Annotated in this window: 39 protein-coding genes; 22 read left to right on the top strand and 17 right to left on the bottom strand. The window is 74.9% G+C overall.

Annotated features, from left to right (window positions below; genetic code table 11):
* Positions 1 to 43: 43 nt before the first annotated feature.
* From ACFC1T_RS07490 to ACFC1T_RS07505, 4 genes are all read right to left on the bottom strand, one after another.
* A complete protein-coding gene (locus tag ACFC1T_RS07490) occupies positions 44 to 1204 on the bottom strand; it encodes an Mrp/NBP35 family ATP-binding protein (protein WP_375884796.1) in 1161 nt (386 codons plus the stop codon).
* A 56-nt stretch (positions 1205 to 1260) separates the two neighbouring features.
* Positions 1261 to 1818 carry a DUF1003 domain-containing protein gene (locus tag ACFC1T_RS07495; RefSeq protein ID WP_375884889.1) on the bottom strand — a complete coding sequence of 186 codons (558 nt, stop codon included), beginning with the start codon at positions 1816 to 1818 and terminating at the stop codon, positions 1261 to 1263.
* Between the two features lie 67 nt (positions 1819 to 1885).
* A complete protein-coding gene (locus ACFC1T_RS07500; RefSeq protein ID WP_375884798.1) occupies positions 1886 to 3172 on the bottom strand; it encodes a magnesium transporter MgtE N-terminal domain-containing protein in 1287 nt (428 codons plus the stop codon).
* A gap of 157 nt (positions 3173 to 3329) precedes the next feature.
* Entirely contained in the window at positions 3330 to 3869 is a 540-nt protein-coding gene (locus ACFC1T_RS07505; RefSeq protein ID WP_375884800.1) for a hypothetical protein, read from the bottom strand.
* Positions 3870 to 4001: 132 nt separating this feature from the next.
* On the opposite strand from ACFC1T_RS07505, the gene ACFC1T_RS07510 reads away from it, so the two are divergent.
* Complete coding sequence (locus ACFC1T_RS07510) at positions 4002 to 4931, top strand: DMT family transporter (protein WP_375884802.1); 930 nt, start codon at positions 4002 to 4004, stop codon at positions 4929 to 4931.
* A 71-nt stretch (positions 4932 to 5002) separates the two neighbouring features.
* On the opposite strand, the gene corA is transcribed toward ACFC1T_RS07510, so the two are convergent.
* Positions 5003 to 6124 carry a magnesium/cobalt transporter CorA gene (gene corA / locus ACFC1T_RS07515; RefSeq protein ID WP_375884805.1) on the bottom strand — a complete coding sequence of 374 codons (1122 nt, stop codon included), beginning with the start codon at positions 6122 to 6124 and terminating at the stop codon, positions 5003 to 5005.
* A 402-nt stretch (positions 6125 to 6526) separates the two neighbouring features.
* Between corA and ACFC1T_RS07520 the strand changes: the two genes are divergently transcribed.
* Positions 6527 to 7168, top strand: coding sequence for a suppressor of fused domain protein (locus tag ACFC1T_RS07520; RefSeq protein WP_375884808.1), 642 nt, complete (start codon positions 6527 to 6529; stop codon positions 7166 to 7168).
* Positions 7169 to 7275: 107 nt separating this feature from the next.
* Here ACFC1T_RS07520 and ACFC1T_RS07525 read toward each other — a convergent pair whose 3' ends face one another.
* The 5 genes from ACFC1T_RS07525 to ACFC1T_RS07545 all read right to left on the bottom strand — a co-directional run bounded on the left by ACFC1T_RS07525 (position 7276) and on the right by ACFC1T_RS07545 (position 12663).
* Positions 7276 to 8136 (bottom strand): PHP domain-containing protein, encoded by an 861-nt coding sequence (locus ACFC1T_RS07525; RefSeq protein ID WP_375884810.1) that lies wholly within the window; start codon positions 8134 to 8136, stop codon positions 7276 to 7278.
* Between the two features lie 56 nt (positions 8137 to 8192).
* On the bottom strand, positions 8193 to 8831 hold the full coding sequence (locus ACFC1T_RS07530; RefSeq protein WP_350511866.1) for a DUF6758 family protein: 639 nt from the start codon (positions 8829 to 8831) through the stop codon (positions 8193 to 8195).
* Positions 8832 to 9167: 336 nt separating this feature from the next.
* Positions 9168 to 9326, bottom strand: a complete 159-nt coding sequence (locus tag ACFC1T_RS07535) for a hypothetical protein (protein ID WP_188305309.1) — start codon at positions 9324 to 9326, stop codon at positions 9168 to 9170.
* Positions 9327 to 9707: 381 nt separating this feature from the next.
* A complete protein-coding gene (locus ACFC1T_RS07540; RefSeq protein WP_375884813.1) occupies positions 9708 to 10586 on the bottom strand; it encodes an alpha/beta fold hydrolase in 879 nt (292 codons plus the stop codon).
* Positions 10587 to 10692: 106 nt separating this feature from the next.
* Complete coding sequence (locus ACFC1T_RS07545; RefSeq protein WP_375884815.1) at positions 10693 to 12663, bottom strand: DEAD/DEAH box helicase; 1971 nt, start codon at positions 12661 to 12663, stop codon at positions 10693 to 10695.
* Between the two features lie 699 nt (positions 12664 to 13362).
* Here ACFC1T_RS07545 and ACFC1T_RS07550 point away from each other — a divergent pair.
* Positions 13363 to 14091, top strand: a complete 729-nt coding sequence (locus ACFC1T_RS07550; protein ID WP_375884817.1) for a ferritin-like fold-containing protein — start codon at positions 13363 to 13365, stop codon at positions 14089 to 14091.
* A 42-nt stretch (positions 14092 to 14133) separates the two neighbouring features.
* Here ACFC1T_RS07550 and ACFC1T_RS07555 read toward each other — a convergent pair whose 3' ends face one another.
* From ACFC1T_RS07555 to ACFC1T_RS07565, 3 genes are all read right to left on the bottom strand, one after another.
* The gene (locus ACFC1T_RS07555) at positions 14134 to 14493 is read right to left on the bottom strand and encodes a hypothetical protein (RefSeq protein WP_375884818.1); all 360 of its coding nucleotides are present in this window, start codon (positions 14491 to 14493) and stop codon (positions 14134 to 14136) included.
* A gap of 107 nt (positions 14494 to 14600) precedes the next feature.
* Positions 14601 to 14828 (bottom strand): DUF3107 domain-containing protein, encoded by a 228-nt coding sequence (locus ACFC1T_RS07560; protein WP_375884820.1) that lies wholly within the window; start codon positions 14826 to 14828, stop codon positions 14601 to 14603.
* 133 nt (positions 14829 to 14961) lie between these two features.
* Complete coding sequence (locus ACFC1T_RS07565; protein WP_375884822.1) at positions 14962 to 15621, bottom strand: TetR/AcrR family transcriptional regulator; 660 nt, start codon at positions 15619 to 15621, stop codon at positions 14962 to 14964.
* Between the two features lie 256 nt (positions 15622 to 15877).
* Here ACFC1T_RS07565 and ACFC1T_RS07570 point away from each other — a divergent pair, with 256 nt between their 5' ends.
* The 5 genes from ACFC1T_RS07570 to moeZ all read left to right on the top strand — a co-directional run bounded on the left by ACFC1T_RS07570 (position 15878) and on the right by moeZ (position 22560).
* On the top strand, positions 15878 to 16780 hold the full coding sequence (locus ACFC1T_RS07570; protein ID WP_375884824.1) for an alpha/beta fold hydrolase: 903 nt from the start codon (positions 15878 to 15880) through the stop codon (positions 16778 to 16780).
* A 364-nt stretch (positions 16781 to 17144) separates the two neighbouring features.
* Positions 17145 to 18947 (top strand): DUF3492 domain-containing protein, encoded by a 1803-nt coding sequence (locus tag ACFC1T_RS07575; protein WP_375884827.1) that lies wholly within the window; start codon positions 17145 to 17147, stop codon positions 18945 to 18947.
* Entirely contained in the window at positions 18947 to 20026 is a 1080-nt protein-coding gene (locus tag ACFC1T_RS07580; RefSeq protein WP_375884830.1) for a hypothetical protein, read from the top strand. Before ACFC1T_RS07575 ends, ACFC1T_RS07580 begins: the two co-directional genes overlap by 1 nt.
* Before the next feature lie 114 nt (positions 20027 to 20140).
* Positions 20141 to 21151 (top strand): NAD-dependent epimerase/dehydratase family protein, encoded by a 1011-nt coding sequence (locus ACFC1T_RS07585; RefSeq protein WP_375884832.1) that lies wholly within the window; start codon positions 20141 to 20143, stop codon positions 21149 to 21151.
* A 230-nt stretch (positions 21152 to 21381) separates the two neighbouring features.
* Positions 21382 to 22560: an adenylyltransferase/sulfurtransferase MoeZ gene (moeZ, locus tag ACFC1T_RS07590; protein ID WP_375884834.1), complete on the top strand. Its 1179-nt coding sequence runs from the start codon at positions 21382 to 21384 to the stop codon at positions 22558 to 22560.
* A 76-nt stretch (positions 22561 to 22636) separates the two neighbouring features.
* Here the strand turns inward: moeZ and ACFC1T_RS07595 are convergent, their stop codons facing one another.
* Positions 22637 to 25387 (bottom strand): flippase-like domain-containing protein, encoded by a 2751-nt coding sequence (locus ACFC1T_RS07595; RefSeq protein WP_375884837.1) that lies wholly within the window; start codon positions 25385 to 25387, stop codon positions 22637 to 22639.
* Between the two features lie 134 nt (positions 25388 to 25521).
* Here ACFC1T_RS07595 and ACFC1T_RS07600 point away from each other — a divergent pair, with 134 nt between their 5' ends.
* From ACFC1T_RS07600 to ACFC1T_RS07615, 4 genes are all read left to right on the top strand, one after another.
* Entirely contained in the window at positions 25522 to 25899 is a 378-nt protein-coding gene (locus tag ACFC1T_RS07600; protein WP_375884839.1) for an MGMT family protein, read from the top strand.
* Between the two features lie 84 nt (positions 25900 to 25983).
* Positions 25984 to 29364 carry an ATP-dependent helicase gene (locus ACFC1T_RS07605; protein ID WP_375884841.1) on the top strand — a complete coding sequence of 1127 codons (3381 nt, stop codon included), beginning with the start codon at positions 25984 to 25986 and terminating at the stop codon, positions 29362 to 29364.
* A 69-nt stretch (positions 29365 to 29433) separates the two neighbouring features.
* The gene (locus ACFC1T_RS07610) at positions 29434 to 32655 is read left to right on the top strand and encodes a UvrD-helicase domain-containing protein (protein WP_375884842.1); all 3222 of its coding nucleotides are present in this window, start codon (positions 29434 to 29436) and stop codon (positions 32653 to 32655) included.
* 194 nt (positions 32656 to 32849) lie between these two features.
* The gene (locus ACFC1T_RS07615) at positions 32850 to 34034 is read left to right on the top strand and encodes a PP2C family protein-serine/threonine phosphatase (protein ID WP_375884845.1); all 1185 of its coding nucleotides are present in this window, start codon (positions 32850 to 32852) and stop codon (positions 34032 to 34034) included.
* Positions 34035 to 34044: 10 nt separating this feature from the next.
* On the opposite strand, the gene ACFC1T_RS07620 is transcribed toward ACFC1T_RS07615, so the two are convergent.
* Positions 34045 to 35028, bottom strand: a complete 984-nt coding sequence (locus ACFC1T_RS07620) for an endonuclease/exonuclease/phosphatase family protein (RefSeq protein WP_375884847.1) — start codon at positions 35026 to 35028, stop codon at positions 34045 to 34047.
* 67 nt (positions 35029 to 35095) lie between these two features.
* Between ACFC1T_RS07620 and ACFC1T_RS07625 the strand changes: the two genes are divergently transcribed.
* The 6 genes from ACFC1T_RS07625 (at position 35096) to ACFC1T_RS07650 (ending at position 43249) form a co-directional block, all read left to right on the top strand.
* Positions 35096 to 35725, top strand: coding sequence for a PadR family transcriptional regulator (locus tag ACFC1T_RS07625; RefSeq protein ID WP_375884850.1), 630 nt, complete (start codon positions 35096 to 35098; stop codon positions 35723 to 35725).
* A 114-nt stretch (positions 35726 to 35839) separates the two neighbouring features.
* Positions 35840 to 36619 carry an ABC transporter ATP-binding protein gene (locus ACFC1T_RS07630; protein ID WP_375884853.1) on the top strand — a complete coding sequence of 260 codons (780 nt, stop codon included), beginning with the start codon at positions 35840 to 35842 and terminating at the stop codon, positions 36617 to 36619.
* Positions 36616 to 39480: an FtsX-like permease family protein gene (locus ACFC1T_RS07635; RefSeq protein WP_375884856.1), complete on the top strand. Its 2865-nt coding sequence runs from the start codon at positions 36616 to 36618 to the stop codon at positions 39478 to 39480. Before ACFC1T_RS07630 ends, ACFC1T_RS07635 begins: the two co-directional genes overlap by 4 nt.
* 204 nt (positions 39481 to 39684) lie before the next feature.
* Positions 39685 to 41088 carry a dipeptidase gene (locus ACFC1T_RS07640; protein ID WP_375884857.1) on the top strand — a complete coding sequence of 468 codons (1404 nt, stop codon included), beginning with the start codon at positions 39685 to 39687 and terminating at the stop codon, positions 41086 to 41088.
* 69 nt (positions 41089 to 41157) lie between these two features.
* Positions 41158 to 42099 carry an NAD(+) diphosphatase gene (gene nudC, locus ACFC1T_RS07645; RefSeq protein WP_375884860.1) on the top strand — a complete coding sequence of 314 codons (942 nt, stop codon included), beginning with the start codon at positions 41158 to 41160 and terminating at the stop codon, positions 42097 to 42099.
* Positions 42100 to 42409: 310 nt separating this feature from the next.
* Positions 42410 to 43249, top strand: coding sequence for a GntR family transcriptional regulator (locus tag ACFC1T_RS07650; RefSeq protein WP_375884861.1), 840 nt, complete (start codon positions 42410 to 42412; stop codon positions 43247 to 43249).
* Between the two features lie 70 nt (positions 43250 to 43319).
* Here the strand turns inward: ACFC1T_RS07650 and ACFC1T_RS07655 are convergent, their stop codons facing one another.
* Positions 43320 to 43577, bottom strand: a complete 258-nt coding sequence (locus ACFC1T_RS07655) for a mycoredoxin (protein WP_375884862.1) — start codon at positions 43575 to 43577, stop codon at positions 43320 to 43322.
* A 163-nt stretch (positions 43578 to 43740) separates the two neighbouring features.
* On the opposite strand from ACFC1T_RS07655, the gene ACFC1T_RS07660 reads away from it, so the two are divergent.
* The 4 genes from ACFC1T_RS07660 (at position 43741) to ACFC1T_RS07675 (ending at position 47710) form a co-directional block, all read left to right on the top strand.
* Positions 43741 to 46008, top strand: coding sequence for an ATP-dependent DNA helicase UvrD2 (locus ACFC1T_RS07660; protein ID WP_375884864.1), 2268 nt, complete (start codon positions 43741 to 43743; stop codon positions 46006 to 46008).
* 308 nt (positions 46009 to 46316) lie between these two features.
* A complete protein-coding gene (locus ACFC1T_RS07665; protein ID WP_375884867.1) occupies positions 46317 to 46775 on the top strand; it encodes a hypothetical protein in 459 nt (152 codons plus the stop codon).
* A 168-nt stretch (positions 46776 to 46943) separates the two neighbouring features.
* Positions 46944 to 47312, top strand: a complete 369-nt coding sequence (locus ACFC1T_RS07670; protein WP_375884869.1) for a WhiB family transcriptional regulator — start codon at positions 46944 to 46946, stop codon at positions 47310 to 47312.
* A 266-nt stretch (positions 47313 to 47578) separates the two neighbouring features.
* Entirely contained in the window at positions 47579 to 47710 is a 132-nt protein-coding gene (locus ACFC1T_RS07675; protein ID WP_375884871.1) for a hypothetical protein, read from the top strand.
* Between the two features lie 124 nt (positions 47711 to 47834).
* Here ACFC1T_RS07675 and ACFC1T_RS07680 read toward each other — a convergent pair whose 3' ends face one another.
* Positions 47835 to 49289, bottom strand: coding sequence for an ABC1 kinase family protein (locus ACFC1T_RS07680; RefSeq protein ID WP_375884873.1), 1455 nt, complete (start codon positions 49287 to 49289; stop codon positions 47835 to 47837).
* Positions 49290 to 49594: the final 305 nt, after the last annotated feature.

The following is a 49594-nucleotide window of genomic DNA, read 5'->3' on the forward strand; positions in this document are numbered from 1 at the left end:
ACGGTGATCCGTCCGGCCCCGCCGCGTACGCCCGCTCGGAACGTCAGAACTTGTTCTTGGGCGTCAGCCCCAGGGACATGCCGGACAGGCCGCGCTGGCGGCCGCCGAGCTTGCCGGCCACGGCGCGCAGGGCGGCGCCGGCCGGGGAGTCGGGGGCGGCGAGCACGACCGGGCGGCCGTCGTCGCCGCCCTCGCGCAGCCGGACGTCGATCGGGATCGAGCCGAGCACCGGGACGGTGGCGCCGACGGTGCGGGTCAGCGCGTCGGCGACGGTCTGGCCGCCGCCGGTGCCGAAGACGTCGATCATCTCGTCGCAGTGCGGGCACGGCATGCCGGACATGTTCTCGATCACGCCGACGATCTTCTGGTGGGTCTGCACCGCGATGGTGCCGGCCCGCTCGGCCACCTCGGCGGCGGCCATCTGCGGGGTGGTGACGATCAGGATCTCCGCGTTGGGGACCAGCTGGGCCACCGAGATCGCGATGTCGCCGGTGCCCGGCGGCAGGTCCAGCAGCAGCACGTCCAGGTCGCCCCAGTAGACGTCGGCCAGGAACTGCTGCAGCGCGCGGTGCAGCATCGGGCCGCGCCAGACCACCGGGGCGTTGCCCGGGGTGAACATGCCGATCGAGATGACCTTCACGCCGTTCGCCTGCGGCGGCATGATCATGTCCTGGACCTGGGTGGGCCGGCCCTCGACGCCCAGCATGCGCGGCACGCTGTGGCCGTAGATGTCGGCGTCCACGACGGCGACCTTCAACCCGTCCGCGGCCATCGCGGCGGCCAGGTTGACGGTCACCGAGGACTTGCCGACGCCGCCCTTGCCGGAGGCGACGGCGTAGACCCGGGTCAGCGTGCCCGGCTTGGCGAACGGGATCTCCCGCTCGGGGGCGCCGCCGCGCAGCAGCTGGGAGAGCTCCTTGCGCTGCTCGTCGCTCATCACGTCGAGTTCGACCTCGACGCCGGTCACCCCGGGCACCCGGCCGACCGCGTCACGGACCCGGGTGACGATGGTGTCGCGCATCGGACAGCCGGAGACGGTCAGGTAGACCGCGACGCGCACCGCGCCGTCCTCGGCGATCCCGACCGATTTCACCATGCCGATCTCGGTGATCGGACGGTTGATCTCCGGGTCGTTGACGGTCGCCAGCGCCTGGCGTACGGAGTCCTCCGTGACGCCGGCCGCGACCTCTGTCTCGTTGGCCATGCCTTGATGGTACGGCTCCGGGCGAACCGCTTAACCGGCCGGTAGCGTGCCGCCGGTCACAACGCCTCGGAGGCGCCCCGCCGTTCGTCGATCTCCTTGAGCAGCGACTGGAGCTCGGACCGGATGAAGTCCCGGGTGGCGACCTCGCCGAGCCCGTGCCGCAGGGCCGCGACCTCGCGGGCCAGGTACTCGGTGTCGGCGATGTTGCGGTCGCTGCGGGCCCGGTCCTGCTCCATGTTGACGCGGTCCCGGTTGTCCTGCCGGTTCTGCGCCAGCAGGATCAGCGGCGCCGCGTAGGAGGCCTGGAGCGACAGCACCAGGGTCAGGAAGATGAACGGGTACTCGTCGAAGCGCGCGTCCGAGGGCAGCATGGTGTTCCACAGCACCCAGACGATGATCACCACCGTCATCCAGACGATGAACCGCCCGGTGCCGAGGAAGCGGGCGATCCGCTCCGACAGCACGCCGAAGGCCTCGGGGTCGTAGGACGGCAGGGTCAGCAGGCCGGGCCGCGCGGTGCGGGGCTGGTCGAGCCTGGTGCGGTTGGAGCCGGTGATCGGGGAGGTCTCCAGGCGCTCCCGGCCGCCGCCCTCGCGGGTGCGCAGTTCGCGCAGCTGGCGCAGCTCCCGCAGTTCGCCCTGCAGGCGCCGGCGGGCGGACTCGCCCCGCCGGCCGTTGCGGTCACCGTCCACCGTGCACCTCGTCTCTGTCGTCGTCCCCGGCGTGCAGCGCGGCGTCGCGCCAGTCCTCGGGCAGCAGGTGGTCGAGCACGTCGTCGACGGTCACCGCGCCGAGCAGGTGGTCGGCCTCGTCCACGACCGGCGCGGCCACCAGGTTGTACGTCGCCAGGTAGCTGGTGACCAGGGACAGCGGGGTGTCCGGCGGCAGCGCGTCCAGGTCGTCGTCCACCAGCGAGCCGACCAGGACGTACGGGGGCTCGCGCAGCAGCCGCTGGAAGTGCACCGCGCCCAGGTACTTGCCGGTCGGGGTCTCGTTCGGCGGCCGGCAGACGTACACCTGGGCGGCCAGCGCGGGCTTGTGGTCGCGGATCCGGATCCGGGCCAGCGCCTCGGCGACCGTCGCGTCCGGCTCCAGGACGATCGGCTCGGTGGTCATCAGACCGCCGGCGGTGTCCTCCTCGTAGGAGAGCAGCCGGCGGACCGGCTCGGCCTCCTCCGGCTCCATCAGGCCGAGCAGCCGCTCGGCCTCGTCGCCGGGCAGTTCGGAGAGCAGGTCGGCGGCGTCGTCCGGGTCCATCGCCTCCAGGACGTCGGCCGCCCGCTCCCCCTGGAGCTTGCCGATGATCTCGACCTGGTCGTCCTCGGGCAGCTCCTCCAGGACGTCCGCGAGCCGCTCGTCCGGCAGTGCGGCGGCCACCTCGGCGCGGCGCTTGGCCGACAGGTGGTGCATCACGCTGGCGAGGTCGGCCGGGCGCAGCTGCTCGAAGGTGGCGAGCAGGTTGGCCGCGCCCTGGTCCTGCTCGGGCAGCGCGAAGCCGGTGACGTCCTGCCAGTCCAGGGTGAGCCGCTCGCCCTTGCCCTTGCGCAGCCGGGTGGCCCGGCCGACCTGGACGAAGACCTTGCTGACCTCCCACTCGCGCAGCCGGGTCTGCACCATGCCGACGTCCAGCACGGTGACGTCCTCGGCGGTCTTGGACCAGGTGACGGTGCGGTCCAGCAGCTCGGCCAGCACCAGGGTCTCGGACGGGCGCTGCTCGAACCGGCGCAGGTTGATCAGGCCGGTGGTGAGCACCTGGCCGGACTCCAGGCTGGTCACCCTGGTCATCGGCAGGAAGATCCGGCGCCGGGCGACGACCTCGACCACCAGGCCGAGCACCAGCGGGGGGCGGCCGCCGAGGCGCAGCGAGACGACCACGTCGCGGACCCGCCCGACCTGGTCGCCGTTCGGGTCGAACACCGCGACGGCGGAGAGGTGGGAGATGAAGACCCGGCTTCCTGGCCCTGCCATGAACTCCCTCGACTCCCTCGACCCTGCCCGAGCGGTCCGACCTGCCCGGCGCCGTACGGTGTGCACCGGGGCGCACGTCCGGCCAAGGCTACCCGCGCCGCGTGCACCCGGCCCGGTGAGGCACGGTAGCGGGCCCAGGCGTCCTCGGCATGAACCTTTAACGGCGCTTGAACAGCAGTTTGGGCAGTCCGGCGGGGATCGGGCGGCGGGTGGTGGCCGGGGTGGGCATCGGCTCGGCGGCGTGCGAGCCGTCCGGCATGGCACCCGGACGCTCGGTCAGCGCCCCGGCCGGGCGCAGCCGCAGCACCCGGCACTCGCGGGCCCAGCGCTCGGTGACGGTGTCCGTGTCGGGCGCGTTCAGCCGCTTGCCCTTGAGTTCCTCGACGGCGCCCCGCCAGGCCTCGCCGTTCGGCGCCAGCTCGACCACCTCGGCGGCCCAGCCGGTCAGCCGGCCGCCCTTGTCCTTGCTGCGCACGGTGATCACGGCACGGGCGCCCGGGGTCAGGCCGTGCAGGGGCTGCTCGCCGCCCCCGCCGACGACCACCACGGCGCCGTCGTGCCAGGCGTGCCACAGCGGGCGGGCCTGCGCCTCGCCGTCCGCGCGCACCCAGAGCAGTCCGGACTTCTTCGCGGCCTCCTCCAGCAGGGCCTGGTCGAGGAAGTCGTCGGCGACGGGGGCGGCGGAGTTGCGGTCCATGGCGGACAGCGTACGGGCTCGCCGCCCGCGCCCGCCCGGCCGGACGTCTCAGCCTCCGGGCGACAGTTCCATTGACGGCCCACGGGCCTTACCGTATGAGCGCCCCGCCCCCGCGACCAGCGAAGGAGCGCCGTGCCCGCCGCCCGGCCCGCGACCACCCCCGCCCCTGCCACCGCCGCCGACCAGCGGCCCGCGCACCCGCTCCCCACCGCCGACCTGCTGCTGCTCGCCGTCTCGATCGGCGGCATCTCCTTCTCCGGCCCGCTGATCTCCGCCACCGCCGCGCCCGCGCTGGCCATCGCCTTCTGGCGCAACGTCATGTCGGTCGGCGCCCTGGGCCCGTACGCGCTGCTGCGCCACCGCGCCGAGCTGCGCGGGATCGGCCGGCGGGCGCTGCTGCTCGCGGTCGCCGCCGGGGTGCTGCTCGCGGTGCACTTCGCGCTCTGGATGCCCAGCCTGCGGATGACCTCGGTGGCCTCCGCGACCGCCCTGGTCACCACCACCCCGCTGTGGACGATCCTGCTGATGCGGCTGTTCGGCGTCCGCGCGCCGAGGATGGTCTGGCTCGGGACGGTCGTCGCCTTCGCCGGCGTGCTGGTGCTGACCGGCGTCGACCTCTCGATGTCCCCGCGCGCCCTGCTCGGCGACGCCCTCGCGCTCGCCGCGGGCCTGGCCGCGGCCGGGTACATGCTGCTGGGCGCGGAGGTCCGCAGGACGGTCAGCACCACCGCGTACACGCTGGTCTGCTACGCGACCACGGCGGTCGGCCTGCTGGTGATCTGCCTGGCCACCGGCACGCGGCTGTCCGGCTGGTCGGCCGGGGCCTGGTGGCAGATCGTGCTGCTGATGGTCACCGCGCAGCTGCTCGGGCACTCGCTGAGCAACCGGGTGGTGCGCACCCTTGGCCCGTCGATCACCTCCACCGCGATCCTGCTGGAGACCCCGGGCGCGGCCCTGATCGCCGCGCTCTGGCTCGGCCAGTGGCCCCCGGCGGCGGCGTACCCGGCGGTGGTGCTGATCCTGCTCGGCCTGGTCCTGGTCGCCCGCGGCGGGCGGCGCTGACGCCCCCGCGGGGCCGGGGTCCGGGTGCGGGGCCCGGGACGGGGGCCCGGGGGCCCGGGGGCCCGGGGACGCTACAGCCAGCCGTTGCGGCGGAAGCCCCGGTACATCCCGACGCAGATCACCGCGATCGCGGTGAGCACCAGCGGATAGCCGTAGGCGTGGTGCAGTTCGGGCATGTAGTCGAAGTTCATGCCGTAGACGCCGGTGATCATGGTGGGCACCGCGAAGATCGCCGCCCAGGCGGTGATCTTGCGCATGTCCTCGTTCTGCGCCACCGACACCTGCGCCAGGTTGGCCTGGAGCAGCGAGTTCAGCAGTTCGTCGAAGCCGTGCACCTGCTCGGTGACCCGGGCCAGGTGGTCGGCGACGTCCCGGAAGTACTTCTGGATGTCCGGGTCGACCAGGCCCTGCTGCGGCTCGGACAGCTGCTGCATCGGGCGCAGCAGCGGTGCCACCGCGCGCTTGAACTCCAGTACCTCGCGCTTGAGTTGGTAGACCCGGCCGACGTCCGCGGTGCGCGCGCCCTTGGCCGAGAAGACGCCGTACTCGATCTCGTCCACGTCGTTCTGCAGCCGCTCGGCGACCAGCAGGTAGTTGTCCACCACGTGGTCGGCGATCGCGTGCAGCACCGCGGCCGGGCCCTTGGCGAGCAGCCCGGCCTCGTCCGCGTCCGCCTCCAGCCGGTGCCGCAGCTCCTGCAGCGAGCCGTGGCCGCCGTGCCGGACGGTGATCACGAAGTCCCGGCCGGCGAAGACCATCAGCTCGCCGGTCTCCACCACCTCGCTGGTGGGCGTGAGTTGGTCGTGCTCGACGTAGCGGATGGTCTTGAAGACGGCGAACAGCACGTCGTCGTAGCGCTCCACCTTGGGCCGCTGGTGGGCGTGCACCGCGTCCTCCACCGCGAGCGGGTGCAGGCCGAACCGCTGGGCGATCCCCTCGAACTCGGCGCCGGTCGGCTCGTGCAGCCCGATCCAGCTGAACGACCCTGCGGTGTCCGGGAGTTGGTGCGCGGCCTTGACCCGGCGGGCGGCCTCGCGGGGGCTGCAGGTCACACCGTTGCGCCGGCCGTGCTGGTAGACCGCGCAGTCCACGACCGCCGAGCCGGCGCCCTCGGGCACGGCGTCGTACGGCCCGACGGCGCCCCGGCGGCGGTTGGTGCGGACGGCGGCGCGCAGGCTGTTGATCATCGACATGACAGGCTCCCTGGGGCAGGAGCCGTCGCACGGTGGCGCGGAGGGGACGCGGAAGGGCCGTGGTGCGACGGCGAGGAACACCGGTGAAGGGGACGAGGGGTGCTCTCCCGGCCGGTCCGTCCGCCGCCGACCCGCGCCCGGGCCACTAGGGCTCGGTCAGCCGCTGAGGCCTGCGGGGCGGGAAGTGCGGGGAAGTCGGGGCCGGGCAGAGCTGCCGGTACTGCATGGTCGGCCGGTATCCACCGCAACCACCTCCTTCGCTCGCCGCCCCGGGACCTGCGATCCCGGTGGCCAGTCGCTCACCCTAACATCTGACCGGGCATCGGTGCCCCGGGGTTTCCCCGGCCTTCGCCCGTACGCCCCCGCGCGGACGCCGGGGCGGCCCGGGTTACGCTCACCGGCATGGCGCACGACTTCCCGTCCTTCGGCGACCCCCACGGCGGCAGCTCCCCGGACCTCACCCGGGAGGCGGTGCTGGCGGCCGTCGAGGCCCGGCTGATCTCCACCTTCGGCGAGCCGAGCGGCCGCGCCGCCGTCACCTTCCTGGGTACCGACCGGATCGAGGTGCTGCGCTTCGGCCCGGACGCCGACGGCCTGGTCCGCTACGCGACGCTCGGAATGGCGGCCGCCCCGATGGCCGACCCGACCCAGCCGGTCGCCGACCAGCTGCGCGGACCGCGCGCCGAACTGGTGCTGACGGTGCGCGGCGGGCGCGACGGCGTGCTGCGCAGCCTCGCCACCTTCGCCGCGACGCCGCAGGTCGAGGGCCTGGTGGTGGCCCCGGGCGGCTCGCTGGACCTCGGCGCCCCGCTCTGGGAGGGCGCCCCGTTCACCTCGGTGCTGGCCGCCGAGCCGGGCGGGCTGGTCGAGGACCTGGAACTGGCCGAGCCCGCCGAGCCGGTGCGCTTCCTGCCGCTGCTGCCGATGACGCCCAACGAGGCGGGCTGGAAGCGGGTGCACGGCGCGGCCGCGCTCCAGGAGCGCTGGCTGGACCAGGGCACCGACCTGCGCGACCCGCGGCGGCGCGGCGTCAAGCTCGACTGACCCCCGGTCAGGATCCGGCCCGGCGCCGGCCCCCGGCCCGGAGGGCGCACGGGCGGCCCGCCCGCCCCGCCGCGCTCCGGTGCGCCGGAGCGCGGCCCCGCCCGCCGTCAGCGCTCGATCGGCTTCGCCCCGGTGGCCTGGGCCAGCAGGGCCTCGTACACCCCGGGGTCGGTGGTGTGCTCGCCGAGTCGGACGGTCTTGCGGCTGCCGTGGTAGTCGCTGGAGCCGGTGACCAGCAGGCCGAGGTCGCCGGCCAGGCCGCGCAGCCGCTGCCTGGTCTCCTCGTCGTGGTCGGTGTGGTCGACCTCCAGTCCGGCCAGTCCGGCGGCCGCGAGGTCGGCGATCACCCCGTCCGGGACGGTCCGGCCGCGCTTGACCGCGCCGGGGTGGGCGAACACCGGCACCCCGCCGGCCGCCCGGACCAGCCGGACCGCCCGTACCGGGTCGGTCTCGTGCTTGCGGACGTCCGCCCGGCCGCCGTTGGCCAGCCACTGCGGGGTGAAGGCGTCCGAGACGGTGGCCACCACGCCCGCCTCGACCAGCGCGCTGGCGATGTGCGGCCGCCCGACCGAACCGGCTCCGGCGATCCGCTGCACCTGCTCCCAGCTGATGTCCGCGCCGAGCTCCCGGCAGCGCTCGACGACCGCCCGGCCGCGCCGGAACCGGTCGGTGCGCACCAGCTCGCGCTCGGCCGCGAACTCCGGCTCCTCGGGGTCGAACAGGTAGGCCAGCAGGTGCATGCTGACGCCGTCCACCACACAGGACAGTTCGGCGCCGGGGACGACGGTCAGCCGGGTGCCGTCCGGCAGCGCGTGCACGGCGGCGGCGGCCCCGGCGTGCCCGGCGACGGTGTCGTGGTCGGTGAGCGCGACCACGTCGAGGCCGGCCGCGACCGCCGCCGCGACCAGCTCGGCCGGGCTGTCGGTGCCGTCGGAGGCGTTGCTGTGGGCGTGCAGGTCGATGCGCACGGGGCGGACTCCTCAGGCTGGCGGGTGCCGCCCAGGATAGGCCGTCCGGTCCGCCGTCAGCCCAGCAGCCGGGGGGAGAGCGCCCCGCAGGGCAGCAGGTCCAGTTCGGCGCCGGCCTCGCGCAGGTCGGTGAGCACCAGCTCGTCGTACATCACCAGCGCGGACTGCTCGGGCCAGGCGATGGCCCAGAGCCAGAGCCCGCGGGCCTCGCCGACGAACACCGCGCGGTCGGGCGGGGCGTCCGGGACGTGGAACATCGGGGTGGGCCGCCCGGCGGCCATCAGCTTGGCGTCGGCGGGCTTGTAGAGGCCGACCGAGTCGCCCGGGTCGGGGCCGGGCAGTCCGGCGTAGCGGGCGCCGAGCCCGACGCCCAGTTCCTCGGCGACCAGCACCAGTTCGCCGAAACCGCCGAGCGGGGCGGGCCCGGAGCAGGCGACGGCGGTGGCCCGGGCGCCCGAGACATCGTCGCCGACGTGGGCGATGCCGGTGTAGAGCCAGCCGACCGGGAGCGGCCAGGGCAGCCAGACGGGGACCTGGGAACGGGCGACGGCGACGCCCAGGGCTTCCACGCTCGGGGGCAGTACGGGCTGCATCGGGTGCACGGCTCCGTGCCGGTCGCACTGCCAGGTGTCCGAAAAAAGACCGGGGGCGCGGACCCGACCGGCGCACCTCGGACAGCTTGGCTCGCCCCTCATAGCCGACAACGCTCCTCCCTCCGGACCGCCGCGTCAAGGACGATCACCCGTACGGACGGCCCGGCGGCACCCTGTCGGTGCTGGACGCCCGGCCGGCGCGGGTGGCTTGCGGCGCGGGCGGTTCCCGTTGGGGGATGTCCCGTCGCGGGCGGCGGCAAACGTTCCGGGGCCGGGGTCGGGGGCGGGGCCGAGTCAGGGCCGGGGCCGGACGCACTGACGCCCCGTCAACGGCGATCGCGGTGACGGGGCGTCAGTCGGGTATCGGTACGTCCGGATCGGACGATCCCGGCTCGTCGGCGGCGGGTGAGGTCTCCCGGTCGGAGGCGCCGCGCTGGGTCAGACGGTCGGGCACGGGCGGATGAGCAGGCGCTCGCCGGTGCGGGCGGCGTCCTGGACGAGCTCGCGGACGGTCTCGGCGTCGGCGATCACGCGGTCGGTCGCGGAGCCGTTGGCGTCGTCCAGTCGGAGGATCTCGAAGCGCATGGGCTTGGTCATGGGCGTCTCCTTTTCGGGCCCCGCGGGGCGGGGCGGTTGCGGCTGAGTCGGTATCAGCCCTTTCGGGGTCCTGCGGATCCGGCGCTGCGGCCGGACCACGCGGGTCGTACGTGTGGCGGTCTGCTGCGGCAAGGGCTCCCCCTGGGCTTGCCTGGTGCGTCCAGTCCCTCGTGAACCACGGTGTCGTGGCGGTGCTACCGGGCCGTTGCCCGTCCGTAACGTCCGGGTTTCGGCTGAAAGGCACCCTGTGGATGTCGCCGATGATTCCCGGACAGAATCAAAGATTACCGTAACTAACGACTTTTGTCCTGTGCCGAGACCGGTCGAACCTCCGGAAGTGGTACAGACCACGCCGGGGAGCGGGACGGTCGGGGGCCGGGATCAGGCCCAGAACGCGGCCAGCGCCTCGGCCGTGGCGGCCGGCCGCTCGGCGTTGGGGGAGTGGGCCGCGCCCGCGACGACCACCCGGCGGGCGCCCAGCCGCCGCGCCATCGCGCCCTGCTCCGGTACCGGCCAGGCGTAGTCCTGCTCCCCGGACACCACCAGCACCGGCAGCGTCCCGGCCGCCACCGCGGCCAGCTCGTCCACCCGGTCCGGCGCGGCGACCAGGTGCGCGCCGGTGACGGCCAGCGACCGCGGCACGTTGGCCACCCAGCGGCGGTGCAGGAACTCCGCGACCCCCGGCGCCAGGGCGGGCCTCGGCTCCCCGCCGCTCTCGTCCATCTGCCGCATGACCTGCCAGATCTCCTCCAGGCCCATGACCGGCAGGACGTCCAGCAGCATCCTGGTCCGGGCCGCCTCGGCCGGGTCGATCGCGCCCGGCCCGGTGGCCATCAGGGTCAGCGAACGCCACGGCAGCGGGCCCTCCCCGGCGGCCGCGAGCACCGCCTCCCGGACCACCTGGCCGCCGAAGGAGTGCCCCAGCAGGTGCACCGGCCCGCCCTCCGCGGCCAGCACCCCGGTCAGCGCCCGGACGTCGGCGCCCAGCGCGGCCACGGCGTACGCCGCCCCGTCGTCCGGCCCGCCGGTCTCGTACTGACCCCGCTGGTCCACGGCCGTCACCCGGTACCCGGCGGCCGCGAGCGGCGCGAGCAGCGCGATGAAGTCCTCCTTGCTGCCGGTGAACCCCGGCACCAGCAGCGCCGAGCCGCGCACCGGGCCGTCCGGCTCCGCGCGCAGCGCCGCGAACTCCCCGCGCCCGGTCGGCACGCGCTCCGCCCGGGCGCAGCGGGGCAGGTCCAGGAACGGCGGAGTACTCATGAGCGGGTTCCCTCCGGGGGCAGGCGACGCCCCGAGCCTATGCCGTCCCGGCACCCCCTCCCACCAGGACGGGGACGCCCGGGAACGCCCGAGGGGGCGGTGCGGGTCAGCCCTCCGGAGTGGCCTCCGGGGCGACCGCAGCCTTGCGGGCGCGGGTGCGCTTGCGCGGCGCGGGCGCCTCCTCGGCCGGGGCGGTCTCGGCGGCCGGGGCCTCCGGGGCGGTCTCGGCGACGGCCTTCGGCTTGCGGGTCCGGGCGCGGGCCGGCTTCTTCTCGGCCGGAGCCTCGGCCACCGCAGCGGCCTCGACGGTCTCCGCGACCTCGGCCGCCTCGGCCTTGGGCTTGCGGGTCCGGGTGCGGGCCGGCTTCTTCTCCGCCGGGGCCTCGGCCGGAGCCTCGGTGACGGCGACGGCCTCCACGACCTCGGCGACCTCGGCGACCTCGACCTCGGCCTTGGGCTTGCGGGTCCGGGTCCGGCGCGGCTTCTCCTCGGCCTCCGGGGCCTCCGGGGCCACCGGCTCGGCCGCGACCACGGCGGCCTCGACCACCGCGACCACGGCGGCCTCGACCACCGCGGCCGCCTCGGCGACGACCTCGGCGGCGGCCACCGGGGTGACCTCGCCCGAGGCGGCGCCACCGCGCGAACGGCGGCGGCGACGGCGCGGCGCGGTCTCGCCCTCGGCACCCTCGACGGCCGGAGCCGCCTCGGTCACCGCCGCGGCGACGGCCGCCTCGCCCTCGCCGAGCTCCGAACCGCGGCGGGTGCGGCGGCGCTCACGGGTGCGGCGCGGCTTCTCCTCCGCCGCCGGGGCCTCCACGGCCGGGCGGCCCGAGCCGGCCCGCCCGCCGCGGGCAGCGCCGCGACCGGGGCGGGCGCCCCGCCCGCCGGTCTCGCCGAGGTCCTCGATCTCCTCCGCGCCGAGCCCGGCCCGGGTGCGCTCCGAACGCGGCAGCACACCCTTGGTGCCCGGCGCGATCTTCAGCAGCTCGTACAGGTGCGGCGAGGTGGAGTAGGTCTCCTCCGGCTCGTTGAACGGCAGGTCCAGCGCCTTGTTGATCAGCTGCCAGCGCGGGATGTCGTCCCAGTCGACCAGGGTGACGGCCGTACCGGAGGCGCCGGCCCGGCCGGTGCGGCCGATCCGGTGCAGGTAGGTCTTCTCGTCGTCGGTGCACTGGTAGTTGATGACGTGGGTGACGCCCTCGACGTCGATGCCGCGGGCGGCCACGTCGGTGCAGACCAGCACGTCGACCTTGCCGTTGCGGAAGGCGCGCAGCGCCTGCTCGCGGGCGCCCTGGCCGAGGTCGCCGTGGACGGCGCCGGCCGCGAAGCCGCGCTGGGTCAGCTGGTCGGAGACGTCGGCGGCGGTGCGCTTGGTGCGGCAGAAGATCATCGCCAGTCCGCGGCCGTCGGCCTGGAGGATGCGCGAGACCATCTCGACCTTGTCGAGCGAGTGGGCACGGAAGATGTGCTGCTCGATGTTGGCGACGGTGGCGCCGGTGTCGTCCGGGGCGGCGGCCCGGATGTGGGTCGGCTGGCTCATGTACCGGCGGGCGAGGTTGATGACCTGGCCCGGCATGGTGGCCGAGAACAGCAGGGTCTGCCGCTTGGCCGGCAGCATGGTGATGATCTTCTCGACGTCGGGCAGGAAGCCCAGGTCGAGCATCTCGTCGGCCTCGTCCAGGACCAGCGCGCGGACCTTGGACAGGTTCAGCTTCTTCTGGCCGGCCAGGTCCAGCAGTCGGCCCGGGGTGCCGACCACGATGTCGACGCCCTTGTTGAGCGCCTCGACCTGCGGCTCGTACGCCCGGCCGCCGTAGACCGCGAGCACGCGGACGTTGCGGACCTTGCCGGCGGTCTGCAGGTCGTTGGTGACCTGGGTGCAGAGCTCGCGGGTCGGGACGACGATCAGCGCCTGCGGGAAGTCCGAGAGCTGGTCCTCGGTGGCCCGGCCGGCGTCCACGTCGGCGCGCACCACGGCGCGCTCGATCAGCGGCAGGCCGAAGCCGAGGGTCTTGCCGGTGCCGGTCTTGGCCTGGCCGATGACGTCGTGGCCGGTCAGCGCGACCGGGAGGGTCATCTCCTGGATGGGGAAGGGGTGGACGATGCCGACGGACTCGAGGGCCTCGGCGGTCTCCGGGAGGATCCCCAGGTCCCGGAACGTCGTCTTGATGGGTTCAGCGGTGGTGGACAGGGTGCTGCCTCTTCCGTTTTCGGAGGGGCCGAGAGCGAGCGGCGGGCGGGCAGCCGCGCGGCTGTGTACGGGCCTGGCGGCCCCGAGTACAGCTGAGCGGACGCACTACCGCGCCGGTCCCTGCGGCCGGCCGGTGCGCGCGGCCCGTTGGCGGGGCGCGTCGCCGGCGGCGTCGGGGAGAGTTCCCGTGAGGGACCTGCGCGGGACCTCCGCCAGGTGGGCGTGGTCTCGGCGGCCCTCGCTCGGCCACTGATGCGGTGCCAAGGCTTGAAGTCCAAGCCATGGTCGGAGCCGATCGGCTCTCCGACCGGGCATCCGCGTACGTGAGTACCCGTGCCTCCGGTGCGGACACGTCCGGGGGACGCGCTGCCGCTACGGAGCGGGCTCGTGCGGGCCACCGAGACGGCGGTGGCACCGTGCGAGCACGACGGGGCTCCGTACCACCATACAGTCAGGCGACGACTCGAACACGTGATGCGTCTGACACCGACCCCGCCGACGGGGGCGCCGGGAGCCGATCCGGCAGGTCACCGGGGTGCGTCCGGTGGTGGGGCGCGGGCGGGGGCGGGACTAAGGTGGCGGGTCATGGAGACCCATGGTGAGACGCAGGACGGCGCGCCCGGCTCGATCGGCGACTGGGCCACGTGCTCGGCCGAACCGGGCTACCGCGCGGCGGTGCTCGACCTGCTCGGCGCGCTCGCGTACGGCGAGCTGAGCGCCTTCGAGCGGCTCGCCGAGGACGCCAAGCTGGCGCCCGGCCTCGCCGACAAGGCGGCCCTGGCCCGGATGGCCTCCGCCGAGTTCCAGCACTACCAGCGGCTGCACGACCGGCTCGCCGAGATCGGCGCCGATCCGCAGGAGGCCATGCGCCCCTTCGTCGAGCCGCTGGAGCTGTTCCACCGGATGACGGCGCCCTCGGACTGGCTGGAGGGCCTGGTCAAGGCCTACGTCGGCGACGCCATCGCCACCGACTTCTACCGCGAGGTGGCCGTCCGGCTGGACGACGACACCCGCGACCTGGTCCTCAGCGTCATGTCCGACACCGGCCACGGACAGTTCGCGGTCGACAAGGTCCGCCAGGCCATCGAGGCCGACCCGAGGGCCGGCGGCCGGCTCGCCCTGTGGGGCCGGCGGCTGATGGGCGAGGCGCTCAGCCAGGCCCAGCGGGTCGTCGCCGAGCGGGACGCGCTCTCCAACCTGCTGGTCGGCGGCGTCCAGGTGCAGGGCTTCGACCTGGTCGAGGTCGGCAAGATGTTCAACCGGATCACCGAGGCGCACACCCGGCGGATGGCCGCCCTCGGCCTGGCCTCGTAACGGGCCCCGTCACGGGCCCCGTCGTGCGCCCCGCCACGGGCCTCAGGCCGGCCGGTGCCGCCGCGGCGCGCGGTGGGCGCCGGCCCGGTGCGGGTGGTGCCGGTGCGCCGGGGCCCGCCCGGCGGCGAGGTCCGGCCGGGCCAGCAGCGAGGTGACCACCCCCGCGGCCAGCGCCGAGAACACCACCGCGGCCACCGGCAGGCGACCGTCCAGGCAGAAGTGCGCGACCACCCCGCCGAGCAGCGCCGAGGCCAGGGCCGTCCCCACCACCAGCGGGCGGGGGGCCCGGTAGTACCCCGGCAGGCCCAGCAGCGCGGCCGCGGCCGCGGCCAGGCCGACCAGTACGAAGACGAGCGATTCGACCAGCACGGCGGCCTCCCCGGGGGAACGGGCGTGCGGCACCGGTGCCGCACCTGTCGCCGTACCCAGGCCGACCTGCCCGTACACGCGACGGTGCCCCGTTCCCTCGGGAGGGAACGGGGCACCGGACGGACCTGCTCGGCGGCGGCTCAGGTGGTGCCGAAGCCCACCTTGCGGGCCGCCGACTCGCCGATCTCCACGTACGCCAGGCGCTCGGCCGGGACGATGACGCGACGGCCGTGCTCATCGGTGAGCGAGAAGAGCTTGGTGGAGCCCTCCAGCGCCTTCGCGACCGCGCTCTCGACCTCATCGGCAGTCTGCGAGCTCTCGATCACGATTTCGCGCGGCGCGTTCTGCACGCCGATCTTGACCTCCACGGCTTCCGTCCCTCCGGTTCTGCAGTCTCCACGCGCGGCGACGGACCGCCTGGGACAAGCGATCACGGCGACCGCGCCGTACGGCTTCACCATAGAGCACCCGATCACCGCCCAGGCGAAGGTCAGCGGATCGTCACTGCTGGGCGGAGCCCTCCGGCGCGAGGTCGCCCGGGTGCATCGGGAAGCCCTTGAGCCCCCGCCACGCCAGGCTGGCGACCAGCCGCACCGCCTCGTCGCGCGGGATGTCCAGACCCTGCGACAGCCAGTACCGGGCGGTGATCTGGGCCAGGCCGCAGACCCCGGCCGCCAGCAGCTTGGACTCCGCCTCCGGCAGGTCGGTGTCCTCCTGGATCACCTGGCTGACCAGCGTCGCGCTCGCCTCGGAGGCCCGCTCCACCCGCTCGCGCACGGCCGGCTCGTTGGTCAGGTCCGACTCGAAGACCAGCCGGAACGCGCCGGACTCGCTGGAGACGTAGTTGAAGTACGCCTCCATCGTCGCGGCCACCCGCAGCTTGTTGTCGGTGGTGGTGCCCAGCGCGTCCCGGGTCGACTCGACCAGGGCGTCGCAGTGCTTGTCCAGCAGCGCCAGGTAGAGGTCCAGCTTCCCGGGGAAGTGCTGGTAGAGCACCGGCTTGCTCACCCCGGCACGGTCGGCGATGTCGTCCATGGCGGCCGCGTGGTAACCCTGGGCGACGAACACCTCCTGGGCGGCACCGAGCAGTTGTTCACGGCGGGCGCTTCGCGGCAGGCGGGCACCGCGCGGGCGCTCCTGCGCCTCCTGGATGGCCGTCACGGCGCTCCTCACTTCGGGGTTCTTCGGGGCTGGCAAGAGGGCCGAGTCTACTTTTCGGTAACCGCGCCCGCCCCTGGCGAAGGCGAGAAAAGCAGTCCGGCCGCTTGTCAGGAGCCCACAATACGGCGCTGACCTCGGCGTCGGCAGTGGTGCGACGAGGGATGGGGCGGGCGAGGGGACGGGCGGACGGGACGGGGGCCGGGAAGGCCGGACCACCCCCGCCGCCCCCGACCGGCCCTCACTACCATCGTCCACCATGAGCAGCGCTGAGCAGCAGGTACGTACGGTCGAGGTCCCCGGCGCGGTGCTCGCGGTGCACCGGCCCGCCGGAGCGGGCGGCACCGACGGCCGCGAGCCCGGACTCTTCGTGCACGGCCTGGGCGGCTCGGGCGGCAACTGGAGCGCGCTGATGGACCGGCTCTCCGGCCTCGTCGACGGCGAGGCCCTCGACCTGCCCGGCTTCGGCCGCTCCGGCCCGCCCGCCGACGGCAACCTCAGCCTCTCCGGCCACGTCCGCGCCGTCATCGGCTACCTGGAGGCCGCCGGCCGCGGCCCCGTCCACCTCTTCGGCAACTCGCTCGGCGGCGCCGTCTCCGTCCGGCTCGCCGCGCTGCGCCCCGACCTGGTCCGCAGCCTCACCCTCGTCTCGCCCGCGCTGCCCGAACTGCCCCCGCAGCGCTCCGCCTGGCCCACCGGCCTGCTCGCCCTGCCCGGACTGCCCGCCCTGCTGCGCCGGCTGCCGGCCGGGCGGCGCGACGCCGAGGCGGCCACCGAGGACCTGCTGCGCCTGGTCTACGGCGACCCGGCCGGCCTGAGCCCGACCGCCCGCGCCGAGGCGGTGGCCGAGTACCGGCACCGGCTGGCGCAGCCGCACGCGATGCCGGCCCTGATCGGCTCGGCCCGCGGCATCGTCTCCGCCTACACCGAGCGCGGCGACCAGGCGCTGTGGCGGCAGGCCGAGCAGGTCGCGGCGCCGGTGCTGCTGGTGTACGGGCTGCGCGACAGGCTGGTCGCCTACCGCTCCGCCCGGCGGGCCTGCGCGGCCTTCGCCGACGCCCGGCTGCTGGTGCTGCCCGAGTCCGGGCACGTGGCGATGATGGAGCACCCCGACGCGGTCGCCCGGGCCGTGCGCGAGCTGATCGCGGACACCGCCCGCTGAGCGGCGGGCGGCATCGGGGCGGCATCGGGGCGGCGCCGCCCCGGCGCCGGAGCGGCGTATAGCGCCCGCTAACGGCCCGGTCCCGGGCGAGGTCACGGCAGTTCACTCGTTCAGGTGGCAGCCAGGCATGTGACCGATGGATCGCCCCGGGCCGGTCCTACCTTTCTGCTGCCGGACCGAACAGGTGTGGGGGAGGACCGCTGACGCCGGAGCACGCGGCGCACGGCCCGAGCAAGCGTCCCGGCGTACGGCCCCGCGGCTCCCGTGGCCCCCGCCCAGGGGGCGTCCCAGGGGTGCGGGGGGCGGTCGGCCCTGACCGGGGCTGCCGTCACCGCCCCCGTTCCGAGGCAGAAGGAGGACTCCCGTGCGCGTCGCGCTGCTCACCGAGGGTGCCCGTCCGCATCCCGACCGTGGTGCCGGGGCCTGGTGCGAGCGGCTGGCCGAGGGCCTGCCGGAGCACGAGTTCGAGCGGTACCTGCTCACCGGCCCGGACGACCCCGGCGCCCGGCGCCCGCCCGCCCGGCCCGGCACCCACCACCTCGTGCTGTGGGGCCGCCGGCCGCGCGGCCGCGCCCCCGGGGCGCTGCGCAGACGCCAGTACGCCCGGGCGTACGAGGACCTGGTGCGGGCACTGGTGCTGCCCGGGGAGCGGGCCGGCTTCGGGGCCGGGCTGTACCGGCTGGCGGCGTCGGCCCGGGAGGACGAGGGCACCCTGCCCGCCTTCCTCGCCTCCGCCCACGCCCGCCGGGTGCTGGAGCGGACCTGGCGGCTGCCCGGCGCGGACACCTCGGCCGGACAGCCGCTGGTCCATGACGTGCTGGTCGCCGCGGACCTGCTGGAGCAGTGCCTGCGCCCGCTCTCCGCGCCCTGGTACGGCACCGGGCCCGGCGGCCTCGGCGCCGTCGACCTGTGCCACGTGGTCGGCGGCGGCCCGGCCGCGCTCCCCGCCCTGGTCGCCCGGCAGCTGCACGGGGTGCCCTTCGTGGTCACCGAGCACGGCCTGCACCTGCGCGAGCAGTACCTGGGTTACCCGCCCCGAGCCGAAGGGCGCGCCGGTGCCGAAAGCGAGGAGCGACAAGCGAGGGACGAGCGCCGGAGCGACGACCGTCGGCACCGGGTCCGAGCGCCCGGAGGCGAGCGGGCGAGTCACGCGGCGCCGTACCGATGGCCGGTCCGGGCGCTGCTGCTGTCCTTCTTCCGGGCGCTCACCGAGGAGACCTACCGGCAGGCCGCGATACTCACCCCGGGCAGCGCCCACGACCAGCAGTGGCAGCGCCGCTGCGGGGCCGATCCGGCGCGCACCCGGGTCGTCCACGAGGGCACCCCGGCGGTGGACCGCCCGGCGGCCGGGCCCGAGCCCGATCGGCCCACCCTGGTCTGGGCGGGCCCGCTGGAGCCGGGGCGGGACACCGAACTGGTGCTGCACGCCTTCGCCCGGGTCCGCGCCGAACTGCCGGCCGCCCGCCTGGTGCTGCACGGTGAGGAGGCCGCCCCCGGCTACCGGGCGCACTGCGCGGCCGTCGCCGAACGGCTCGGGGTGACCGCGGCGGTGGAGTTCGCCGGCCGGCCCGGCTCGCTCGCCGAGGCCTGGCAGGGCGGCACGGTGGCGGTCTTCTCCGCGCTCTCCCAGCGCAGCCCCCGGCTGCTCGTCGACGCCATGCTCAGCGGCCGCGCGGTGGTCTCCACCGACGTCGGGGTGGCCCGCGAGGTGGTCGGCCCGACCGGGCTGCTGGTGCCCGCCCGCGACCCGCGGGCCCTGGCCGGGGCCTGCCTGGCACTGCTGCGCGACGAGGAGCGGCGCTCCCGGCTCGGCCTGGCGGGGCGGCTGCGGGCGCAGGAACGCTTCGCCGTCGAGCCGGTCACCGGCGCCTTCCGGGAGATCTACCTGGAACTGGTCTCGCAGTACCCCGCCTTCCCCGAGGGCGGCGGGGCGGGCCACGGCGGCCGGGCACCGCGCCCGTTCGCGCGCCCCGCCGAGTACTGGCTCAACGACGGCCCGGCCGGCGGCCGCGACGAGGAGGCGGACGGGGCGCCCGCGCCGCGCCGCCGGGCCGGGCAGGCCGGGCAGCTCGCCGCCCTGGCGGTGCGCACCGACCCGACCCGCACCGACCCGACCCGCCCCGACCCGGCCCGCCCCGCCGGCCCCGCCCTCGCGGAGGCCGTCTGATGTCCGGCCCCGTGGCCAGCGCCGACCCGGTGCGCGAGCTGATGGCCGAGCACCGGGACCTGTGCGAGCGCGCCGTCGACCCGCTGGAGATCGCCGCCGGGCTGGAGGAGGCCGGGCTCGGCCCGGACGCCGCGGCGCGCTGCCGGCACGCCGACCTGTTCTCGCTGGCCGAGGAGCTGTACGCCCGGGTGCCCCGGCGGTCGTCGCCGCCCGAGCCGCCCGAACCGCGCCGCTGCGCGGCCGCGGCCCGGGCGGCACTGACCGCCGCCGCGCTGGCCGCGCCGCCCTGCGCCGCGGTGGCCGCGCTCGGCGCCCGCTGGCCGGTGCTGCTGCCCGCCGCCGTCCCGCTGGTGCTGCTGCCCGCGCTGACCGCGACCGCCCCGGCCGAGCCCGCCCCGCCGCCGTGCCGCCCGCCCTGCCCGGCGGAGCTCGGCCCGGTCCGCACCCCGCCCCCGCCGGCCGGCTCCCGGCTGCGCCCCGCCGCGCTCGGCCACGGGCTGGGCCTGGCCGCGCTGCTGCTGCTCCCGCTGGCGGCGCCGGGCCGGGACCGGCCGCTGGCCGCCGCCCTGGTGCTGGCCGCGGCGGTGTCGGCGGGCTCGGCGGAGCGGGCGGCCCGCTGGTACCGGCAGGTCGGCCGGGGGCACCTGGGGGCCGCCCGCACCCTGGCCGAGTTCCGGGCCCGGATGCGCCCGGTGCTGCCGGTCGCGGTCGCGCTGCACCTGGCCGTGCTCGCCGTGCTCAGCTACGCCGCGCTGGCGGTCCTCGCGGTGGTCGCGCCGCGCCCCGGGCCCGGCCACGGCGGCGGCCTGCTGCACCTGGCCGCCGAGCGGGCCGGCCCCGCGGCGTGGGCGGCGCAGGGCGTGCTGGGCCTGCTGCTGGTGCTGCCCGCGCTGCTGGCGCGCTGCGGCCGGACGACGGCCGCCGCGCTGGGTGCGCTGGCCGGGCCCGTCGCGACGGCGGTGCCGCTCGCCCTGGGCCGCCCCTGGCCGTCGGCCGTCCTGCTGGGCGGCGGCGCGGTCGCGGTGGTGCTGCTGGCCCACGGCTGGGCGCTGCTCGGCCGGGCCGGCGCGCACCGCTGACCCTCCGGTCAGCTCTTCCGGACCTTTCAGACTTCTCAGACCCGTCAGATCTCGTTCGCTGTATTTCAGTCCGCCAGGTCGTCCCCGACCTCGCTTCGTGGAAGGACGCCCCCGATGAGGGTGCTGCTGCTGGGCGCCGACGGCTTCATCGGCCGCCGGGTGACCGATCGTCTGCTGATGGACCAGGAGTTGCAGGTGACGGTGCTCGGCCGGCGCGACTCGGCCGACATCCGCTTCGACCTGACCGCCGGGAGCCCGGGCGCCCTGGCCCGCTTCCTGGACGCGGTCGCGCCGCAGGTGGTGATCAACTGCGCGGGTGCCACCTACGGCAGCTCGCGGACCCTGATCCGGTCGAACACGCTGGCCGTCGCGACCGTCTGCGAGGCGATCCGGCGCAGCCGGGAGCCGGCCCGGCTGGTGCACGTCGGCTCGGCCGCCGAGTACGGGCCGGTGCCCGGCGGGGTGCCGGTGTCCGAGCAGGCCGAGCCGCGGCCGGTCGGCCCGTACGGGGTCTCCAAGCTGGCCGGGACGGAGCTGGTGCTGGCCTCCGGGCTGGACGCGGCGGTGCTGCGGGTGTTCGACGTGGTGGGCCCGGGGGCGCCGACCGCCTCGCTGTTCGGGCGCCTCGCCGAGGGGCTGCGGCGGGCGTTGGAGCGGGACGAGAACCAGGTGCGGATGCCGGACCTGTCCGGATACCGGGATTTCGTGGACGTGCGGGACGTCGCCCGGGCGATCCAGGCGGCGGCGGTCTCGGCCGCCACCGGGGTGATCAACGTGGGCAGCGGGCACGCCGTGCGGGCCCGGGACGCGGCCCAGCTGCTGGTCCGGGCCTCGGGCTTCGAGGGGTCGATCGTGGAGGAGAACCGGCAGGTCCTGCTGCCCGCGCAGGCCGCCGGCCCGGTCGGCGACCACCTGCCGGGGCACGGCCACCACGCGTCCGGGCCGTACCTGCCGGGCCATCGGGCGGAGGGGCACCGGCCGGAGGGCCGGCCCGCCCCGGGGGAGCCGGTGCCGTGGCGGCAGGCGGATGTGCGGACCGCCCGGGACCGTCTCGGCTGGCGGACACAGGTGCCGCTGGAGGAGTCGCTGGGGGACGTCTGGCTGGAGACGGCCTGCCGGGTGTGAGGGGGACACGGGGGCGCCCCGGGCCCGCAACCACGGGCCCGGGGCGCTCCGGGGGCGTCCGGCGGGCGGTTCCACGATCCGGCGCGGCCCGTCTCGCCCATCGGACGAGCTGTCTCGGAATACCGGTGGGGCATGACACTGTTGGCCTAGAGAGCCACCTGAGTGGCGGTGCAACAACCCCGTCCGAGGCTGGCCCCGGCCGCCTGAACAAGAGACCCATCGGAGTCCCCGTGTCGTTGCCACCCCTGGTAGAGCCGGCCGACGAGCTCACCGTCGACGAGGTCCGCAGGTACTCCCGCCACCTGATCATCCCGGACGTCGGGATGGCCGGGCAGAAGCGGTTGAAGAACGCCAAGGTGCTCTGCGTCGGCGCCGGCGGCCTCGGTTCGCCCGCGCTGATGTACCTGGCGGCCGCCGGTGTCGGCACGCTGGGCATCGTCGAGTTCGACGTGGTCGACGAGTCGAACCTGCAGCGCCAGATCATCCACGGCCAGGCCGACATCGGGCGCTCCAAGGCGGAGTCCGCGCGCGACTCGGTGCAGCAGATCAACCCGTACGTCGAGGTGGTCCTGCACGAGGAGCGCCTGGACAACTCCAACGTGATGGAGATCTTCTCCGGCTACGACCTGATCGTGGACGGCACGGACAACTTCGCCACCCGCTACCTGGTGAACGACGCCGCGGTGCTGCTCGGCAAGCCGTACGTGTGGGGCTCGATCTACCGCTTCGACGGCCAGGCCAGCGTGTTCTGGGCCGAGCACGGCCCCTGCTACCGCTGCCTCTACCCGGAGGCCCCGCCGGCGGGCATGGTCCCGTCCTGCGCCGAGGGCGGCGTGCTGGGCGTGCTCTGCGCGTCCATCGGCTCGATCCAGGTGAACGAGGCGATCAAGCTGCTCGCCGGGATCGGCGACCCGCTGGTCGGCCGGCTGATGATCTACGACGCCCTGGAGATGAACTACCGCCAGGTGAAGGTCCGCAAGGACCCGGACTGCGCGGTCTGCGGCGAGAACCCGACGGTCACCGAGCTGATCGACTACGAGGCCTTCTGCGGCGTCGTGTCGGAGGAGGCGCAGGCCGCCGCCGCCGGTTCGACCATCACCTCGAAGCAGCTCAAGCAGTGGCAGGACGACGAGGAGGACATCTACCTCATCGACGTCCGCGAGCCCGGTGAGTACGAGATCGTCAACATCCCCGGCGCGGTGCTGATCCCGAAGAACGAGTTCCTCATGGGCGACGCCCTGGAGAAGCTGCCGCAGGACCGGAAGATCGTGCTGCACTGCAAGTCGGGCGTGCGCTCGGCCGAGGTGCTGGCCGTGGTCAAGGCCGCGGGCTTCGCCAACGCCGTCCACCTGGGCGGCGGCGTGCTCGGCTGGGTGAACCAGGTCGAGCCGCACAAGCCGGTCTACTAGGCCGCCGGCCGGACAGGCGCGTCAGGGGCCCCACCGCCGAGCGGTGGGGCCCCTGGTGCGTCCGCGGGTGCCCCGCTCAGAGCGCGTGCCGGCGCTGCAGCACGTTGTAGGCGATCCAGCCCGGCAGCACCGGCAGCCAGAAGGTGAGCGCCCGGAAGAGGAACACCGCCGGGGTGGCGACCGCGGGGGAGACGTCCGCGACGGTCAGGGCGCCGATCAGGGCCACCTCGACCGGGCCGATGCCGCCCGGGGTGGGGATCGCCGAGCCGGCCGCGTTGGCGGTCAGGAAGACCACCGCGACGGCCGAGAAGCTGACGTCGCCGCCGAAGGCCTGCACCGAGAAGTCCAGGCAGGCGGTGAAGGACAGGGTCAGCAGCAGGATGCCGCCGAAGCCGGTGATCAGCTTGCTGGGCGTCTGCATCAGGTCGAGCATCCGCGGCACCACGCCGAAGAACAGCGAGCGCAGCCGGCCCAGCACGAAGCGGCGCAGCGGCGCCACCGCGGCCACCACCAGGGCGAGCACGGCGGCGGTCAGCACCCCGATGATCACCGCCCGGGAGGCGGAGAGGTCGCCGTTGGTCTGGCTGCCGGTGATCAGGCCGAAGCTGAACAGCAGCAGCAGGTGCCCGGCCAGGCCCGCCAGCTGGGAGGCGCCGACCGAGGCGACCGCCTGGCCCGGGCGGATCCCGGCCTTCTGCAGGTAGCGGGTGTTGAGCGCGATGCCGCCGATCGCGGCGGGGGCGACCAGCTTCACGAAGGAGCCGGCCAGCTGGGCCGCGACGGTGCGCCGGAACGGCAGCCGCTCGGGGACGAAGCCGGTCAGGCTCATCGCGGCGGCGACGTAGCTGAACGCGGCCGCCAGCAGGGCCGCCGCCGCCCACGCCCAGTTCATCTGGGAGAGCTTGAGCTGGGCCGGCTTGATGGTGGTCAGCGCCAGGTAGGCGGCGAAGGTGAGCGCGATCACCATGATCAGGCTCTTCGGCTTGAGCCGCTCCAGCTTGGCGGGCTCCATCGGCGCCTCGGGGGCGATCTGCAGGATCTGGCCGCGGATGCGGCTGAGCAGGTCCTCGCCGGCCGCCGCGATGTCCTCCTCGGCCTGTTCCTGGGTGCGCTCCCCGGCCGCGACCTGCTCCAGGGCCCTGGCCCGGGCGGCGGTCTTGCGCTCCTTGGTGAGCTTGGCGAGGTCGACCCGGGTGGAGCGGCTCATCCCGACCGGCTGGAGCAGCGGCAGGGCCTGGGCGACCCGGTCCGCGCCGAGCACCGCGTTGGCGGTGGCGACGGCCCGCTCGGGGCCGATCCGCAGCGCGAAGGTGGTGAGCAGCTGGGCGACGTCGATGCGCAGGGTCAGGTCGGTGGCGGCGATGTCGCCGCCGGACAGGTTGACCAGGCAGGCCGTCTCGTCGTCGACGACCAGCAGCGACTCGCCGGTCAGCCGGCGGTGGGCGATCCGGCGCTCGTGCAGGGCCGCCACCGACTGCCACAGCGAGGCCATCACCCGGTCGGTGACCTCCGCGTCGGCGAGCTCGTCCAGGGTGCGGCCCTCGACGTTCTCGTACACCAGGATCGCGGCGTCCGGGCCCAGCTCGGAGGTGGCCACCAGCTGCGGAGCGCGGGCGCCCGAGGCGGCCGCCGCGTACGCGATCAGGGCCTCCTGCTCCAGCGCCTGGCGCAGCGACTGGGGGCTGCGGCGCACCGCCACCGAGCGCAGCCGCAGCCGGCGCCAGGCCCGGTAGAAGAAGCCGGAGGCCTGCTGCTCGCGGTCGATGATGTGGACGTCCAGCGGCGGGCCGTCCTGCTGGGTGACGTAGTAGCGGCGGGTGCCGCCGGGGGCGTCCGGGGCGCGGTGGGCGCCGTCCGGGGTGAAGCCGACCTTGCGCAGGCCGATCATCAGGTGCTGGCCGGTGGGCCGGATGTTGGGGGAGCCGATCGCGTACAGCGTGCCGTAGGCGACGGACCAGCCGATCAGCACGGTGAGCATCAGCGACAGCGGGGTGGTGTAGCCGCCGAGCAGCTCGGTGACCCCGCTGAAGACCACCACCACCCACAGCGCCACCCGCCAGCGCGGTCGGCTCGACATGCCGACGGCGGTCATGTAGGCGATCACCGGGGCGAGGTAGCCGTGCACCGGGTCGGTGAGGCTGCCGTTGCTGTCCAGCGGCAGCCGGGTCAGCGCCGTGCGGATGTGCTCGGAGGCGCCCTCGGCCACCCACCAGTCGATGCCCAGCGAGACGCCGTACGCGAGCACCGAGGCGAGCACGCCGTCGGCGACCCGCAGGCCGTCGCGTTTGATCAGCCGCTCGACCGCGAAGGCCAGCGGCACGGCGAGCACCGCGACGCTGGAGACCAGGCCGGTGATGGTGGACAGCACCGCGGAGAAGTGCGGCGCGTTGGTGGCGATGTCCTGCTCGATGCCGGTGGTCGTCGAGGTGGCGATGCCGGCCAGGACGAAGACGGCGACTATCCCGAAGACCCCGGCCAGGAAGCGGATCAGGTCGGACGGGCGGTGCGCGCGGGCGGCGAGCAGCGGCTCGTCGACGTCCAGGTGCGGGGCGTCGTCCAGCGGGTCGTGGTACTCGGTCCGCGCGGCCGGGGCGGCGGGCGCGGCCGGGGCGGGGACGGGCGCGGGCGCGGGTGCGGGCGGCTCCGCCGGGGCCCCGGGGGCCTTCTCGGGCGTGGGGGTCTTGATCGTCAGGTCCTTGATCAGGGAGACTTCCGGGGTCGGCCCGCTCCCGGGCCGCCCTTCGGACTCGTCACCGGGCGCCGGGGGCACGACGGATCCGGACTCGTCGGAGTCCTTGTCCACGCCCACGTCAGCCGTCCCGGTCATCTGGTCTTGTCCTCGTATCACCACTCACCGCCCCGAAGATGGTGGCATGCCCCGGCCCCCCGTGCTGGACAGGGGCCGGATCGGGCGCGGCGGGTCGTTCGTACGGGGCCGCGCGCGCGTCCCCATGAGGAAGAATGCCGCAGGTGACGGACGTAACAGACGACGGCGTCCCGGACGCCCTACCACCGTTCGCCGAACTGGTGCTCGACCTGACCGAGCGGATTCCACCCGGCCGGGTGATGACCTACGGCGACGTCGCCGAGTACCTCGGCCAGGGCGGCCCCCGGCAGGTCGGCCGGGTGATGGCCCTGTACGGCGGCTCGGTGCCCTGGTGGCGGGTGATCCGCGCGGACGGCCGCCTGCTGCCCGGCCACGAGCACCGCGCCCTCGCCCACTACGGCGAGGAGGGCACCCCGCTGCGCCCACTCGCCGACCCGCCCCGGGTCGACCTCGGGCAGGCCCGCTGGGACGGCGGGGAGACTTCACCGAATCCCGAGCGCGGACGGGATTGACGGGGCAGGATCGTAGGCTCGATGCGGGCGGGCCCGCGCGGCCCGCCCCGGCCATGACTCTCCGTACAACCCCAGGACCCGTTCGTGAGTTCGCCCTACCGGCTCGTGCGCAACCCGCTCGTCCAGCCCGACCCGCCCGTGCTGGACGCCTACCAGCGCGCCGTGGTCGAGCACGCCGGCGGCCCGCTGCTCGTCCTCGCCGGACCGGGCACGGGCAAGACCACCACCCTGGTCGAGGCGGTCGCCCGGCGGATCCAGGACGGCACCGACCCCGAGAAGATCCTCGTCCTCACCTTCAGCCGCAAGGCCGCCGTCGAACTGCGCGACCGGATGTCCGGCCGGCTCGGCTCCACCGCCGCCACCCCGCAGGCCACCACCTTCCACTCCTTCTGCTACGCCCTGCTGCGCGCCCACCAGGACCCGGAGGACTACGCCGAACCACTGCGGCTGCTCTCCGGCCCCGAACAGGACGTCATGGTCCGCGAACTGCTGGCCGGCGGCGCCGAGGACGCCCGCGACGGCCGCGGCCGGATCGCCTGGCCGCTCGACCTCCGCGCCTGCCTGACCACCCGCGGCTTCGCCGACGAAGTCCGCGCCGTGCTCGCCCGCAGCCGCGAACTCGGCCTCGGCGAGGCCGAACTCGAACGCTTCGCCCAGGGCGTCCAGCGCCCCGACTGGGCCGCCGCCGCGCACTTCCTCGCCGACTACCTCGACGTGCTCGACCTGCGCGGCGTCCTCGACTACGCCGAACTCGTCCACCGCGCCGTCCTGCTCGCCGAACGCCCCGAGATCGGCGAGGAACTGCGCCGCCGCTACGACGTCGTCCTCGTCGACGAGTACCAGGACACCGACCCCTCCCAGGTCCGGCTGCTGCGCCGGCTCGCCGGCGGCGGCCGCGACCTGATCGCCGTCGGCGACCCCGACCAGTCGATCTACGCCTTCCGCGGCGCCGACATCAACGGCATCCTCGACTTCCCCCAGGCCTTCCGCCGCCCCGACGGCACCCCCGCCGAGGTCAAGGTGCTGCGGGTCTCCCGCCGCTCCGGCGCCCTGCTGCTCGCCGCCTCCCGCGAACTCGCCCGCCGGATGCCGATGGGCCGGCTGCCCGCCGACAAACTCGCCCAGCACCGCGCCCTGCTGCCCTCCCGCGAGGGCGGCCGGGTCGAGGTGTACACCTACCCCACCCCCGGCGCCGAACTCGACTCGATCGCCGACCTGCTGCGCCGCGCCCACCTGGAGGACGGCGTGCCCTGGGGCGAGATGGCCGTCCTGGTCCGGGCCGGCGCCCGCTCCATCCCCGGCGTACGGCGGGCCCTCGGCGCGGCCGGCGTCCCGCTGGAGATCGACGGCGACGACCTGCCGCTGCGCGAGGAACCCGCCGTCGCCCAGCTGCTGCTCGCCCTGCGGGTCTGCGCCGAGCAGGCCGCCCGCGACAAGCGGGCCCTCCTCGACACCCCCGGCCCGCACACCCCCGACCCGCTCACCGAGGAGCTGGCCCACACCCTGCTCACCGGCCCGCTCGGCGGCCTCGACGGCTCCGACCTGCGCCGCCTCGGCCGCGCCCTGCGCGAGGAGGAACGCGCCGCCCTGCGCGCCGCCGCGCGCGCCGACGGCGGTCCCGACGGCGGCTCCGACCGCCGTCCCGACGGCGTCCCCGCCGCCCCGCGCCCGGCCGGCGAACTGATCCGCGAGGCCCTCGCCGAACCCGAGCGGCTGATCGCCCTCGACCCGGCCACCGCCCGCCGCGCCCGCGACCTCGGCACCCTGCTGCGCAAGGTCCGCGAACTGCTGGCCGGCGGCTGCACCGCCGAGGACGCCCTGTGGGAGCTGTGGGACGGCAGCCGCCGCTGGCGCGAACGCCTGGAGCGCGCCGCCCTGCGCGGCGGCGCCGCCGGCCGCAACGCCGACCGCGACCTGGACGCGCTGTGCGCCCTGTTCGAGACCGCCGCCCGCGCCGAGGAGCAGGTCACCGGCCACCGCAGCGCCCTCGACCTGCTCGCCGAACTCGAAGCCCAGGACATCGCCGCCGACACCCTCACCGTCCGCACCGTCCGCCCCGAGGCGGTGCGGCTGATGACCGCCCACCGCTCCAAGGGCCTGGAGTGGCGCCTGGTCGTGGTCGCCGGCGTCCAGGACGGCCTCTGGCCCGACCTGCGCCGCCGCGGCTCCCTCCTGGAGGCCGACCGGATCGGCCGCGACGGCCTCGCCGAACCGCTCTCCCCGGCCGCCCTGCTCGGCGAGGAGCGCCGGCTCTTCTACGTCGCCGCCACCCGCGCCAAGGAACGACTGATCGTCACCGCCGTCAAGGCGCCCGCCGACGACGGCGACGAACCCTCCCGCTTCCTGCGCGAGCTCTACCGCGAGGACGTCGACCCCCGCACCGGCAAGGTGGTGCGCCGCACCCCGCCGGTCACCGTCGAGGACGTCACCCACCGCCCGCGCCGCCCGCTCTCGGTGGCCGCCCTGGTCGCCGAACTGCGCGCCGTCACCGTCGACCCCGCCCGCTCGCCCGAACTGCGCCGCGCCGCCGCCGAACGCCTCGCCACCCTGGCCGCCGCCACCGACGAGGACGGGCTGCCGCTGGTGCCCGCCGCCCACCCCGACCGCTGGTGGGGCCTGGACGACGCCACCACCGCCCCCGAGCCGCTGCGCAGCGCCGACGCGCCCGTCCGGCTGTCCGGCAGCGGCCTGGAACAGCTGGAGAACTGCTCGCTGCAGTGGTTCCTCGACAAGGAGGTCAAGGCCCGCGCCCCCGGCACCGCCGCCCAGGGCTTCGGCAACGTGGTGCACGCCCTCGCCGACGAGGTCGGCTCCGGCCGCACCCCCGCCGACCTCTCCGTCCTGATGGCCCGCCTGGACACCGTCTGGGACGCCCTCGCCTTCGACGCCCCCTGGAAGTCCCAGCAGGAGAAGGGCGAGGCCCGCACCGCCCTGGAGCGCTTCCTCAACTGGCACGTCCTGGAGCGCGGCCGCGACCTGGTCGCCACCGAGCACGGCTTCGACGTCACCCTCGACGTCGGCGGCGTCTCGGTGCGCATCCGCGGCTCGATGGACCGGGTCGAGAAGGACCACGCCGGACGCGCCTACGTGGTCGACTTCAAGACCGGCAAGCAGATCCCCACCGACAAGTCGCTGCCCGAGCACAAGCAGCTCGCCGTCTACCAGCTGGCCGTCCGGGCCGGCGCCCTCAACGAGCTGCCCGGCTTCACCGACCACCCCCCGGCCACCGGCGGCGCGGAACTCGTCCACCTGCGCGAGGCCGCCGCCAAGGCCGACCCGGACGCCCCCAAGGTGCAGCGGCAGGAGCCGCCCGAGGGCGAGCCGTGGATCGAGAACCTGCTCGCCGAGGCCGCCGGCAAGGTCCTCGCCGAACGCTTCGTCCCGCAGACCGGCGGCGGCTGCGACCGCTGCTCCTTCCGCCGCAGCTGCTCCGCCCAGCGCGACGGCGCCCAGCTCGTCGAGTAGCCGGTCGAGTAGCCGGGGTCACGTTCGCCGGGTGTCCGGAGTGTCGTCGGTGCCCGTTACGGTTGCGGGGTGACCGCCGTGCTCAGCCATCCCGACCAGCTCAAGGAGCTGCTGGGCATCCCGTTCAACCGGGAACAGATGGCGGCCATCGGCGCCCCCCTCGCCCCGGCCGTGATCGTGGCCGGCGCCGGCTCCGGCAAGACCACCGTGATGGCCGCCCGGGTCGTCTGGCTGGTCGGCTCCGGCGCCGTCCGGCCCGAGGAGGTGCTCGGCCTCACCTTCACCAACAAGGCCGCTGGCGAACTCGCCGAACGCGTCCGCACCGCCCTGCTCCGGGCCGGCGTCGCCGACCGGGACGAGGGCGAGCCGCTCGGCGAGCCCGAGATCTCCACCTACCACGCCTTCGCCGGCCGCCTGCTCAAGGAGCACGGCCTGCGGATCGGCATCGAGCCGGACGTGCGGCTGCTCGCCGACGCGACCCGCTTCCAGCTCGCCGCCAAGGTGCTGCGCACCGCCCGCGGCCCCTTCCCCGCCCTCACCGGCACCTTCGCCAACCTGGTCGCCGACCTCACCGCCCTGGACGGCGAACTTGCCGAGCACCTGGTCGAGCCCGCCGCCCTGCGCGCCCACGACGAGCAGCTGCTCGACACCCTCGCCACCGTCAAGCTCGGCAACGACGACCTGCGGGCCGTCCCCGTCACCGCCCGCGCCCGGCTGGAACTGCTGCGCCTGGTCGAGGAGTACCGCCGCCGCAAGCGGGGCGCCGGGCTGATGGACTTCGGCGACCAGATAGCCGCCGCCGCCGGCCTCGCCCAGCAGCGCCCCGAGGTCGGCGAACTGCTCCGCGGCCAGTACCGGGTCGTCCTGCTGGACGAGTACCAGGACACCTCCGTCGCCCAGCGCCTGATGCTCGCCGGCCTGTTCGGCGCGGGCCCCGAGCACACCGGGGGCGGCCACCCGGTGACCGCCGTCGGCGACCCCTGCCAGGCCATCTACGGCTGGCGCGGCGCCTCCGTCGCCAACCTCGACGACTTCCCCCGGCACTTCCCGAAGGCCGACGGACGCCCCGCCGACCGCTACGCGCTCAGCGAGAACCGCCGCAGCGGCGGCCGGCTGCTCGCCTTCGCCAACGAGCTCGCCGCCCCGCTGCGCGCCCTGCACGAGGGCGTCGAGGCGCTGCGCCCGGCACCCGGCGCCGAACAGGACGGCTACGTGCGGGCCGCGCTGCTGCCCACCCACGCCGAGGAGGTCGACTGGCTCGCCGACTCGATCGCCCACCTGGTGCGCACCGGCACCGCGCCCGGCCGGATCGCCGTGCTCTGCCGGGGCGGCGCGGCCTTCCCCGACATCCACGCCGCGCTCGTCGCCCGCGAGGTCCCGGTCGAGGTGGTGGGACTCGGCGGGCTGCTGCAACTGCCCGAGGTGGCTGACCTGGTGGCGGTCTGCGAGGTGCTCCAGGACCCGACCGCCAACGCCGCCCTGGTGCGCCTGCTGATCGGCCCGCGCTGGCGGATCGGCCCGCGCGACCTCGCCCTGCTCGGCCGCCGGGCCGCCGAACTGGTGCGCACCGAGCGGCCCGAGGGCGTGGAGGCGCTGGCCGCGGCCGTCGCCGAGGCCGACCCCACCGAGGTGGTCTCGCTGGCCGACGCGGTCGAGACCTTCCTCTCTCCCGGCGGGGAGGGCGACCAGCCCGACGACCTGCCGTTCTCCGCCGAGGCCAGGGTGCGCTTCGCCCGGCTCGCCGCCGAACTGCGCGAGCTGCGCCGCTCGCTGGCCGACCCGCTGATGGACGTGCTGCACCGGGTGCTGACCGTCACCGGCCTGGAGGTCGAGCTGTCCGCCTCCCCGCAGGCGCTGGCCGCCCGCCGGCGGGAGACCCTGCACGCCTTCCTGGACGTCGCCGCCTCCTTCGCCGACCTGGACGGCGACCCGGGTCTGGCCGCCTTCCTCGGCTTCCTGCGCGCCGCCCAGGAGCACGACCGCGGCCTGGACAGCAGCCTGCCCGGCGGCGAGGACACCGTGAAGGTGCTCACCGCGCACAAGTCCAAGGGCCTGGAGTGGGACGTGGTGGCCGTCCCCGGCCTGGTGAAGGGCGCGTTCCCGTCCGGCAGCCCGCGCGAACGCTGGACCAGCACCAAGCGCGTGCTCCCGCACGCCCTGCGCGGCGACCGCGCGACCCTGCCCGACGTGCGCGGCGGCTGGACGTCCAAGTCGATGGCCGCGTTCAAGAAGGAGCTGGCCGAGCACTCCGGCACCGAGGAACTGCGCCTGGGCTACGTCGCGTTCACCCGCCCCCGCGCCCTGCTGCTGGCCTCCGGGCACTGGTGGGGGCCCAGCCAGAAGACCGTCCGCGGCCCGTCCGCCTTCCTGGAGCAGCTGCGCGCCCACTGCGAGCGGCCCGGCGCCGGCGAGGTCGAGCACTGGGCCGAGCAGCCGGAGAAGGACGCCCGGAACCCGGCGCTGGCCGACGCCGTCGAGCGCCCCTGGCCGCTGCCGCTGGACCCGGCCGCCCAGCACGCCCGCCGCCGGGTCGCCGAGGTGGTGCGCACCCGCCTGGCCGGAGGGCCCGCGGGGGAGGCGGAACCCATGGCCGTCGAGGACCAGCGCCAGGTCGCCTCCTGGGACCGCGACCTGACCGCGCTGCTGGGCGAGTTGGAGCGCTCCCGGCGCACCGCCCGCGAGGTCCCGCTGCCGCCCGCGCTGTCCGCCACCCAGCTGCTGCGCCTGGCCGCCGACCCGGACGGCTTCGCGCACGAGCTGGCCCGCCCGATGCCGCGCCCCCCGCAGCCCGCCGCCCGGCGCGGCACCCGCTTCCACGCCTGGGTGCAGTCCCGGATCGAGCCGCTGCTGCTGATCGAGCCCGGCGCGCTGCCCGGCGCCGACGACGACGGCATCGAGGACGAGCGGGACCTGGAGCAGCTCAAGGAGGCGTTCCTGCGCACCCCGTACGCCCGGCGCCGGCCGTACCGGGTGGAGGCCCCGTTCCACCTGGTGCTCGCGGGGCGGGTGGTGCGCGGCCGGATCGACGCGGTCTACCGGGACGGTGACGGGGTGTCGGAATCCAGTGGTGCGTCACGCTACGAAGTGGTGGACTGGAAGACCCACCGGGAGGAGACCGCCGACCCGCTGCAGCTCGCCGTCTACCGGCTGGCCTGGGCGGAGCAGGCGGGCGTTGATCCCGAGCAGGTCACGGCGTCGTTCCTGTACGTCCGCAGCGGACGGATCGTACGTCCGGAGCGACTTCCCGACCGAAAAGAGTTGGAACGGCTCCTGATCGGGAACAGTGACTAATGAGTCACGCAGAGCACCCGAGTCATCGCGCCGACGTCCGAAACCTGTGCGTCATGCACGTTTCGCGCCTATTGTGGGGTCGGTAACCGGTCAACCCCCGTACTCCGGCCGCCGGCGAGGCCCGCATTCCCTAACCCTCAGTCATCGCCGCAGGTGCCCACGGGCATCGGCGTCTTCTGCTGGAGAGACCGAAGTTGAGCGCGACCGGATGGATCAGAGAGCGGTTCACCGGGCCGACCCCGGGACCCGCACCGGGCACGACCGGCACCTGGCCGAGGACGGCGCTCGCGCTGCCCCTCCTCGGCATGGCGCTGATCGTCGCCCTCGACTACCTCAGCGGCACCGAGGTGACGGTCGAACCCGCCCTCACCGCCGTACCCGCGCTGGCCGCCGTGGTCAGCCGCCGCACCTGGTACCCGCTCGTCATCGGCCTGGGCACCGAGGCGGCGGCCTTCCTGATGGCCCTGCGCAGCGACGCGCTCGGCGAGTCCGTGCACGCCGCCAGCGTCATCGCGATCCTGCTGGTCGCCACGATCGGCTGGGTCAGCGCCACCCTGCGACTGCGCCAGGAACGCGCCCTGGCCGACGCCCAGTTGGTCGCCTCGATCGCCCGCCGGGTGCTGCTGCGGCCCGTCCCCGAACGGGTCGGCAGCGTGCGCGCCGCCGTCCACTACGAGGCCGCCGCCGCCCACGCCCGGATCGGCGGCGACCTGTACGAGGTCGTCAACACCCGGCACGGGGTGCGGGCCGTGGTCGGCGACGTCCGCGGCAAGGGCCTCGGCGCGGTCGAGACCGCCGCCGCCGTCCTCGGCGCCTTCCGCGAGGCCGCCCACCAGGAGCCCGCCCTCGACCGGGTGGCCGGCTGGCTGGCCGTCAGCCTCGACCGCGCCCTGCACGAGAACGACCACCCCGGCGTGGAGGAGGAGTTCGTCACCCTGGTCCTGATCGGGGTCGGACCGGACGGCACCGCCGAACTCGTCAACTGCGGCCACCCCGCGCCGCTGCTGCTCCGCGGCGGCCTGGTCCACCCGCTCGAACTCGCCGAGACCGTACCGCCGTTGGGCGTGCTCGACCCGGCCGACGTCCGCCCCCCGGTGCACCGGGTGCCGCTGCTGGCCGGCGACCGGGTGCTGCTGTTCACCGACGGGATGATCGAGGCCCGCGACCGCTCCGGCACCTTCTACCCGCTCGCCGAGCGCTTCCCGCGCTGCGCCGACGGCCACCCCGCGGACGTCCTGCAGCGCCTGCACGAGGACGTGGTGCGCCACGTCGGGCGTCAGCTCGGCGACGACGCGGCCATGCTGCTCCTGCAGTACGACCCGACCCCGCCCGCCCTCGCCCACCTGCCCCAGCAGGCCAGCCTCCTGATCAAGCGATAGCCGGAACGCCCTACAGCGACACCCGGACCAGCAGCGGCCGGTGGTCCGACACCCCGGCGTGCGGCGCCGCCGCCGGGCCCACCACGGCCCGCGGCACGCCGACCGCCAGCACGTGGTCGAACTGCACCGCCGGCCGGTGCGCCGGGTAGGTCGGCGTGCGCGCCAGGTCGTACCAGCCCTGCAGCCGGGCCCGCGGCTCGCGCACCCGCCGCCGGCGCGCGGTGCCCAGCCCGGCGCCCAGCGCCGGCCGGGCCCGGCGGGCCGCCCGCAGCTCCCGCACCCGTGCCCGCGGCGCGGTGCGCTCCAGCGCCGTCGCCCCGCCCAGCACCGTGCGCGGCACCGCGCCGATCAGGTTGAAGTCCCCCAGCACCAGGTACGGCTGGGGCAGGTCGGCGATCCAGCGCCGGATCCCGGCCAGCTGCGCCATGTTCCAGCCCGGCACGAAGGACAGGTGCGCGGCCACCACCGTGAACGGGCCGCGCTCGCCCTCCAGTACGGCCGCCAGCGCGGCCCGGGGCTCGTCCGGCACCGGGGTCAGCCCGCGCCGCCCGGCCACCCGCAGCGGCAGTCCGAACGGTGCCGGGGCGAACCGGCGGGCCCGCCAGTGCCGCACCGGCAGCCTGGTCAGCAGCGCCGTGCCGTACGAGGGCGGGGCGCCGTCGCCGACCTCGGCCGGCCCGTACACCCGCAGTCCGGCGGGCCCGGACGGCTCCGGCACCCAGCCGGCCACCGGCGCCGGGCGCCCGTGCAGCGCGGCGGCGAAGCGCCAGTCGCCGGCGCCCATCGCGGCGGCCGCCACCGCCGCCTGGTCGGTGCCGCCCGAGCGCGCCTGGTGCCGGTCCACCTCCTGGAGGGCCAGGACGTCGGCGTCCAGCGCGGCCACCGCCTGCGCCAACGGGGCGCCCGCGTCGGCCGGGTAGGGCAACGGGGTGCCGTCCGGGGCGAGGGGCTGGCCGTGCAACAGGTTGAAGGTGGCGATGCGCAACTGGCTCACACCGCACGACGGTACCGGAGGGGGCGCGGCTTGAGGCCGCAGGGCATACCGGGTATACATACTGAGTATGTCCATCCGCCACGGTCTGCTCGCCCTGCTCGACCAGGGCCCCCGCTACGGCTACCAACTGCGCACCGAGTTCGAGGCGCGCACCGGCGCCACCTGGCCGCTCAACGTCGGGCAGGTCTACACCACCCTGTCCCGCCTGGAACGCGACGGCCTGGTCGAGGCCGCCGGGGAGGACGAGGAGGGCCACCAGTTCTACGCCGTCACCGACGCCGGCCGCGCCGAACTGCGGGCCTGGTTCGACACCCCGGTGCCCCGCACCAGCCCCCCGCGCGACGAACTGGCCATCAAGCTCGCGATGGCCGTGACCGTCCCCGGGGTGGACGTCTCCGCCGTCGTCCAGGGCCAGCGCCGGCACAGCATCAAGGCCCTCCAGGACTACACCCGGCTCAAGGGCCGCGCCCTCGCGGGCGAGACCAGACCCGGCGCCGTGCCCTCCGAGAGCAACGAACTCGCCTGGCTGCTCGTCCTCGACCAGCTGATCTTCCAGACCGAGGCCGAGATCCGCTGGCTCGACCACTGCGAGACCAGGCTCGCCCAGCAGGCCGAACTCCGGCAGGCCAAGGCCGCCGAAGCCGCCCGCGACGGCGCCGCGAAACCCAAGCGGCTCGGCCGCCGCACCCGCGCCTGAGACGCACCCGCAAGCCGTACCCGCGCCCGAGCGGCGCCCGGCCACCCGACACCCGGCCGGCGCCCCGGCGGCGCCCCACCCGTACCCAGCCGTACCCAGCACAAGGGGGGAACCGTGTCCCACACCCAACAGCCCCGGCCGACACCGGTGCTGCACCTGGAGAACGTCACCCGCGTCCACGGCCAGGGCGCCGCCGAGGTCCAGGCCCTGCGCGGCGTCGACCTCAGGGTCCACCCCGGCGAGTTCGTCGCCGTCATGGGCCCCTCCGGCTCCGGCAAGTCCACCCTGCTCACCCTGGCCGGCGGCCTCGACAGCCCGACCACCGGCCAGGTCCTGGTCGAGGGCGTCTCCCTCGGCGGGCTCACCCGCAAGAGGCTCGCCCAGGTCCGCCGCCGCTCCATCGGCTACGTCTTCCAGGACTACAACCTGATCCCGGCCCTCACCGCCGCCGAGAACATCTCGCTGCCGCGCGAACTCGACGGCGTCTCCGCCCGCGCCGCCCGCCGCGAAGCCCTCGCCGCCCTGGAGGAGCTCGGCATCCCCGAACTCGCCGACCGCTTCCCCGACGACATGTCCGGCGGCCAGCAGCAGCGCGTCGCCATCGCCCGCGCCCTGATCGGCGACCGCCGCCTCGTCCTCGCCGACGAACCCACCGGCGCCCTCGACTCCACCACCGGCGAAGCCGTCCTCGCCGTGCTGCGCGCCCGCTGCGACGCCGGCGCCGCCGCCATGATGGTCACCCACGAGGCCCGGCACGCCGCCTGGGCCGACCGCGTCGTCTTCCTGCGCGACGGCCGCATGGTCGACGAGTCCGTCAGCCAGGACGCCGCCAGCCTGCTCGTCAGCGCCGCCGCCAACAGCCAGGCCGCCGGCAGCAAGCAGGTGGACGAGTGAAGCCCAGCGCCTGGCGGCTCGCCCTGCGCATCGCCCGCCGCGACGCCCTGCGCGCCAAGGGCCGCAGCGCCCTGGTCGTCGCCATGGTCGCGCTGCCCGTCCTCGGCGTCACCGGCGCCGACGTGTTCTTCCGCAGCGCCACCCTCGAACCCTCCGAACGCGTCGTGCGCACCATGGGCCGCGCCGACGCCCACCTGGAGATGCCCGACCGCGGCGCCTCCATCCTGCAGGCCCCCGACCCGGGCGACCAGTCCTACCGCGTCCTCAGCCCCAAGTACGAGACCAAGGACGGCGCCGCCCCCCAGTACACCCCCGCCCAGCAGCGCGCCCGCGACACCGAACCCGCCCGGCTCGCCCAGCAGTTGCTGCCGCCCGGCAGCACCCTGGTGCCGCACGTCGAAGGCCCGCAGACCGCCGCCAGCAGCACCGAGGGCCTGCTCACCACCCGCACCGGCGAGGCCGACCTGACCGACCCGGTCTGGCGCGGCCTGGTCGACGTGGTCGAGGGCAGCGCCCCCGTGAACGACCAACAGGCCGCCGTCACCCGCGAGTTCCTCAACCGCTCCGGCCTGCGGATCGGCGACCGCACCACCGTCCGCGGCCTGGAGTCCAACCCCTTCACCATCACCGCCGTCGTCGAGTACCCCGGCGACCTCAAGAGCACCGAGATCCTCGCCCGCCCCGGCACCCTGGTCGGCAAGCTCCCGAACGCCAACCCGAACATGGGCTCCGACTCCAACCCCGTCGACCGCTGGCTGGTCAAGCTCCCGGCCGGCGCCGCCCTCGACTGGGCCAAGGTCACCGAACTCAACGGCTACGGCTTCCTCGTGGCCTCCCGCACCGTCGTGCTCGACCCGCCCCCGCGCGCCCAGGTGCCCTACTACACCGAGCTGGACCGGATCCGCGGCGCCAGCGGCACCGCCCTGCTCGACCGCACCTCCGTCGTCATCCTCGGCACCGTCGTCGGCATGGCCCTGCTGGAGATCGTCCTCCTCGCGGGCCCCGCCTTCGCCGTCGGGGCCCGACGCTCGCGCCGGCAGCTCGGGCTGCTCGCGGCCGCGGGCGGTGACCGCGCCAACGTCCGCGCGGTCGTCCTCGGCGGCGGCATCGTCCTCGGCCTCACCGGCGCCGCCGTCGGCCTCGGCCTCGGCATCGGCCTGGTCGCCCTGCTGCGCACCCAGGCCGAGGAGTACTCCGGCGCCCGCTTCGGCCACTTCAACCTCCAGCCGCTCGACCTGCTCGGCGTCCTCCTGGTCGGCCTGGTCACCGGACTGCTCGCCGCCATCGTGCCCGCCGTCCAGGCCTCCCGGCAGGACGTCGTCTCCGCGCTCACCGGCCGCGACTCGCTCAAGCCCCCCAGCCGCAAACTGGCCCTGCTCGGCCTGCTGATGCTCGCCGGCGGCGCCGCCCTCGCCCTGGTCGGCGCGACCAGCGGCTTCTCCAGCCGCACCCTCGCCGTCCTCGGCGGCTCGCTCATCGCCGAACTCGGCATGGTCGCCCTCACCCCGTACCTGGTCGGCCTGTTCGGCAAGCTCGGCCGCTGGCTCTCGCTCGGCCCCCGGCTCGCCCTGCGCGACTCCGTCCGCCACCGCGGCCGCACCGCACCCGCCGTCGCCGCCGTGATGGCCGCCGTCGCCGGCTCCGTCGCCGTCAACGTCTTCCTCGCCAGCTACGACGAGCAGTACCGCCGCGAGTACGCCGCCGCCGGCCCGGCCGGCGCCGTCATCCTCAACAGCGGCTTCGGCAACACCACCGAGGCCAAGCTGCTCCCGCAGATGCGCGACACCGTGGAACGCTCCATCCCCGGCCTCGGCCCGCGCGCCGACGTCTCCCACGTCGACCTCAAGGGCGACTGCCAGTCCGGCTCCTACTGCGGCTACATCCAGGTCATGCCGCCCAAGGAGCGACGCTGCCCGGTCTTCGACCGCGACAGCCCGGCCGGACCGGACGAGATCAAGCGGGTGATGAACACCGACCCGCGCTGCCAGATCCACGAACGCGGCGGCAGCCAGTACGGCGACCTCGCCGCCGGCGACGCCACCCTGCTGCGCAACCTCTACGGCGTCACCGACCCGGCGGCCGTTCAGGCCCTCGCCGCCGGCAAGGCCGTGGTCTTCGACCCGCGCTACTACAAGGACGGCAAGGTAGCCCTGCGGTACACCGAACCGGTCGCCGCGAGCGCCGACGGCTCCGCCCCCAAGCCCAAGGAGACCGAGACCGAGGTCGACGCCGTCCTCGCCCCCTCCGTACTGCCGGCCCCCGGCCAGATCGTCATCACCCCGGACACCGCCACCCGCCTCGGTTTCAGCACCAGGCCGGCCGGCTCGGTCTGGCTCCCCGCGGCCGCACCCTCCGACGGCGACCAGCAGAAGGCCGACGGCGCACTCGCCAAGCTCACCGACCGCACCGTGCTCGACGTCGAACGCGGCTACCAGTCCAAGGCCGGACTCGTCGGCCTCGGCCTGGCCGGCTTCGCCGCCCTCGTCGCCCTCGGCGCCGCCGGCATCGCCACCGGACTGGCCGCCGCCGACTCCCAGCGCGACCTGACCACCCTCGCAGCGGTCGGCGCCGAACCGCGCATCCGGCGCACGCTGTCCGGCTTCCAGTGCGGAGTGATCGCTGCCATGGGCACCCTGCTCGGCGTCATCAGCGGCGTCGTCCCGGCCGTCGCCCTGCGCAAGGTCCAGGGACTCGCGGCCGGCTACCCCGGGATCAGCCCGGAGGAGCTCGCCAACAAGGGGGCCGTGGTCTTCCCCTGGGCCACCATCGGCACCACCGTCGTGGTGCTGCCGCTGCTCGCGGCCGGCCTGGCCGCGCTGCTCACCCGCTCGCGGATCTCGCTGCTGCGCCGCACCGGCTGAGGCCCGCCGCCCGGGTGGGACCGGTGCCCGGCCCCGGCCACCCCCGACCGCCGCGCCCGGCCCCGGCCGCCCCCGACCGCCACCCCTTTGCCACCCCCGTCCGCCCCTCCCGGCGGCGGGGGTGACGGAGGTTACAGGCCCGACGGCGTCCGGCACCCGGAGGGCCGGGGCGGGCACCCGCACGGGCGAACTACAGTCGTCGGTATGACGAGTACCCCGGACAGCGCCGTCCGCTCCTACATCGACCAGCACCAGGCCGCCTTCCTCGCCGACCTCTCCGAGTGGCTGGCGATCCCCTCCGTCTCCGCCGACCCGGAGCGCGCCGACGACGTGCGCCGCTCCGCGGACTGGCTGGCCGCCAAGCTGCGCGGGACCGGCTTCCCGGTGGCCGAGGTGTGGGAGACCGACGGGCTGCCGGCGGTGTTCGCCGAGTGGCCGTCCGGGGACCCGTCCGCGCCGACCGTCCTGGTCTACGGGCACCACGACGTGCAGCCCGCGGCGAAGGAGGACGGCTGGGACACCGAGCCGTTCACCCCGACCGTGGTCGGCAACCGGCTGTACGCGCGCGGCGCCGCCGACGACAAGGGCCAGGTGTTCTTCCACACCCTGGGCGTGCGCGCCCACCTGGCCGCCACCAGCCGCACCGCGCCGGCCGTCAACCTCAAGCTGCTGATCGAGGGCGAGGAGGAGTCCGGCTCGCCGCACTTCGCCGACCTGGTCCGGCGCGAGGCCGGCCGGCTGGCCGCCGACGTGGTGGTCATCTCCGACACCGGGATGTGGTCCGAGACCACCCCGACCGTCTGCACCGGCATGCGCGGCCTCGCCGACGCCCAGCTCGACCTGTACGGCCCGGACACCGACATCCACTCCGGCTCCTTCGGCGGCGCCGTGCCCAACCCGGCCGAGGTCGCGGCCGAGCTGACCGCCGCCCTGCACGACGCCGACCGGAAGGTCGCGATCCCGGGCTTCTACGACGGGGTCGTCGAGCTGACCGAGCGCGAGCGCGAGCTGTTCGCCGAACTGCCCTTCGACGAGGCGCAGTGGCTGCGCGTCGCCAAGTCGTACGGCACCCGCGGCGAGGCCGGGTACTCCACCCTGGAGCGGGTCTGGGCCCGGCCCACCGCCGAGGTCAACGGCATCTGGGGCGGCTACACCGGCCCCGGCGGCAAGACCATCGTGCCGTCCTCGGCGCACCTCAAGCTGTCCTTCCGGCTGGTCGCCGGGCAGGAAGTGGAGAAGGTCCGCGAGGCCGTCCGGTCCTGGGTCGCCGAGCAGGTCCCCGAGGGCATCCGGTACGAGCTGGTCTTCCCCGGCGCGACCCGGCCCTGCCTGACCCCGCTGGACCACCCGGCGCTGCAGTCCACCGTCCGCGCGATGGGCCGCGCCTTCGGGCAGAAGATCCTCTTCACCCGCGAGGGCGGCTCCGGCCCCGCCGCCGACCTCCAGGACGTGCTGGGCGCGCCGGTGCTGTTCCTCGGCATCTCGGTGCCCTCGGACGGCTGGCACTCGGTCAACGAGAAGGTCGAGCTGGACCTGCTGGCCAAGGGCGTCGAGACCGCCGCCTACCTGTGGGGCGACCTGGCCGAGAACTTCCGGCCCGGCGCGTGAGCCGCCGCGCCCGCGGAACAGCAGTCAGATCACTCATCCGGATGATTCACCACGTGGGGATGGAACGACGTGAGCACCGAGCCTGAGACCGAGCGCCCGCGAGCCCTGGCCCTGGCCAGGGCCGGGGTGGAGCGGGCCGCCGAGCACCGGTTCGACGAGCCCTGGCTGGCCGCGGCCTGGAGCCACCCCGCCACCCGGGTGCTGCCGATCGCCGGCGGCGAGGCCTTCGTCGTGGACACCGCCGAGGGCACCGAACTCGTCCTGCTGCCCTCCTTCGAGGCGCCGCAGACCGGGGACCGCTACTTCCTCGGCACCGACCGGGACGGCGTCTCGTACTTCGCGCTGGCCGGCGAGAGCCTGCCCGGCCGGCTGGACGGCGACGCCCGCCCCGCCGGGCTGCGCGAGGTCGGCGCGATGCTGTCCGACCGGGACTCCGGGCTGCTGGTGCACGCCGTCGCCCTGGAGCACTGGCACCGGCTGCACAGCTTCTGCTCGCGCTGCGGCCACCCCACCGAGAAGGCGGGCGCCGGGCACGTGCGGCGCTGCACCTCCTGCGCGGCCGAGCACTACCCGCGCACCGACCCGGCGGTGATCATGGTGATCACCGACGAGCAGGACCGCTGCCTGCTCGGCCGCCAGGCGCTCTGGCCGGAGGGCCGCTGGTCCACGCTGGCCGGCTTCGTCGAGCCGGGGGAGTCGATCGAGCAGGCGGTCGCCCGCGAGGTGCACGAGGAGGCGGGGGTGCGGGTCGGCGAGGTCCGCTACGTCGCCAGCCAGCCCTGGCCGTTCCCGTCCAGCCTGATGCTCGGCTTCACCGGCAAGGCGCTGCCCGGCGGCACCGAGATCACCGTGGACGGCGAGGAACTGGCCGAGGCGCGCTGGTTCTCCCGCGAGGAACTGCGGGCCGGGATGGAGGCCGGGGAGATCCTGCCGCCCTCCGGCATCTCGATCGCCCGCCACCTGGTCGAGCTCTGGTACGGCGAGCCGCTGCCCTCGGCGGCGCGCTGGTAGTCCGGGTATTCGGCCGTCCGGTCGTCCGGTTGTCCCGTCATCCGGCTATCCCGTCGTCCGGTCATCCGGCGATCCGGTCATCCGGTACGGATTTCCGGGACGCCCGAGGAGAAGGGGGCGCGTGGCTCTTGCCGCGCGCCCCCTATTTCCTTTTCGAGCTCTTCCCGAACCCGCCACGAGCATCTGTTCGTAACCGGACGGGCCAGTTCTGCTACCGCGGGGCACTCCGGCGCCCCCACCGTCAACCCGCGCGGACGACATTGCCGGAAACGGCTGAAACCGCGTCACCGCGCTCGCTACATTCACTCGGGTGACAATCCCCCGGGGCTCCGCCCAATCCCCCAAATACCAGCGCCTCGCCGCCGACCTGCGCCGCCGGATCGCCGAAGGCGAGTTCACCGCCGCCGCCGCCCTCCCGGTCGAGAGCGAACTGGAACGCCAGTACGGCGTCGCCCGCAACACCGTCCGCCTCGCCGTCGACGTCCTGGTCAACGAAGGCCGACTGGTCCGCCTCCAGGGCAAGGGCACCTACCTGCGCGAACACCCCGTGCTCGACCACCGCGCCTACGGCCCCACCCTGACCCCCGCACCGCGCGACTGCCTCGCCGCCCCCTCCACCGTCTACCTCGGCGAGGCCGCCGAAGCCGGGCGCGAACTCAGCACCGACTTCGAGATGATGATCGTCCGGGCCCGCGTCGACATCGCCGAACGCCTCGGACTGCGCCCCGGCGAGGCCATCGTCGTCCGCCGCCAGCTGCGCCTGCTCGACCGCGAGCCGTACTCCATCGAGGAGAGCCACTACCGGGCCGGACTCGCCGCCGGCACCCCGCTGATGGAACCCGACCCCGTCGAAGGCGGCGACGAAGCCGTCCTCGCCACCCTCGGCCGCACCGAGATCGGCGCCGTCGACCACCTCGTCGCCCGGATGCCCGGCCCCGAGGAGGCCCAGTGGTTCCAGGGCGGCCCCGGCGTCCCGCTGATGGTCCAGACCCGCGTCACCTACGACCGGCGCGGCCCCGTCCGGGTCATCGAGACCCGCTACTCCGCCGACCGCAGCCGACTCGTCTACGGCATCGGCGACCTCGGCGCGCGCACCAGCCTGCCCGCCCCCGCCGCCCCCGTCGACCCCGCCCGGGCCGACGCGCAGTGACGCGCGCCGACCCCGGCGGACCCGGGTGGACCGGGGCGGATCCCGGCGGACCCGGGCGGACCGTGGCGGGTCAGGCCGCGAGGGCCTTCTTGACCTGGATCAGGCTCGGGTTCGTCATCACGACCTGCTCCCCGCCGCCCACCGGCTGCACCAGCACCGTCGGCACCGTCTGGTTGCCGCCGTTCACCGACTCGACGAACGTCGCCGACGCCGGGTCCTCCTCGATGTTGATCTCGGTGTAGCCGATGCCCTCGCGGTCCAGCTGGCTCTTGAGCCGGTTGCAGTAACCACACCAGGTCGTGCTGTACATCGTCACGCTGCCGGACATCGAGGGGGCTCCTTCGAAAGAGGGGTTCGTACGTTCTGACAGCCGCAACGTCCACCGGGTGGCAGTCATTCCGGCCCCAGGACGCACGGAGCAGAGCGATCATCCTGCGATCGCACCGGGCCTGTGGACAACCCCGCCCCCGTTGTCCCAGCGGGCTGAGAGGATGGAACGCATGCAGGAAGACCTCTTGAGCGGCAGCCCCTACGACGGCCCCCACGGCTCCCCCTGGGCCGACCCCGGCACCGCCACGGGCCCCGACGCCGTCCTCGCCGGGCTCGACCCCGAACAGCGCGCCGTCGCCACCGCCCTGCACGGCCCCGTCTGCGTCCTCGCCGGCGCCGGCACCGGCAAGACCCGCGCCATCACCCACCGGATCGCCTACGGCGTGCGCAGCGGCGTCTACCAGCCCCAGCAGGTCCTCGCCGTCACCTTCACCGCCCGCGCCGCCGGCGAGATGCGCGGCCGGCTGCGCCAGCTCGGCGCCGACGGCGTCCAGGCCCGCACCTTCCACGCCGCCGCCCTGCGCCAGCTCCAGTACTTCTGGCCCCGCGCCGTCGGCGGCCCGGTGCCCCAGCTGCTCGAACGCAAGGTCCAGCTCGTCGCCGAGGCCGCCGGCCGCTGCGGACTGCGCGTCCAGCGCACCGAACTGCGCGACCTCACCGCCGAGATCGAATGGGCCAAGGTCACCCAGACCGCCCCCGAGGACTACCCCGCCGCCGTCGCCAAGTCCGGCCGCGAAGCCCCCCGCGACCCGGCCGAGACCGCCCAGGTCTACCGCGTCTACGAGGAGACCAAGACCCGCCGCGGCAACATCGACTTCGAGGACGTCCTGCTCCTCACCGCCGCCATCCTGGAGGACCGGCCCGACATCGCCGACCAGGTCCGCAGCCAGTACCGGCACTTCACCGTCGACGAGTACCAGGACGTCTCCCCGCTCCAGCAGCGCCTGCTCGACCGGTGGACCGGCGACGGCGGCGGCGCCAGCCTGTGCGTGGTCGGCGACGCCAGCCAGACCATCTACTCCTTCACCGGCGCCACCCCCGACTACCTGCTCAACTTCCGCGGCCGCCACCCCGAGGCCACCGTCGTCAAACTCGTCCGCGACTACCGCTCCACCCCCCAGGTCGTCCACCTCGCCAACGGACTGCTCTCCCAGGCCCGCGGCGAGGCCGCCCGCCACCGCCTCGAACTCGTCTCCCAGCGCGAGGCCGGCCCCGAACCCGTCTACACCGAGTACGAGGACGAACCCACCGAGGCCGAGACCACCGCCCGCCGGATCAAGGACCTCATCGCCGCCGGCGTGCGCGCCAGCGAGATCGCCGTCCTGTTCCGCACCAACGGCCAGTCCGAGGTCTACGAGCAGGCCCTCGCCGACCTCGGCGTCCCGTACCAGCTCAAGGGCGCCGAACGGTTCTTCGAACGCCCCGAGGTCCGCGACGCCGGCGTCCTGCTGCGCGGCGCCGCCCGCGCCGCCGCCGACCCCCTCACCGCCGGCGCCCCCGACCTGGCCGGCCAGGTCCGCGCCGTCCTTGCCAGCCGCGGCTTCACCCCCGAACCCCCCGCCGGCTCCGGCGCCGTCCGCGACCGCTGGGAGTCCCTCGCCGCCCTCGTCCGGCTCGCCGAGGAGTTCGAGCGCACCCGCACCGCCGAAGGCCTGGACACCGACCTCGCCGCCTACGTCGCCGAACTCGACGCCCGCGCCGCCGCCCAGCACGCCCCGGCCGTCGAAGGCGTCACCCTCGCCTCCCTGCACGCCGCCAAGGGCCTCGAATGGGACGCCGTCTTCCTCGTCGGCCTCACCGAGGGCACCCTGCCGATCATCTACGCCAAGACCGACGAACAGGTCGAGGAGGAACGCCGGCTCCTCTACGTCGGCGTCACCCGCGCCCGCAAGCACCTCAGCCTCTCCTGGGCCCTCTCCCGCTCCCCGGGCGGCCGTGCCTCCCGCAAGCCCAGCCGCTTCATGGACGGGCTGCGCCCCGGCTCCACCGCCCCGGGCGCGCGCACCGGCGCGCGGGGCGGGCGGGGGGGTGTCGAGCCCGGCGAGCGCTCCGCCGCCCGGCGGGTCCGCGGCCCGGTCAAGTGCCGGGTCTGCGACAAGGCGCTCACCGACGCCGTCGAACGCAAGCTGCGCCGCTGCGAGGACTGCCCGTCCACGATGGACGAGGCGCTCTACGAACGCCTGCGCGACTGGCGGGCCGCGCAGGCCAAGGGGCAGGGCGTCCCGGCGTACGTGGTGTTCACCGACGCGACGCTGATGGCGATCGCCGAGGACGTGCCCGCGAACCGGCAGGAACTGGCCCTGATCTCGGGGGTCGGCGCCATGAAGCTGGACAAGTACGGGGCCGCCGTGCTCTCGTTGTGTGCGGGGGAGGAGCCCGAGGAGGATTCGGACGGCGTCGAGGACGACGGTCCGGTCGATCCGGCGTGAGCCGGCACGGGCGCGGTCCAGGGGACTGCTCGGGGGACTTCGCAACCGCCGCGGAACGTCGCGCGGACCGTGCCGTCGATGGCGCCGCGTGAACTCGCGTGAAAAATAGTTTGCGCGGCATACCGGGAGCGCAATAGCCTGCCGGAGCGGTCAAGGGGACGCGGTCGCACGGGGTGAGACCTGTGCCGATTCCCCACGCCACACAGCTTCACCCGCTTCACGCTTCACCAGCTTCACCGAGACAGACATCCGAACATTCGGAGCCAGGGAAACCAGGCTCCGCGAGACGCCGAGAGGAGGCGAAGACAGTGGGAAACATCATGATCACCAAAATGACTGGCCAGACCGTTGTCGCTGCCTCCCTGCGTGCCGCCCGTCTGCGGGCGCTCGCCGAGCTCGGTGGAACCGGTCTGGGTCTCGACACCACCGGTGTCTCCGTCGCCTCCGCTGTCAGTGGTCTTGGACACACTGATCTGTGCCCCACGGGCGGCAGGAGTGTCGAAGGCATCGTCGTCGAGACCGGTCTGTCCCGTGGCTGGGCGCAGGTCGGCACGTCGCGCCCCGAGTGCGACCAGCGACCGCTCCAGGCACCGAAGTCAGTCGTAATCGCCGCGATGCATGGCGACTATGCGCAGGCCATCGGTGCCGGAAACGCCCAGAAGCAGAACGAGCAGCAGATCAACCAGGCCAAGGCCGCCTTTATCGGCGCCGAGGCCGTCCGGATGCGGGCCTTCCGCGGGCCTGAACCCTGGAGAGAACGAACCTGAGTCAGCCTCAGGTCGGCACCTCCAGGGCCGCGGAACCCGTCACACCGGGATCCGCGGCCCTTCTGTTTTGTCCGGTACGCAAGACCACCCAGGCCCTCCGGGGCCTCCGGCCCAGCACCACCAGTTCCCTGGGCCGGAACCACTGAGAAGACGAGGAAGACGCCCACAGTGTCCACGGTCATCACGCCGCCCATCCCGTCCGTACCGCCGACAAGCCAGATCACCAAGGCCGACCAGGCCGACCCTCCGGAGGTTCCGTTCATGCAGCTCAACTCGATCGAGCAGGCCGAGGCGCTCGGTTTCCCCATCCCCTGCCGCGCCTTCGACCCCGAGGTCTTCTTCGCCGAGACGCCCGCCGACGTCGAGTACGCGAAGTCCCTCTGCGGCACCTGCCCGGTGAAGGAGGCCTGCCTCGCGGGCGCCCTGGAGCGGCGCGAGCCGTGGGGCGTCTGGGGCGGCGAACTGTTCGTCCAGGGTGTCGTCGTGGCCCGCAAGCGGCCGCGTGGGCGTCCGCGCAAGACCGAGGTCATGGCGTGAACCCCGCCCACGACGCCAGGGCAGTCCGCCGGGGAGAGCAGCCCCCGCTGGACAGCGCCCTCCGCCGGTCCGTACGGATCGCCGCCGCCAAGGCCGACGCAGCAGCCCGCACCGTCCCATTTCCGAGCACGCACCACGAGCAGGACCACCACATGACCCCCGCCGCCATCGATCCGACCGTCCGCGCTGAGCAGACCACCGAACTTCAGATCCAGAACAGGACCCTCGAAATGCAACTCCTGCATGAATCCCTGGCCCGTGCCCATATGCAAGACAGGCTCCACGAGGCCGAGGAACAACGCCTCGTCAGCCGGGTCGTCCGGGCCCGCAAGCTCCGGCAGCGGGCCGAGCGGGCCTCGCTGCGCGCCCGCAAGGCGCTCGCCGTCGCGCTGATGTAGCGCCGGCACGGGCGGTTCGCCGCCGATCCAATTGACCCCCGTCGTGCCGCAGGCCGCCCCCGTTCCCGGGGAGCGGCCTGCGGCCGTTGTGCTTGTGCGCGGCGCCCGCCCTCGGGGGGTCGGCTCAGTCGCGGGCGGGCTTGGCGGCCTTGGTCGGCTTCGCGGACTTGGTGGGCTTGCCGGGCGGGGCGGACGCGGGGCGCTTCGCGGGCTCGGCCGGGCCGCCCGCCCCGGCGGGCTTCGCGGGGCGCTCACCGGAGAACTCGGGCAGCCACTCCAGCATCTCGGCACGGAACGGCGCCTTGGCGCCCAGCTGGCACAGCACCCCGATGGTGCTCAGCGTCACCCGGTGGATCAGCAGGTACGAGGGCGGCAGGTTCAGCTGCTTGCCCAGGTTGTAGGCGGGCGAGCGCGGATCGGCGATCCGGGCCGCCTGGGCCCGCATCCAGACCCGGGTGAAGTGGAAGCTGTCCACCGCCGCCGGCTCGATGATCGGCAGTAGGTAGTCCAGCACCGCGTCCGGGTCCAGCTCGATCGAGGGCTTCACGAAGCCCTCCTCGCGCAGCATCGTCAGCACGCCCGCCGCGTCGCCGTCCAGGGCCATCCGCAGCGAGGCCCCGATCGGCGCGGGCAGCCCGCCCGGCACACGGTCCACGGTGCCGAAGTCCAGCACGCCCAGCCGCCAGCCCCCGATCGGGCCGTCGTCCTTCAACAGCCGGAAGTTGCCCGGGTGCGGGTCCGCGTGCAGCAGCCCCGTCCGTGACGGGCCCGCGAACAGGAACCGGGCCAGCAGCTGCCCGGCGCGGTCGCGCTCCTCCTGGGTGCCGTTCGCGATCACCTCGGACAGCGGGGTGCCGTCCATCCACTCGGTGATCAGCACCTGGTCGGCCTGCGCCACCACGACCGGCACCACGATGTCCGGGTCACCCGCGAACTCCTCGGCGTGCCGGCGCTGGGCCTGGGCCTCCAGCTCGTAGTCCAGCTCCTCCGAGACGCGCTCGCGCAGCTCGGTGATCAGCGGCTTGATGTCCAGCCCGGGGATCAGCGGGCCGAGCAGCCAGGCCACCCGGGACAGCTGGGAGAGATCGGCGAGCAGGGCCTCGCCCGCACCCGGGTACTGCACCTTGACGGCGACCCGTCTGCCGTCGTGCCAGACCGCGCGGTGCACCTGGCCGATCGAGGCGGCCGCCGCCGGACGGTCGTCGAACTCCAGGAACAGCTCGCGCCAGCCCTCCCCGAGCCGCTCGGCCAGGGCGGTGTGCACCTTGGCGGCGGGCATCGGGGGAGCGGCGTCCTGCAGCTTGGTGAGCGCCGCCCGGTACGGACCGGCGACCTCCTCGGGCAGCGCGGCCTCGAAGACGGACAGCACCTGCCCGAACTTCATTGCCCCGCCCTTGAGCTCGCCCAGCACCTTGAACAGCTGGTCGGCGGTGGCCTGCTGGAGCTCGGCCGTCACCACCTCGGCGGACCGGCCGCCGATGCGCCTGCCCAGTCCGAGCGTGGCGCGACCGGCTATGCCCAGCGGCAGGGCGGCGAGCCGTGCCGTTCGGGTCACTGCCTTGCGCGGAAGATCGCTCACCCGGGCCTCCAATCCCCTGGCCCCCCGACGCCGGACGGGCCACCGTCACTAGGCCATTGTGCCCGGTTCGCGGGCTGGGTCCGGTGGTATTTCGTGGGGGGCTTTCGGGGCTTCGCTCCGTCGACACTCCGGGGGCCCGCCCCCTCCCCCCCGCCCCCACCCTCCCTCCCTCCTCCTCCCACCTCACCCGCCGCCTGCCCACCCACCCCTCCACATCGCGCGCTCACCCCGTCCCTCGGAACAGCGGCTCCCGCTCTCACCCGGCCCGGGGCCCGCCCCCCCCCCCGGGCCGGGCCCCGGGGCCC

The sequence above is a fragment of the Kitasatospora sp. NPDC056076 genome (genome assembly GCF_042266305.1).
Lineage (GTDB): Bacteria > Actinomycetota > Actinomycetes > Streptomycetales > Streptomycetaceae > Kitasatospora.

Excerpts from the sequence above, each read along its gene's own strand:
- ACFC1T_RS07490 (WP_375884796.1), bottom strand. The coding sequence starts at position 1,204 with ATGGCCAACGAGACAGAGGTCGCGGCCGGCGTCACGGAGGACTCCGTA.
- ACFC1T_RS07500 (WP_375884798.1), bottom strand. The coding sequence starts at position 3,172 with ATGGCAGGGCCAGGAAGCCGGGTCTTCATCTCCCACCTCTCCGCCGTC.
- ACFC1T_RS07505 (WP_375884800.1), bottom strand. The coding sequence starts at position 3,869 with ATGGACCGCAACTCCGCCGCCCCCGTCGCCGACGACTTCCTCGACCAG.
- corA (WP_375884805.1), bottom strand. The coding sequence starts at position 6,124 with ATGTCGATGATCAACAGCCTGCGCGCCGCCGTCCGCACCAACCGCCGC.
- ACFC1T_RS07520 (WP_375884808.1), top strand. The coding sequence starts at position 6,527 with ATGGCGCACGACTTCCCGTCCTTCGGCGACCCCCACGGCGGCAGCTCC.
- ACFC1T_RS07530 (WP_350511866.1), bottom strand. The coding sequence starts at position 8,831 with ATGAGGGGCGAGCCAAGCTGTCCGAGGTGCGCCGGTCGGGTCCGCGCC.
- ACFC1T_RS07535 (WP_188305309.1), bottom strand. The coding sequence starts at position 9,326 with ATGACCAAGCCCATGCGCTTCGAGATCCTCCGACTGGACGACGCCAAC.
- ACFC1T_RS07540 (WP_375884813.1), bottom strand. The coding sequence starts at position 10,586 with ATGAGTACTCCGCCGTTCCTGGACCTGCCCCGCTGCGCCCGGGCGGAG.
- ACFC1T_RS07545 (WP_375884815.1), bottom strand. The coding sequence starts at position 12,663 with ATGACCCTCCCGGTCGCGCTGACCGGCCACGACGTCATCGGCCAGGCC.
- ACFC1T_RS07550 (WP_375884817.1), top strand. The coding sequence starts at position 13,363 with ATGGAGACCCATGGTGAGACGCAGGACGGCGCGCCCGGCTCGATCGGC.
- ACFC1T_RS07570 (WP_375884824.1), top strand. The coding sequence starts at position 15,878 with ATGAGCAGCGCTGAGCAGCAGGTACGTACGGTCGAGGTCCCCGGCGCG.
- ACFC1T_RS07580 (WP_375884830.1), top strand. The coding sequence starts at position 18,947 with ATGTCCGGCCCCGTGGCCAGCGCCGACCCGGTGCGCGAGCTGATGGCC.
- ACFC1T_RS07585 (WP_375884832.1), top strand. The coding sequence starts at position 20,141 with ATGAGGGTGCTGCTGCTGGGCGCCGACGGCTTCATCGGCCGCCGGGTG.
- ACFC1T_RS07595 (WP_375884837.1), bottom strand. The coding sequence starts at position 25,387 with ATGACCGGGACGGCTGACGTGGGCGTGGACAAGGACTCCGACGAGTCC.
- ACFC1T_RS07600 (WP_375884839.1), top strand. The coding sequence starts at position 25,522 with ATGCCGCAGGTGACGGACGTAACAGACGACGGCGTCCCGGACGCCCTA.
- ACFC1T_RS07625 (WP_375884850.1), top strand. The coding sequence starts at position 35,096 with ATGTCCATCCGCCACGGTCTGCTCGCCCTGCTCGACCAGGGCCCCCGC.
- ACFC1T_RS07640 (WP_375884857.1), top strand. The coding sequence starts at position 39,685 with ATGACGAGTACCCCGGACAGCGCCGTCCGCTCCTACATCGACCAGCAC.
- ACFC1T_RS07655 (WP_375884862.1), bottom strand. The coding sequence starts at position 43,577 with ATGTCCGGCAGCGTGACGATGTACAGCACGACCTGGTGTGGTTACTGC.
- ACFC1T_RS07660 (WP_375884864.1), top strand. The coding sequence starts at position 43,741 with ATGGAACGCATGCAGGAAGACCTCTTGAGCGGCAGCCCCTACGACGGC.
- ACFC1T_RS07675 (WP_375884871.1), top strand. The coding sequence starts at position 47,579 with ATGCAAGACAGGCTCCACGAGGCCGAGGAACAACGCCTCGTCAGCCGG.